General features: G+C 74.4%; 39 protein-coding genes, 41 pseudogenes and 1 riboswitch (1 of these 81 running past the window's edge). Of the genes and pseudogenes, 77 read left to right on the forward strand and 3 right to left on the reverse strand.

The window, feature by feature from the left end:
* Positions 1–730 (reverse strand): GntR family transcriptional regulator (locus UK94_RS28345; protein WP_235490355.1); only part of this gene is annotated, 730 nt, incomplete at its 3' end.
* A gap of 1,211 nt (positions 731–1,941) precedes the next feature.
* On the opposite strand from UK94_RS28345, the pseudogene UK94_RS68450 reads away from it, so the two are divergent.
* The 28 genes and pseudogenes from UK94_RS68450 to nusB all read left to right on the forward strand — a co-directional run.
* Positions 1,942–2,232 (forward strand): annotated as a pseudogene (locus tag UK94_RS68450) (MHYT domain-containing protein); the annotation flags it as partial.
* A 1-nt stretch (position 2,233) separates the two neighbouring features.
* Positions 2,234–2,778 (forward strand): annotated as a pseudogene (locus tag UK94_RS68455) (MHYT domain-containing protein); the annotation flags it as partial.
* A 72-nt stretch (positions 2,779–2,850) separates the two neighbouring features.
* On the forward strand, positions 2,851–3,334 hold a 484-nt coding region (locus tag UK94_RS68460; RefSeq protein ID WP_235490356.1), incomplete at its 3' end, for an AAA family ATPase.
* A 1-nt stretch (position 3,335) separates the two neighbouring features.
* Positions 3,336–4,437, forward strand: a pseudogene (locus UK94_RS28355) (replication-associated recombination protein A); the annotation flags it as partial.
* Between the two features lie 323 nt (positions 4,438–4,760).
* Positions 4,761–4,814: pseudogene (locus UK94_RS75275) on the forward strand (DUF948 domain-containing protein); the annotation flags it as partial.
* A gap of 1 nt (position 4,815) precedes the next feature.
* Positions 4,816–4,928: pseudogene (locus UK94_RS68465) on the forward strand (DUF948 domain-containing protein); the annotation flags it as partial.
* A gap of 1 nt (position 4,929) precedes the next feature.
* A pseudogene (locus tag UK94_RS28360) lies at positions 4,930–5,264 on the forward strand (DUF948 domain-containing protein); the annotation flags it as partial.
* Positions 5,265–5,642 (forward strand): hypothetical protein, encoded by a 378-nt coding sequence (locus tag UK94_RS28365; protein ID WP_055752237.1) that lies wholly within the window; start codon positions 5,265–5,267, stop codon positions 5,640–5,642.
* A 92-nt stretch (positions 5,643–5,734) separates the two neighbouring features.
* A partial coding sequence (locus UK94_RS68470) for an alanine--tRNA ligase-related protein (RefSeq protein WP_235490388.1) occupies positions 5,735–5,866 on the forward strand: 132 nt, incomplete at its 3' end.
* Between the two features lies 1 nt (position 5,867).
* Positions 5,868–6,354, forward strand: a pseudogene (locus tag UK94_RS68475) (alanine--tRNA ligase-related protein); the annotation flags it as partial.
* A gap of 1 nt (position 6,355) precedes the next feature.
* Positions 6,356–7,046 (forward strand): annotated as a pseudogene (locus UK94_RS68480) (alanine--tRNA ligase-related protein); the annotation flags it as partial.
* Position 7,047: 1 nt separating this feature from the next.
* Positions 7,048–7,415 (forward strand): annotated as a pseudogene (locus UK94_RS68485) (alanine--tRNA ligase-related protein); the annotation flags it as partial.
* A 1-nt stretch (position 7,416) separates the two neighbouring features.
* A pseudogene (locus UK94_RS68490) lies at positions 7,417–7,492 on the forward strand (hypothetical protein); the annotation flags it as partial.
* A 1-nt stretch (position 7,493) separates the two neighbouring features.
* Positions 7,494–8,380 (forward strand): annotated as a pseudogene (locus UK94_RS68495) (DHHA1 domain-containing protein); the annotation flags it as partial.
* A gap of 16 nt (positions 8,381–8,396) precedes the next feature.
* Positions 8,397–8,595, forward strand: a 199-nt coding sequence (gene ruvX, locus UK94_RS68500) for a Holliday junction resolvase RuvX (protein ID WP_235490358.1), incomplete at its 3' end; no start/stop codon positions are given.
* A gap of 1 nt (position 8,596) precedes the next feature.
* A pseudogene (gene ruvX / locus UK94_RS28375) lies at positions 8,597–9,014 on the forward strand (Holliday junction resolvase RuvX); the annotation flags it as partial.
* Positions 9,015–9,622: 608 nt separating this feature from the next.
* The coding region (locus UK94_RS68505) for an endolytic transglycosylase MltG (protein WP_268761694.1) at positions 9,623–9,896 on the forward strand (274 nt) is incomplete at its 3' end.
* 1 nt (position 9,897) lies between these two features.
* A pseudogene (gene mltG / locus UK94_RS68510) lies at positions 9,898–10,528 on the forward strand (endolytic transglycosylase MltG); the annotation flags it as partial.
* Between the two features lie 106 nt (positions 10,529–10,634).
* The gene (locus UK94_RS28385) at positions 10,635–11,681 is read left to right on the forward strand and encodes a shikimate dehydrogenase (RefSeq protein ID WP_268761692.1); all 1,047 of its coding nucleotides are present in this window, start codon (positions 10,635–10,637) and stop codon (positions 11,679–11,681) included.
* A gap of 328 nt (positions 11,682–12,009) precedes the next feature.
* Positions 12,010–12,074 (forward strand): annotated as a pseudogene (locus UK94_RS76605) (prepilin peptidase); the annotation flags it as partial.
* Between the two features lies 1 nt (position 12,075).
* Positions 12,076–12,139 (forward strand): annotated as a pseudogene (locus UK94_RS68520) (hypothetical protein); the annotation flags it as partial.
* 17 nt (positions 12,140–12,156) lie between these two features.
* A pseudogene (locus UK94_RS68530) lies at positions 12,157–12,438 on the forward strand (prepilin peptidase); the annotation flags it as partial.
* Positions 12,439–12,579: 141 nt separating this feature from the next.
* The gene (gene aroC / locus UK94_RS28395; protein ID WP_055752240.1) at positions 12,580–13,764 is read left to right on the forward strand and encodes a chorismate synthase; all 1,185 of its coding nucleotides are present in this window, start codon (positions 12,580–12,582) and stop codon (positions 13,762–13,764) included.
* Between the two features lie 110 nt (positions 13,765–13,874).
* Complete coding sequence (locus UK94_RS28400; protein WP_011606337.1) at positions 13,875–14,453, forward strand: shikimate kinase; 579 nt, start codon at positions 13,875–13,877, stop codon at positions 14,451–14,453.
* Positions 14,450–15,240, forward strand: a 791-nt coding sequence (locus UK94_RS28405) for a 3-dehydroquinate synthase family protein (RefSeq protein WP_235490360.1), incomplete at its 3' end; no start/stop codon positions are given. The genes UK94_RS28400 and UK94_RS28405, both read left to right, overlap by 4 nt.
* Position 15,241: 1 nt before the next feature.
* A pseudogene (locus UK94_RS68535) lies at positions 15,242–15,565 on the forward strand (3-dehydroquinate synthase); the annotation flags it as partial.
* 212 nt (positions 15,566–15,777) lie between these two features.
* Positions 15,778–16,341 (forward strand): elongation factor P, encoded by a 564-nt coding sequence (gene efp / locus UK94_RS28410; protein WP_055752241.1) that lies wholly within the window; start codon positions 15,778–15,780, stop codon positions 16,339–16,341.
* A gap of 29 nt (positions 16,342–16,370) precedes the next feature.
* The gene (nusB, locus tag UK94_RS28415) at positions 16,371–16,781 is read left to right on the forward strand and encodes a transcription antitermination factor NusB (protein ID WP_268761693.1); all 411 of its coding nucleotides are present in this window, start codon (positions 16,371–16,373) and stop codon (positions 16,779–16,781) included.
* A gap of 284 nt (positions 16,782–17,065) precedes the next feature.
* Here the strand turns inward: nusB and UK94_RS28420 are convergent, their stop codons facing one another.
* On the reverse strand, positions 17,066–17,563 hold the full coding sequence (locus UK94_RS28420; RefSeq protein ID WP_009742788.1) for a transcriptional regulator: 498 nt from the start codon (positions 17,561–17,563) through the stop codon (positions 17,066–17,068).
* Between the two features lie 428 nt (positions 17,564–17,991).
* Here UK94_RS28420 and pyrR point away from each other — a divergent pair, with 428 nt between their 5' ends.
* The 47 genes and pseudogenes from pyrR (at position 17,992) to pheT (ending at position 54,596) form a co-directional block, all read left to right on the forward strand.
* Positions 17,992–18,621: a bifunctional pyr operon transcriptional regulator/uracil phosphoribosyltransferase PyrR gene (pyrR, locus tag UK94_RS28425; protein ID WP_041939663.1), complete on the forward strand. Its 630-nt coding sequence runs from the start codon at positions 17,992–17,994 to the stop codon at positions 18,619–18,621.
* 73 nt (positions 18,622–18,694) lie between these two features.
* A pseudogene (locus UK94_RS68540) lies at positions 18,695–19,220 on the forward strand (aspartate carbamoyltransferase); the annotation flags it as partial.
* A gap of 1 nt (position 19,221) precedes the next feature.
* A pseudogene (locus UK94_RS68545) lies at positions 19,222–19,447 on the forward strand (aspartate carbamoyltransferase); the annotation flags it as partial.
* A 6-nt stretch (positions 19,448–19,453) separates the two neighbouring features.
* Positions 19,454–19,618: pseudogene (locus UK94_RS68550) on the forward strand (aspartate carbamoyltransferase); the annotation flags it as partial.
* The coding region (locus UK94_RS75280; RefSeq protein ID WP_268761695.1) for a hypothetical protein at positions 19,615–19,711 on the forward strand (97 nt) is incomplete at its 3' end. The pseudogene UK94_RS68550 and the gene UK94_RS75280, both read left to right, overlap by 4 nt.
* A gap of 1 nt (position 19,712) precedes the next feature.
* Positions 19,713–20,289, forward strand: a pseudogene (locus UK94_RS68555) (amidohydrolase family protein); the annotation flags it as partial.
* 1 nt (position 20,290) lies between these two features.
* Positions 20,291–20,970: pseudogene (locus UK94_RS68560) on the forward strand (dihydroorotase); the annotation flags it as partial.
* A gap of 1,306 nt (positions 20,971–22,276) precedes the next feature.
* Positions 22,277–23,269: glutamine-hydrolyzing carbamoyl-phosphate synthase small subunit (gene carA, locus UK94_RS28445; RefSeq protein WP_235490362.1), on the forward strand; the 993-nt coding region annotated here is incomplete at its 3' end.
* 1 nt (position 23,270) lies between these two features.
* Positions 23,271–23,506: pseudogene (locus UK94_RS68565) on the forward strand (carbamoyl-phosphate synthase small subunit); the annotation flags it as partial.
* Positions 23,507–23,571: 65 nt separating this feature from the next.
* The coding region (locus UK94_RS68570) for a hypothetical protein (RefSeq protein ID WP_235490393.1) at positions 23,572–23,722 on the forward strand (151 nt) is incomplete at its 3' end.
* 1 nt (position 23,723) lies between these two features.
* Positions 23,724–24,115: pseudogene (gene carB / locus UK94_RS68575) on the forward strand (carbamoyl phosphate synthase large subunit); the annotation flags it as partial.
* Position 24,116: 1 nt separating this feature from the next.
* Positions 24,117–24,328, forward strand: a pseudogene (locus UK94_RS68580) (hypothetical protein); the annotation flags it as partial.
* 44 nt (positions 24,329–24,372) lie between these two features.
* Positions 24,373–24,891, forward strand: a pseudogene (gene carB, locus UK94_RS68590) (carbamoyl phosphate synthase large subunit); the annotation flags it as partial.
* Between the two features lies 1 nt (position 24,892).
* Positions 24,893–25,103, forward strand: a pseudogene (locus UK94_RS68595) (hypothetical protein); the annotation flags it as partial.
* Between the two features lies 1 nt (position 25,104).
* Positions 25,105–25,513 (forward strand): annotated as a pseudogene (gene carB / locus UK94_RS68600) (carbamoyl phosphate synthase large subunit); the annotation flags it as partial.
* A 1-nt stretch (position 25,514) separates the two neighbouring features.
* Positions 25,515–26,156: pseudogene (locus tag UK94_RS68605) on the forward strand (ATP-grasp domain-containing protein); the annotation flags it as partial.
* Between the two features lies 1 nt (position 26,157).
* A pseudogene (gene carB / locus UK94_RS68610) lies at positions 26,158–27,387 on the forward strand (carbamoyl phosphate synthase large subunit); the annotation flags it as partial.
* Positions 27,384–27,740 (forward strand): annotated as a pseudogene (locus UK94_RS68615) (orotidine 5'-phosphate decarboxylase / HUMPS family protein); the annotation flags it as partial. The pseudogenes carB (UK94_RS68610) and UK94_RS68615, both read left to right, overlap by 4 nt.
* Position 27,741: 1 nt before the next feature.
* Positions 27,742–28,193, forward strand: a pseudogene (locus tag UK94_RS68620) (orotidine 5'-phosphate decarboxylase / HUMPS family protein); the annotation flags it as partial.
* Positions 28,194–28,424: 231 nt separating this feature from the next.
* Positions 28,425–28,742: pseudogene (gene mihF / locus UK94_RS28460) on the forward strand (integration host factor, actinobacterial type).
* A gap of 245 nt (positions 28,743–28,987) precedes the next feature.
* Positions 28,988–29,488 (forward strand): guanylate kinase (gene gmk, locus UK94_RS28465; RefSeq protein WP_235490366.1); only part of this gene is annotated, 501 nt, incomplete at its 3' end.
* A 1-nt stretch (position 29,489) separates the two neighbouring features.
* A pseudogene (locus UK94_RS75285) lies at positions 29,490–29,533 on the forward strand (hypothetical protein); the annotation flags it as partial.
* 152 nt (positions 29,534–29,685) lie between these two features.
* A complete protein-coding gene (gene rpoZ / locus UK94_RS28470; RefSeq protein ID WP_009742799.1) occupies positions 29,686–29,970 on the forward strand; it encodes a DNA-directed RNA polymerase subunit omega in 285 nt (94 codons plus the stop codon).
* 25 nt (positions 29,971–29,995) lie between these two features.
* Positions 29,996–31,117: bifunctional phosphopantothenoylcysteine decarboxylase/phosphopantothenate--cysteine ligase CoaBC (gene coaBC, locus UK94_RS28475; protein WP_235490369.1), on the forward strand; the 1,122-nt coding region annotated here is incomplete at its 3' end.
* Between the two features lies 1 nt (position 31,118).
* Positions 31,119–31,303 (forward strand): annotated as a pseudogene (locus UK94_RS68625) (phosphopantothenoylcysteine decarboxylase); the annotation flags it as partial.
* Positions 31,304–31,344: 41 nt separating this feature from the next.
* Positions 31,345–31,558, forward strand: a 214-nt coding sequence (locus UK94_RS68630) for an S-adenosylmethionine synthetase N-terminal domain-containing protein (protein ID WP_235490372.1), incomplete at its 3' end; no start/stop codon positions are given.
* A 1-nt stretch (position 31,559) separates the two neighbouring features.
* Positions 31,560–32,541: pseudogene (gene metK / locus UK94_RS28480) on the forward strand (methionine adenosyltransferase); the annotation flags it as partial.
* A gap of 123 nt (positions 32,542–32,664) precedes the next feature.
* On the forward strand, positions 32,665–34,706 hold a 2,042-nt coding region (locus UK94_RS28485; RefSeq protein WP_235490375.1), incomplete at its 3' end, for a primosomal protein N'.
* Positions 34,707–34,941: 235 nt separating this feature from the next.
* The gene (gene fmt / locus UK94_RS28490; RefSeq protein WP_011606320.1) at positions 34,942–35,937 is read left to right on the forward strand and encodes a methionyl-tRNA formyltransferase; all 996 of its coding nucleotides are present in this window, start codon (positions 34,942–34,944) and stop codon (positions 35,935–35,937) included.
* Positions 35,934–37,427, forward strand: a complete 1,494-nt coding sequence (locus UK94_RS28495) for a transcription antitermination factor NusB (RefSeq protein ID WP_055752250.1) — start codon at positions 35,934–35,936, stop codon at positions 37,425–37,427. Before fmt ends, UK94_RS28495 begins: the two co-directional genes overlap by 4 nt.
* 214 nt (positions 37,428–37,641) lie before the next feature.
* A pseudogene (locus tag UK94_RS68635) lies at positions 37,642–37,964 on the forward strand (ribulose-phosphate 3-epimerase); the annotation flags it as partial.
* A 1-nt stretch (position 37,965) separates the two neighbouring features.
* Positions 37,966–38,394, forward strand: a pseudogene (locus UK94_RS68640) (ribulose-phosphate 3-epimerase); the annotation flags it as partial.
* The gene (locus UK94_RS28505) at positions 38,391–38,954 is read left to right on the forward strand and encodes a dCMP deaminase (RefSeq protein ID WP_011606317.1); all 564 of its coding nucleotides are present in this window, start codon (positions 38,391–38,393) and stop codon (positions 38,952–38,954) included. The pseudogene UK94_RS68640 and the gene UK94_RS28505, both read left to right, overlap by 4 nt.
* Before the next feature lie 118 nt (positions 38,955–39,072).
* Positions 39,073–39,202: riboswitch (FMN riboswitch) on the forward strand.
* Between the two features lie 127 nt (positions 39,203–39,329).
* Positions 39,330–40,085: a riboflavin synthase gene (locus UK94_RS28510; protein ID WP_011606316.1), complete on the forward strand. Its 756-nt coding sequence runs from the start codon at positions 39,330–39,332 to the stop codon at positions 40,083–40,085.
* A partial coding sequence (ribB, locus tag UK94_RS68645) for a 3,4-dihydroxy-2-butanone-4-phosphate synthase (protein ID WP_235490378.1) occupies positions 40,082–40,988 on the forward strand: 907 nt, incomplete at its 3' end. The genes UK94_RS28510 and ribB, both read left to right, overlap by 4 nt.
* Before the next feature lies 1 nt (position 40,989).
* A pseudogene (gene ribA / locus UK94_RS68650) lies at positions 40,990–41,632 on the forward strand (GTP cyclohydrolase II); the annotation flags it as partial.
* A partial coding sequence (gene ribH / locus UK94_RS28520) for a 6,7-dimethyl-8-ribityllumazine synthase (protein ID WP_235490379.1) occupies positions 41,629–42,061 on the forward strand: 433 nt, incomplete at its 3' end. The pseudogene ribA and the gene ribH, both read left to right, overlap by 4 nt.
* A 1-nt stretch (position 42,062) precedes the next feature.
* A pseudogene (locus tag UK94_RS75290) lies at positions 42,063–42,111 on the forward strand (hypothetical protein); the annotation flags it as partial.
* Positions 42,112–45,667: 3,556 nt separating this feature from the next.
* Positions 45,668–46,732: an SseB family protein gene (locus UK94_RS28530; RefSeq protein ID WP_055752255.1), complete on the forward strand. Its 1,065-nt coding sequence runs from the start codon at positions 45,668–45,670 to the stop codon at positions 46,730–46,732.
* A 570-nt stretch (positions 46,733–47,302) separates the two neighbouring features.
* Positions 47,303–47,586 (forward strand): translation initiation factor IF-3 (infC, locus tag UK94_RS68655; RefSeq protein WP_235490395.1); only part of this gene is annotated, 284 nt, incomplete at its 3' end.
* Position 47,587: 1 nt separating this feature from the next.
* Positions 47,588–47,824: pseudogene (infC, locus tag UK94_RS68660) on the forward strand (translation initiation factor IF-3); the annotation flags it as partial.
* A gap of 96 nt (positions 47,825–47,920) precedes the next feature.
* Entirely contained in the window at positions 47,921–48,115 is a 195-nt protein-coding gene (gene rpmI / locus UK94_RS28540) for a 50S ribosomal protein L35 (RefSeq protein ID WP_011606309.1), read from the forward strand.
* A gap of 109 nt (positions 48,116–48,224) precedes the next feature.
* Positions 48,225–48,605, forward strand: a complete 381-nt coding sequence (gene rplT, locus UK94_RS28545; protein WP_011606308.1) for a 50S ribosomal protein L20 — start codon at positions 48,225–48,227, stop codon at positions 48,603–48,605.
* 20 nt (positions 48,606–48,625) lie between these two features.
* A complete protein-coding gene (locus UK94_RS28550; protein ID WP_050997219.1) occupies positions 48,626–49,492 on the forward strand; it encodes an RNA methyltransferase in 867 nt (288 codons plus the stop codon).
* A gap of 131 nt (positions 49,493–49,623) precedes the next feature.
* Entirely contained in the window at positions 49,624–50,769 is a 1,146-nt protein-coding gene (locus UK94_RS28555; protein ID WP_011606306.1) for a PAS domain-containing sensor histidine kinase, read from the forward strand.
* Positions 50,770–50,950: 181 nt separating this feature from the next.
* Positions 50,951–52,054: a phenylalanine--tRNA ligase subunit alpha gene (pheS, locus tag UK94_RS28560; protein ID WP_055752273.1), complete on the forward strand. Its 1,104-nt coding sequence runs from the start codon at positions 50,951–50,953 to the stop codon at positions 52,052–52,054.
* A 4-nt stretch (positions 52,055–52,058) separates the two neighbouring features.
* Complete coding sequence (gene pheT / locus UK94_RS28565) at positions 52,059–54,596, forward strand: phenylalanine--tRNA ligase subunit beta (RefSeq protein WP_041939658.1); 2,538 nt, start codon at positions 52,059–52,061, stop codon at positions 54,594–54,596.
* Between the two features lies 1 nt (position 54,597).
* Here pheT and UK94_RS28570 read toward each other — a convergent pair whose 3' ends face one another.
* Positions 54,598–55,398 carry a TIGR04222 domain-containing membrane protein gene (locus UK94_RS28570; protein WP_268761696.1) on the reverse strand — a complete coding sequence of 267 codons (801 nt, stop codon included), beginning with the start codon at positions 55,396–55,398 and terminating at the stop codon, positions 54,598–54,600.
* Positions 55,399–55,769: 371 nt separating this feature from the next.
* Between UK94_RS28570 and argC the strand changes: the two genes are divergently transcribed.
* Positions 55,770–56,798, forward strand: coding sequence for an N-acetyl-gamma-glutamyl-phosphate reductase (argC, locus tag UK94_RS28575; RefSeq protein WP_041939657.1), 1,029 nt, complete (start codon positions 55,770–55,772; stop codon positions 56,796–56,798).
* 157 nt (positions 56,799–56,955) lie between these two features.
* Positions 56,956–57,671, forward strand: part of the annotated coding region (locus tag UK94_RS28580) for a bifunctional ornithine acetyltransferase/N-acetylglutamate synthase (protein ID WP_235490382.1) (this coding region is incomplete at its 3' end). The annotated region continues 172 nt past the right edge of the window; 716 of its 888 annotated nt are in view.

The following is a 57,671-nucleotide window of genomic DNA, read 5'->3' on the forward strand; positions in this document are numbered from 1 at the left end:
GGGTGTCGGTGGCGGTGGTGGCGAGTAGGCGGATGGCGGCGGGTTCGAGGTGGGTGTGGGCGGTGTGGATGTCGGCGAGGGTGGTGTGTTGGTGTTCGAGGACGAGGGCGGTGTAGCGGGCGGCGACGTGGCCGTTGGGGGTGTGGACGCGGGCGCCGCCGTGGGCGCCGCGGCGGACGCTGATGAGGGCTTCGGATTCGAGGACGCGGAAGGCTTCGCGCAGGGTGGGGCGGGAGACGCCGAACTGTTCCATGAGGACGGCTTCGGGGGGCAGGGCGTCGCCTTCGTGGAGTTCGCCGCGGACGATCTGGCGGCGTAGGTGGGCGGCGACGAGTTCGGCGGTCTTCGGAACGCGGACATGCTGCCCGATGCGGATGGCGGCGGTGTGCGCGGGCGCGGCGGTGCGCGCGGGTGCGACGATGTCCGGGCGCGGGGCGATGTCCGGGGGCGAAGCGATGTCCGGGGGCGTGGTGGATGCCCGCCGCCCGCGCCGGCTCGCGGCGGCGCCCTTACGCGGCGGGCTGCCCCGGCCCGGCGTCGCGGCCCGGGTGGAGGTCGCGGGCCGTCCCGGGCGTGCGGCTCCCGCCGGCGCCGGGGAGCCGTCCGACGCGGCGAGGCCGCTCGGCGGGGCGGATCGGTCCGACGGTTCGGTCCGGGGCGCAGCCGTGGCCGATGCCCCCACGGGGACAGGTCGGTCGGTCCGGGCGCGGGGCGGTGGGATCACGGTCATGGGTGCACCTTTCCGGGGCGGGGTTTCGGTCACCGGGGGTGGATTCGGGCGGGCGGTGGATCTGGCGGGGCGGGCTGCGGGTGAACTGCGGTATCGGTCGGGCGTCGTCATCCAGGGGGCGTCGGCGTCGGTCCGGTGCCGCCGGCCGGATGCGCGGTGCGTCGCGGACGGGCCGCATTCCCGCCGGTCGTCGCCGCGCGGCGGTAGGTGGGGTGCACCGTCGCCGGGTGCGTGACCGACGCCGTGAACGGCAGACGGGCATCGGCGTCGCTCGTCGCCGCACACCCCACGGAGGTGGTGGGAGCCACCGGAGAAGATAAACCGACTACCTGAACCATACACGCGCACCATTGGGAAGATGTTGTCTCCCAAGAATGAAGTGTGGTCTCTTGGTGGAGAGTTCCGAGTGGTGCGCGGCGATCTGGCGCTATCGGGTTCCTGTCAAGTGGTGGGCGCGGTTCTTTGTGATCCGAGCGTGGCCGAGGGAAAGGGATCGGCGTGACGTAAGACGCCGTTTCCGGTCGCCGAGAGCCCGCCGGTCCGCGGAAATGCGCGTCCCGTTCCTCGCCGCGAGCGGAACGCGGACCCGGAGTCGAGATNCGGGTCTGTGTCATCGATGAAACTCGGTGCCAGATGCGTGTCCGGCCGTTGTCTGCTCGGCGGGGGGTGACCAGGGCTGAGGGGACGACCTGGGCGGGTTAACGGAGCCGGTGGGGTGATGTGGCCTGGAGGTCACTGCGGAGAGGGACCTTAGGCCCGAGTAGGCGAACGGGCAGCGAGTCCGTCCGTGCAGCTCCGCGACCTCGGACGGCTCGATCGCATCGGCCCGACACCGCCCGCGACGTCGTCAGTCGACGGCTTCGAACGTGCCGATGCGTTACGTTGGCCGCGCCCGATAAATCCACATGGTCCGTTTTCGGCGTCAAGCGGAGTGTGTGCGGTGTCGGTTGCTTTCGGGATAATTTTGGCTTTCGATGTGACACGTGCTAGATGTGATGGGCTCCGGTCGCTTCAAGGGGGAACACGTGATCGTCGCGCAGGCCGTTCATCAGCATGCGAGTCAGGACCTTCTGTTCGTGGTGGTATCCGTCGGGCTTGCTGCGGTGGGATCATTCGCCGCGCTGGTGAGCGCGATCCGGATCCCGTTGTCCCAGGGTGCGGCCAGGGTTCGCTGGACTCTCGCCGCCGCGCTCTCCCTCGGCGGCGGCGCNATCTGGTCCATGCATTTCATCGGGATGATCGGCTATCGCGTCGACGGGCTCGACCTGCGTTACGACCTGCCGCTCACCGCGGTGTCGCTGGTTCTCGCCGTCGTGGTCTCGGCGCTGGGGCTCACCCTCGTGGCGCGCCGTCCACGGAGTACCGGATGGCTCGCGCTCAGCGGGGTGATCTCCGGCCTGGGAATCGCCGCGATGCACTACACCGGCATGGCCGCGATGCACGTCGGCGGGACCGTGACCTACCGGCCGGGCATCGTCGTGCTGTCCATCCTCATCGCCGTGNCCGCGGCCCTGGCGGCCCTGTGGATCGCCTTCCGGGTGCGCACCGGCCGGCACGTGGTGGCGGCCTCCCTGGTCATGGCGGCGGCGGTCTGCGGCATGCACTACACCGCCATGGCCGCCACCCAGGTCCAGGCCGGGCCGGGGGACTCCGAGGCGGTGGGCACCGACCCGATCTCCCTCGCCCCGATCGTCTGCGTGATCGCCTTCTCGGTGCTTGCGGTGGTGATCTTTACGGCCCTGGGCGGCGTCACCGAGTCCGGTTCGTTCTCGATGGTCCGCGATGGCGGCAGCCGCCACCGCCGCCCGGGCGGCGCGGGCAGGGCGACGGTGGACGGTGCCGCTGGGGGGCCCGCGGGCCGCATCGTGGACGGAGGCGGAGACGGAGGCGGAGGCGGGGACGGAGGCGGGGGCGGGGGCGGAGCTGCCGGTCAGTCGCCCCTGCCGGCGGCCTTCGTGAACCCCCGCGGCGACCAGTACCGGCCTGCCCCGCCGGTCCCCGTCTGGAGCCGGCCGTCCACGGGGGAGTCGACGACCCGCTCCGGCTGACGGTGCCGATCCGCGGCCGCCGCGCCCGATCCGGCCGCGTGACGGGGTCGGTCACGGTCGTACGGTGAACCGGTGAGCCTGTTCGACACCGCGGACCTGTTCGGCGGGGACGCCACACCACCGCCGGGTGCCGGGCGCAGCGCCGGCGGCGTGGTCGGCCGCGCCGCCGGCGCTGCGGAAGGCTCGGACGTCGGGGGTACCGGCGGCAGGGACGCCGCATCTGGCAGTGCTGGGGCCGGCCCGATCCCGCTCGCGGCGCGGCTGCGGCCGCAAACCCTGGACGAGGTCGTCGGCCAGCGCCACCTGCTCGGCGCGGGCAGCCCGCTGCGCCGGCTCGTCGAGGGCGGCGGGACGACCTCGGTGATCCTCTGGGGGCCACCCGGTACGGGGAAGACCACCCTGGCCCACATCGTCTCCCGGGCCACCGGCCGGCGGTTCCGGGAGCTGTCCGCCGTGACGGCAGGGGTGAAGGACGTCCGCGCCGTGATCGACGAGGCCCGCGCCGCCAGCTCGGCCTCCGGCACGCGCACCGTGCTGTTCATCGACGAGGTCCACCNCTTCACCCGCACCCAGCAGGACGCCCTGCTCCCCTCGGTGGAGCTCGGCTGGGTCACCCTGGTCGCGGCCACCACCGAGAACCCGTTCTTCTCGGTGGTCAGTCCGCTGCTGTCCCGGTCGCTCCTGCTCACCCTCGAACCGCTCACCGACGACGACATCCGTGGCGTGCTCGACCGGGCCCTGCACGATCCCCGCGGGTATGCCGACCGGGTGGCGCTGACCGACGAGGCCCGTGAGCACGTGGTCCGCCTCGCCGGCGGGGACGCCCGCCGCGCGCTGACCGTCCTCGAGGCGGGCGCGGAGGCCCTCCTCGCCGACCTCGCCGCGGTGGAGGCGGCGAAGTCGGTCGATCCGGTCGATCTGGTCGATCTGGTCGAGGGGGTCGGGGCGGCCGACGGCGCCGGCACTGGTCGGCCGGCGGCGCTGCTGGAGGTGGCCGTGCTCGAACAGGCCGTCAACCGGGCCGCCGTGCGCTACGACCGGTCCGGTGACCAGCACTACGACGTGATCAGTGCCTTCATCAAGTCGATGCGCGGCGGCGACGCCGATGCCGCGCTGCACTACCTGGCCCGGATGCTGGAGGCGGGCGAGGACCCGCGGTTCATCGCCCGCCGTATGATCATCCTGGCCAGCGAGGACGTCGGGATGGCCGATCCGGGGGCGCTCGGCGTCGCGGTCGCCGCCGGGCAGGCGCTCGATCTGGTCGGCCTGCCCGAGGCGCGGCTCGCGCTCGCCCAGGCGGTCATCCACCTGGCCCTGGCGCCGAAGTCCAACGCGGTGATCCGGGCGATCGACGCCGCCACCGCCGACGTGCGGGCCGGCCGGGCCGGGCCGGTGCCGGCGCATCTGCGCGACGCCCACTACCGGGGCGCCGCCCGGGCCGGCAGCGGAGCCGGGTACCGCTACCCGCACGACGCCCCCGGTGGCGTCGTCCGCCAGCAGTACCCGCCCGACGGGCTGACGGGCGCGGACTACTACCAGCCCGGCGGCAACGGTTTCGAGCGCCGGGCCACCGAACGCCTACGCGACCTGCGATCCACCGTGCGGGGCACCCCCGCGGAACCTGCGCCGGACGCGGCGCCACCGGGGCCGGTCGGCTGAGNGCCGCCTGTCGCAACCACCGTTGTGCCGCCTGAGAGACACCCTGGCCACGGGCCCGCGCCCCAGGCCGGGCGACGGGGGTTACCCGAGGCCCCCGCGGCTGCCTCGGTAAGGTCACACGTGGGCGTCACCGGGGTGGCGCCCACGGCGTCCACGGTCACCGCGGTTGCGGACCGCGGGTTTCGCGGCCACCGACGGCCGCGTCCCACGCAGGCCGCGAGCCCTCGTGACCGAGGGCCCTGGTGGCGGACCGCGGCGTGGCACGGCGTGCCGGATCGGGTGGGGTGGGACCGGCCCAATCGACGATGGAGGCAGGAGCACATATGTCCGGTGGAGCGGTCGCGGGCCTGATCGCGTCGGGCGCGTTCGCGGTGCTCNCCCTCTTCGGCTGTTTCGTCCTGCTCAAACTCGGCAAGATCTTCGACGAGGCGGCGGCGCGCGTGCGTCAGACCGGTGTCGCCATCGACGAGGGCACCGCCCGGGTTCGGCAGNCCGGTGCGACGGTCGACGAGGTCAACGTGGCACTTGCCCATGTGAACAAGGAGCTGGACCGGGTCGACGCGATCACGGCGAACGTGCAGTCGATCACGACGAACGTCTCCTCGCTGACGTCGCTGTTCGCGGCGACGCTCGGCGGTCCGATGGTGCGGGTGGCCGCGTTCAGCTACGGCGTGCGCCAGGCTGCGGCCAAGCGCACCAGGTCCGAGGTCGAGTCGCGGGTGAAGTCGCAGATGAAGGCGGACAAGGCGGCGCGGCGCACGGTCACCGAGGACGCCGGCCTGACCCCGGTCGCCGGGGCGGCCGACGGACGCCGGGGGGGTCGCTAGATGTCCAGGATCTTCTATCTGGCGTTCGGCGCCGCGGCCGGCGTCGTGGTGGTGCGCCAGGCGGCGAAGGCCGCCGCGGCGCTCACTCCGACGAGCCTGGCCGGATCTCTCGTACAGTCGGTGCAGGAGTTCCTCGCGGACGTGCGTGAGGCGGCGGCGCAGCGGGAGGAGGAGATCCGTGTTGCTCTCGGCCTCGATCGCGACGCGGACGACGATCTCTCCGGCCCCGCCGGGCAGCCCGCCGGCCCCGCCGGGCAGCCCGCCGGTGCCGGTGGCGCCGGGCCGGCCGGCAGCGGGCCGGGCGCGGCCGGCTATCCGGCCGACCTCGACGACGCCGAGCGCACCATGCGGCTGGTCCCGGGTGCCCGCCGGCCCTGACGGCACGGCGGCCGCACGGGCGGCGGCAGCAGCAGCGCCGCCCACCCCTGGATGACGCCCCTCCTCCCACCAGTCTGGACGATGTGAACCCGATGGACACGGCCGAGATCCGCAGCCGCTTTCTCAACCATTTCGCCCGGCGCGGGCACACGATCGTCCCGAGCGCCTCCCTGGTCGCTCAGGACCCCACGCTGCTGCTGGTCAACGCCGGGATGGTGCCGTTCNAGCCCTACTTCCTCGGAGACCTGGCGACGCCGTGGCCGCGGGCCACCAGCGTGCAGAAGGTCGTGCGCACCGTCGACATCGAGAACGTCGGCCGCACCGCCCGGCACGCGTCGTTCTTCCAGATGTGCGGCAACTTCTCGTTCGGCGACTACTTCAAGGCCGAGGCGATCCCGTTCGCGTTCGAGCTGCTCGTCGACGGGTTCGGCTTCAAGCCGGACGACCTGTGGGCCACGGTCTACCTCGACGACGACGAGGCCGAGGGGATCTGGCGGGAGCTGCTGCCCGCCGAGCGCATCCAGCGGCGCGGCAAGGAGGACAACTTCTGGTCGATGGGCGTGCCCGGTCCGTGCGGGCCGTGCAGCGAGATCTACTTCGACCGGGGCGCGGCGTACGGGCGCGAGGGCGGCCCGATCGCCGACGAGGAGCGCTACCTCGAGGTCTGGAACCTCGTGTTCATGCAGTACGAGCGGGGTGAGGGCGCCGGGTANGACTACCCGATCCTGCGTGAGCTGCCCGCCCGCAACATCGACACGGGCATGGGCCTGGAACGGATGGCGACGATCCTGCAGGGCGTCGACAACCTCTACGAGATCGACATCTCCCGCCCGGTGCTCGACCTCGCCGGCCAGCTCACCGGCCGCCGCTACGGCGCCGACCCGGCCGACGACGTGCGGCTGCGCGTCGTCGCCGACCACTCCCGCACCGCGGCGATGCTCATCGCCGACGGTGTCGTCCCCTCCAACGAGGGCCGCGGCTACGTACTGCGCCGTCTGCTGCGCCGGGCGGTGCGCGACGCCCGGCTGCTCGGCGCGCGCGAGCCGGTCATGAGCGAGCTGTTCGGTGCCATCGGCACCGCGATGGGCCCGATCTACCCGGAACTCGTCGACAACGCCGAGACCATCACCGGCGTCGCCGTCGCGGAGGAGGCGTCGTTCGCCGAGACGCTGCGCACCGGCACGACGATCTTCGACGCGGCGGTGCGGCAGGTCCGCTCCACGGGCGCGGCGACCCTGGGTGGCGACGAGGCGTTCAAGCTCCACGACACCTACGGCTTCCCGATCGACCTGACGCTGGAGATGGCCGCCGAGGCGGGGCTGTCCGTCGACGAGGCCGGGTTCCGCCGGCTGATGGAGCGCCAGCGCCAGACCGCGAAGGCCGACCGGGCCGCGCGCCGCATCGNCAACGTCGACCTGTCCGCGTTCCGGCCGATCCTGGCCCGCTCCGGCGCGACGACCTTCACCGGCTACGAGGAGCTCTCGCGCGAGTCCGGCGTCGTCGGTCTCGTCGGCATCGCCGACGGTGCGGGCCTGACGGTGGTCGGCGAGGGTGACGAGGTCGGGGTGGTCCTCGACGCCACCCCCTTCTACGCCGAGAGCGGCGGCCAGGAGCCGGACTTCGGGCTGCTGCGCTTCGACGGCGGCGAGGTCGAGGTCCTCGACGTCCAGCGGCCGGTGCCGGAGCTGGTCCTGCACCGGGTGAAGGTGCGCTCGGGTGAGCTGCGCCTCGGTGACCGGGTGCAGGCCGAGGTCGACGAGAACCGCCGCCGGGNGGTGTCCCGCTCGCACACCGCCACCCACCTCGTGCACGCCGCGTTCCGCCGGGCGCTGGGAGAGGGGGCGACCCAGNCCGGCTCGCTGAACTCCCCGGGCCGGCTGCGCTTCGACTTCCACGCCCTCGGCGCGGTTCCGCCGTCGGTCCTCACCGACGTCGAGGACGAGATCAACGAGGTGGCGCTGCGCGACCTGCCGGTCCGCGCGTTCGTCACGACCCAGGAGGAGGCCCGCCGACTCGGCGCGATGGCGCTGTTCGGGGAGAAGTACGGCGACGCCGTGCGCGTCGTCGACGTGGGCGACTACGCCCGCGAGCTGTGCGGCGGCACCCACGTCGCCAGCTCCGCCCAGCTCGGCGCGGTCAAGCTGCTCTCGGAGTCGTCGATCTCCGCCGGGACCCGCCGGGTGGAGGGGCTGGTCGGCATCGACGCGTTCCGCTACCTGGCCCGCGAGCACCTGCTCGTCTCCCAGCTGTCCACGGCGCTCAAGGCCCGCCCCGACGAGCTGGCCGACCGCGTCACCGACATCGTGGGCCGGCTGCGCGACGCCGAGCGGGAGCTGGACCGGCTGCGGGCCGCCGCGGTGCTCGCCGGCGCCGGGGCGCTGGCCGAGGGCGCCGAGGACGTGGGCGGCGTCGCCGTCGTCACCGCCGAGGTGCCGGCCGGCACCTCGCCAGACGACGTGCGCCTGCTGGCGATGGACGTGCGCGGGCGGCTGGCCGGGCGGCCGGCGGTGGTCGCGGTGGTCAAGGCGGACGGCTCGTCGATCGTCGTGGTCACCGACTCCGGTGCGCGGTCGGCGGGGCTGCGCGCCGGCGAGCTGGTCCGCAACTCCTGGGCGAGCCTGGGCGGCAAGGGCGGCGGCAAGCCCGACATCGCCCAGGGCGGCGGCGGGAACTCCGAGATGATCCCGGCCGTCTTCGCGAAGCTGCGGGGGCTGGTGGCCGAGCTCGCGTCCCGGTGACCGTCCGGCGGAACCGATGAGCGGCCCGGGCAACGGGCCGGGCGGTGGGCCGGGCAACGGGCCGGGGGATGGTTCGGGCAGTGGCCCGGACCTGCGGCGCGGGGTGCGTATCGGTGTCGACGTCGGCTCCGTGCGGGTCGGGGTGGCCGCCAGCGATCCCGGCGGTGTCCTCGCGGTGCCCGTCACGACCCTGGCCCGGGATAAGCGCCATAATGNGGACATCGAGCAGCTTGTCCAGATCGTGCGAGACAGGCAGGCTGTAGAGGTCGTGGTGGGCCTGCCCCGGCAGATGTCGGGGCAGGAGGGGCGGGCGGTCCAGCTTGTCCGGCAGTACGTCGAGGTACTCGCCGAGCGGATCGCCCCCGTCCCCGTGCGGTTCGTGGACGAGCGGCTCACCACGGTTGCGGCTCATCGCAGAATGGCCGAGCGTGGCGTTCGTTCCCGCGCCCGCCGCAGTCTCGTGGATCAGGAGGCAGCCGTGCAGATCCTGCAGCACGACCTGGACAGCCGCCCCCGGGGCGGCGCGCCCGGCGTGGCCGGGTCCACGGGGGCCTCCTCCACGGGGGTCCCTTCCACGGAGGCCGCCTCTGCGGAGGCCGCCTCTGCGGATGCCGCCTCTCAGGATGAGAGGTGACGGGCGGCAACCTCGACGAGATGCTCGACGAGGATCCCTATCGCCGTGGCCGCCGCTCCGCCGGGCACGCCGACCGCCGAGCCGCCGGCAGGCGTCCNGACGGGTATCCCGAGGACGGCTACGCCGACGAGGGGTACGCCGAGGACGGGTATGTCGACGAGGACTATGCCGGCGAGGCTTACGCCGACGGGGACTACGCCGACGGGGACTACGCCGACGAAGGCCAGGTCGGCGCGAGCTACTCCGGTTCGGGCCACACCGGCGCCGGTCACGACGACGAGGGCTATGCCGACGACTACGGCGACGACGGGCACCCGCGCGACGCCGGGGCCGGCTCCCGCCGTGACCGCGGCGGCCGCCGGCGTGATCGGCACTCCGCCGCCGGCGGCTACCCGCCGGACGACGCCGAGGACTGGGGTGGCGGCTGGGACGACGACGGCGCCGACGAGCGCCGCGGCCGGGCGCTGCCGAAGCTGATCGCCGTCCTCCTCGTCGTCGCCGCACTGCTGGGCGTCGCCATCTTCGGCATCGGCAAGGTCATCGGCCGGGTCTCCGGCGGCAGCTCCACCAGCGCCGACTACGACGGCTCGGGCGACGGCATCGCGGTGGTGCAGGTCCCCGACGGCGCCACCGCCCGCCAGATCGCCGTGGAGCTGCACGACGCGGACGTGACCGCGTCGGTCTCGGCGTTCGTCAAGGCGGCCTCCGCCAACCCCAAGTCGCTGGGCATCCAGCCGGGCACCTACCGGCTGCGTAGCCGGATGAGCGCCGAGGCCGCGCTCGCCGCGTTGCTCGATCCGGCGTCCTCCGCGCCGTTCAAGTTCGTCATCAAGGAGGGCATGACCGTCCACCAGGTGCTCGACGGCCTGCACCAGCGGCTCGNCCTGCCGTTGAGCGATCTGGAGGCGATCGCCCGCAATCCCGCCCAACTCGGTCTGCCGTCCTACGCGCCGACCCTGGAGGGCTACCTCTTCCCGTCCACCTACGACCTGGTGCCCGGGTCCACCCCGAGCCAGCTGCTGACCTCCTTCGTCGCCCGCTTCAAGAAGGAGGCGGCGTCGATCGACCTGGAGGCCAGGGCCACCGCGATGGGTGTCAGGCCGGCCGACATCGTGACCATCGCCTCGATCGTCGAGAAGGAGGTCGCGAACGCGAGCGAGGGGCCAAAGGTCGCCCGGGTGATCTACAACCGGCTCCACGACACCACCGGGCGTTTCCGTCGCCTCGACATGGACTCCACCACCCGCTACGCCGAGGACGAGTACGAGGGCCCGCTGACGAAGGACCAGCTCAACAAGGCCAATCCGTACAACACCCGCTCGGTGGCCGGCCTGCCCCCGGGCGCGATCTCCAACCCCGGGATCTGGGCGTTGAAATCGGCCCTGGAACCGGCCGCCGGGTCATGGTTGTATTTCGTGTCCATGCCGCAGAGCAGGGTGACCCGCTTCGCGACGACCGACGCGGAGTGGGCCGAGGCGCGGGCGCAGTACCGCGCCGAGGGTGGCAGGGAGTAGCGCAGCCCCAGCCGGGCGACCGACGGGTGACAACACCGGCGGCGGCGGGCGATCCGGCGCGTTCGGCCGTGCCCGGACGCCTCTGAACCAGGCGGGAGGCCACGTGGTGCGGGAGATCCAGCTGGGCGGCGTAGGCGCGGCGGGCGACCTGGGCAGCGGTAGCAGTGGTGGCAGCGGCAGCGGTGGTGGCGGCGGTGGGGGGAACGCCGGCGTGGGCGCGTGGGCGGCGGCGCAGCGGCCGCAGCGCCTCGCCGCCGCGGCGACGCCCGCGCATCCGGTCCGCGCCGCAGTGCTCGGCGCCCCGGTGGACCATTCGCTCTCCCCGGTGCTGCACGCGGCCGCCTACGCGGAGCTCGGGCTTGCCGTCACCTACACGGCCATCCACTGCGACGCCTCCGAGCTGCCGGCGATGATGGAGCGGGTCCGGTCGGACCCGGACTGGGTCGGCCTGTCCCTGACGATGCCGCTCAAGACCGTCGTCGTGGACCTGCTTGACGAGGTCGACCCGACGGCGGCGGCGATCGGCGCGGTCAACACCGTCGTCGTCGGCGAGGCCGGGCGCCTGCACGGCTACAACACCGACGTCGTCGGCATCGGCGTCGCCCTGCGCCGGGTCATGCGGGGCGCGGTGCCCGGCCAGCCGCTGATCCTCGGCGCCGGGGGCACCGCCCGCGCGGCCGTCGCGGCCGTCGCCGCCGCCGGCTGTCCGCACGTCGCCGTGGTGGCCCGGCGTCCCGAGGCGGTCGCGGAGGTGGCCCGGATCGGCGCCCGCCTCGGCGTCGAGGTGACGGCGCTGCCGTGGGAGCTGCTCGCCGGCGGCCTGCCCGCGGGCCCGGACCTCGTCATCGCCACCACCCCCGCCGGCGCGACCGACCCCCTGGCGACCCGCCGCTGGCCGGCGTCGAGCCAGCTTGTGGAGCTGCTCTACCACCCGTGGCCGACCGCGCTGGCCGCCGCCGCGTACCGGGCCGGTGCCCGCGTCGCCAGCGGCCTGGAGATCCTCGCCGCCCAGGCCGTCGGGCAGGTCGAGCACTTCACCGGCCGCCGCGTTCCTGCCGGGGTGCTGTTGACCGCCGGCCAGGCCGCCCTCGACGAACGCCTCAACGCCAGTGTCGTCGCCGGCATCGACGGCGCCGGCTCTGCGGGCGGGTGAGGTCCGTGCTGGACTCAGGGCCGACGTCAGGGCTGGAGTCAGGACCGGGGGCGGACGTACGGCACGGTTCCGCGGAACACCATGATCATCGGTCCTAGTGGTGGGCGAGATCGGGCTCAGCGTGCTGATGGCGCTGGTGGCGTTCGCGGTGGCGATACCGGTCGGGCACCGGGTCGTGGCGGGGGTGCCCCCGCCGGACGGTGCCGAACCGCGTCGCGCTGCTCCGGGGAAGGCGGCCCTGGGGATCGGCACGGCGGTGGTGGTGGCCGCGGTGACCACCGTCCTGCACAACCATCCTGGCTGGTTACCGGCCTATCTGTATCTCGGCATGCTCGGGGTCTGGCTGTCCGCGATCGACGTGCGGGTGCACCGCCTGCCGGACGCTCTGGTACTNCCGTCCTACCCGTTGCTGGCCGTGCTGCTCGGAGCCGCCGCGCTGGTTGACGACGCACCGGATCNCCTGCTGCGGGCGGTNCTTGCCGGCGCCGCCTGCTGGCTGGCCTTCCTGACGCTGTACCGGCTGCCGCGCGCCGGCCTCGGCCGGGGCGACGTCAAGCTCGCGGGTCTGCTCGGCGGGGCCCTGGGCTGGCTGGGCTGGCCGAGCGTGGTGTTCGGGATGTTCGCCGGGGTGGTCCTCGGCGGGGTGGCGGCGCTCGTGCTGCTCGCCGCCGGCCGGGCCCGCTGGCACGATCGCCTCGCCTACGGGCCGTTCCTGCTGGCCGGAACCCTGCTGGCGGTCCTGGTCGGCGGCGGCTGACCGGCGGCTGACCGGCGGCTGGTCGGCGGGGGCTGATCGGGCCGGCCGCGGCCGGCCCGACAGATGGGTCCCGGCGGGGGCGAAGGTGACGGAGTTCCCGGCGCGACGTGCACCATCGGCAGTCGTGAAACACTAGGGGGCATGGTGCGTTGGTTGACTGCCGGGGAGTCGCACGGTCCCGCCCTGGTGGCCACGGTCGAGGGGCTGCCCGCGGGTATCCGGGTGACCAGTGACGACATCGCCGCGGAGCTTGCCCGTCGGCGTCTCGGGCACGGCCGTGGGGCGCGGATGAGCTTCGAGCGGGACGTCGTCGAGCTGCTCGGCGGCCTGCGCCACGGTGTCTCGCTCGGCGGTCCGATCAGCGTCGTCGTCCGCAACAGCGAGTGGCCGAAGTGGGAGCGGGTCATGTCGCCCGACCCGGTCGATCCGGCCGCACTCGCGGGCCTGGGGCGCAACGCTCCCCTGACCCGGCCGCGGCCCGGCCACGCCGACCTCGCCGGCATGCAGAAGTACGGCTTCGACGACGCCCGTCCGGTGCTGGAGCGCGCCAGCGCCCGCGAGACGGCGGCGCGCGTCGCGCTCGGCACCGCGGCCAAGGCGCTGCTCCGCCAGGCGTACGGCATCGAGATCCTCTCCCACGTCGTCGCGATCGGCGCGGCCGAGGTCCCGCCGGGCCTGCCCGCGCCCACCTCGCTCGCGGCGATCGACGCCAACCCCGTCCGCTGCGCCGACCAGGCCACCAGCGAGCGGATGGTCGCCGAGATCGACGCCGCCCAGGCCGACTCCGACACCCTCGGTGGCATCGTCGAGGTGCTGGCCTACGGCTGCCCGCCGGGGCTCGGCAGCTACGTGCACGGCGACCGCCGCCTCGACGCGCGCCTCGCGGGCGAGCTCATGGGCATTCAGGCGATCAAGGGCGTCGAGTTCGGCGACGGGTTCACCACCGCGCGCCGCCGCGGCTCGGTGGCGCACGACGAGATCGAGCCGGTCGGCGGCGTGGGCCGGCGCGTGCGGCGCGCCACCGACCGGGCCGGCGGTGTCGAGGGCGGCATGACCACCGGTGAGCCCCTGCGGGTCCGGGTGGCGATGAAGCCGATCTCCTCGCTCACCCGCCCCCTGTCCACCGTGGACGTGACCACCGGCGAGGCCGCGGTCGCGATCAACCAGCGGTCGGACGTGTGCGCGGTGCCCGCCGCGGGCGTCGTCACCGAGGCGATGGTCGCGCTCGTGCTTGCCGACGCCGCCCTGGAGAAGTTCGGCGGCGACTCGGTGGAGGAGACCCGGCGCAACTGCGAGGGCTACCTGAAGTCCCTGGTCATCCATTGACGCGCCGGTGGTCCACCGGTGGGGGCCCTCCACCGGTTCGGGTTCGGGGCATCCGCTGATCGGGTCATCCGCCGGTCGCCGGGCAGAACTGCAGACGGGGTAACAGGATCATGGTTGGGGAGGAGGCGCCGGCGGCGCCGGCCGGGCCGCGTGCGGTCCTGGTCGGGGCGCCCGGCGCGGGCAAGACGACAGTGGGGACGCGGCTCGCGCAGCGATGGGGCGTCGGGTTCCGCGACACCGACGCGGACGTCGAGGCCGAGCTCGGCCGCAGCGTCGCCGACATCTTCATCGAGTTCGGCGAGGAGTACTTCCGGGCCGCGGAGGCGCGGGCGGTGGCCGCCGCGCTCGCCGAGCACCGCGGGATCGTCGCCCTGGGCGGCGGGGCGGTCCTCGACGCCGCCACCAGGGCGCTGCTCGCCGGTCACCGGGTCGTCTACCTGGAGGTCGGCGTGTCCGACGCGGTGCGCCGGGTCGGCCTCGCGCGCGACCGGCCGCTGCTCGTCGAGGGGCCGCGCGCGCGGCTCACCGCCCTGCTCAAGGCCCGCCAGCCGCTGTACGCCGAGGTGGCGGCGGTCGTCATCGACACCGCCGGCCGGCAGCCGGACGAGGTCGCCGATCTGGTCGCCGCCGCCCTGGCGGAACTGCCCGCGCCGCCGGTTCCGGGGGCGTCAGTGAGGATTCCACGGTGAGTGTGCAGGCGAAGGTGTCCGACGTCGTGCGGATCCCGGTCCGTCCCGGCGGGGAGCGGGCCTACGACGTCGTGCTCGGTGAGGGGTTGCTCGGCGATCTCGCCGAGACGGTCGCCGGGCGGACCCGCGCCGCGGTGATCCATCCGGCGGCGCTGCGAACCACGGCGGACGCCGTCGTCGCGGACCTGCGGGCGAACGCCGGCGTCGAGGCGCACGCGGTCGAGGTGCCCGACGGCGAGGAGGCCAAGCAGCTGCGCATCGCCGGCTTCTGCTGGGACGTCCTCGGCCGGATCGGCTTCACCCGCGACGACGTGATCATCGGTCTCGGTGGCGGCACCGTGACCGACCTGGCGGGGTTCGTCGCCGCGAGCTGGCTGCGCGGAGTGGACGTCGTCCAGGTGCCGACCACCGTGCTCGGCATGGTCGACGCGGCCGTCGGCGGCAAGACCGGCGTCGACATCGACGCGGGCAAGAACCTGGTCGGGGCGTTCCACCAGCCGCTGACCGTGCTGTGCGACCTCGCCGCGCTGGCCACGCTGCCGGCCGTCGAGGTGCGCGCCGGGCTCGCCGAGGTGGTCAAGACCGGGTTCATCGCCGACGCCGCCATCCTCGACCTGCTCGACGACGACCCCACGGGCGCCGCCCACCTGCCCGAACTGGTCGAACGCTCCATCCGGGTCAAGGCCGAGGTCGTCTCCGGTGATCCCCGGGAGGCCGGCCGCCGGGAGATCCTCAACTACGGCCACACCCTCGGCCACGCGATCGAGAAGGTCGAGCACTTCACCTGNCGGCACGGCGCGGCGATCTCGGTGGGCATGGTGTTCGCGGCGGAACTGTCCCGGCTCGTCGCCGGCCTCGACGACGCCACCGCCGACCGGCATCGCGAGCTGCTGACCCGCATCGGCCTGCCGGTGAGCTACCGCGGCGACCGGTGGCCGGCGCTGCTCGACGCCATGCGGGTGGACAAGAAGTCCCGCGGCCGGCGGCTGCGTTTCATCGGCCTGGCCGCCCAGGGCGAGACCGTCATCCTCGACAGTCCGGACACCGGCCTGCTGATCGCCGCGTTCACGGCGGTCGCCCCCGGCGGCCTGGCGCTGCCCGAAGCACCCTGATCACACCGCTGCCCCGGGGGTGCGGGCGCCGGGCTCGGTAGACTTGTCCGCGGCCTGGCTGATCGCCGCCGCGCAGGGACCGGCAGTGGTCCCGGGCGGGCGGTCGCGGCCGGCAGGGTCGCCGCGCTGCGTGCGACCCGATGACTCTAGGCTTCAGCACGACGACGATCCGCCGTGCCGACGCATGGCAACCGAACGGGAGAACGCGCGCAGTGGCGACCAGCAACGACCTGAAGAACGGCATGACGCTCGACATCGACGGGGTGTTGTGGAACGTCGTCGGCTTCCAGCACGTCAAGCCGGGTAAGGGCGGGGCGTTCGTCCGCACGACCCTGAAGAACGTGCTCACCGGGAAGGTCGTCGACCGCACCTTCAACGCCGGCGTCAAGGTCGAGGTCGCGACCGTGGACCGGCGCGAGATGACCTACCTCTACCGGGACGGCGCCGAGTTCGTCTTCATGGACAGCGAGTCCTACGACCAGATCCCGATCCCGCCCGACGTCGTCGGCACGACCGCCGACTACATGCTGGAGAACACCGTCGCCACCGTCGCGCTGCACGACGGCGCCCCGCTCTACGTGGAGCTGCCCGCCAGCGTCGAGCTGACGATCGCCCAGACCGACCCGGGCGTGCAGGGCGACCGTTCGACCGGCGGCACGAAGCCCGCGATCCTGGAGACGGGCGCGACGATCAACGTGCCGCTGTTCATCACGACCGGCGAGAAGGTCAAGGTCGACACCCGCGACGGCCGCTATCTGGGCCGGGTGACGAGCTGAGCGCCAGGTCCAAGGCCCGCAAGCGCGCNCTGGACATCCTGTTCGAGGCGGACGTGCGCGGTGCCGCCGTCCCGGAGATCCTCACCGCCCGGCGCGCCCAGGCCGACCCGCCCGTCTCGGAGTACGCCGAGGGGCTGGTCAGGGGCGTCGTCGAGCACTGGCGGGAGATCAACGAGCGGATCGGCCGGCACGCCGAGGGCTGGACGCTGGAGCGCATGCCCCCGGTCGACCGCAACATCCTGCGGATCGCCGTGCTGGAGCTGTTGTGGCGGCCCGACGTTCCGCCCCGAGTCGTCATCGACGAGGCGGTGGAACTGGCGAAGAACCTGTCCACCGACCGGTCGCCGTCCTTCGTCAACGGGCTGCTCGGCAGCCTGGTCGACGCCGGGGCGGTGCCGGTGACGGCCGAACCGGACACCGGGTCGGTCCGGGAGTCCTGACCGGCCTGTCGGCCGTGGCCGGTGCCGCGCGATCGGCGTGCCCGGTACGTCGCCCCAGCGACGTACCGGGGTACCCCCGGCTGCCGGTGTGCCACTCGCGTTCGGCCGGCCGGAGACCCCGAATGCCGACCCGCGATCACATCGAGATGAAGCTGCTGTGCCACGAACGAGACTGCTGGTGATGCTGCGTCGCTAGATGGTGCTGGAACCACTGGTGATGCTGGAACGTTGGTGATGCTGGAACCGTTGGTTGGTGCGCTGCCGGTGGAGCACCGGCAGGGTTGTCAGACGTCGGAAGCGGTGGCGTCCGCGCCCTGCTCCGGGGACAGCACGCCCCACGAGACGAGCTGTTCGGTGAGCTTGCTGGGGGAGGTGTCATAGATCACCGCGAGGGAACGCAGGTCCTCGTAGCGAATGGAGAGAACCCGGCCGTTGTAGTCGCCGCGCTGGCTCTGAATGGTCGCCGCGTACCGCGCGAGCGGTCCGCCCTGCTCCTTGGGCACCTGGGAAAGGCGCTCGAGGTCGAGGACGATCCGCGGAGACTGCTCCAGCGGGGCGACGGTGGAACCCTCGGGAAGAAGCTCCCCGACCGGAACGCCGTAGAACTCCGCGAGCTCCGAGAGACGCTGTACGGTGACGGCGCGGTCCCCACGTTCGTAGGAACCGACGACGACGGCTTTCCACCGACCGTGCGACTTCTCTTCGACGCCATGAAGCGAGAGCCCCTGCTGGGTGCGTATCGCGCGCAGCCGAGCACCGAGCGCCTTCGCATAGTCGGACATCGGAGTGCCCACTCCTGTCGTGGTCGATCAGTTGGAACCGGGGCTCGTGCCGCCGGCGGTTACCGATAGTAGTGCCCCCCGGGTTGAGGCTCGACACCCGGGGGGTCGTGTCGCTTCTTTCTTTGTACCACTTTCTGTAGCCCTCCGGTTGCGCCCTACGCCTGCCCGGCGGGAACTTCCGCCGATCGCCGTACCGGCGCAGGCGGAAGTGAACCCGGTGACGTGCAGTCACGGCGTGGCGATGATAGTTGGCGCGGCAACAATCCGCACGAGCCTGCGAACCGGGGGGCGCGGACGGAGTCAGGCGGCCGGACGGGGGTCGGCGGACCGGTGCCGCGAGACCCTCACTCGTCCGGAGTGCCCTGGTAACGTCGCTGAGACCGCTCCTTTAAGGACCGTCCCGTGAGGCGGGGAAGGAGGGATGCCGCGTGGCCTCTGCCGCCGCGAGCGACCCCGCATCGCGCCGTCCCGGCATTGCCCGGACAGTACTGTCCGCCGACGACATCACCCGGATCGTCAGCCGGATGGCGCATCAGATCCTCGAAAAGACCTCCGGTGGTGCCGGTGTCGTGCTGCTCGGGGTGCCCACCCGCGGGGTACCCCTCGCGCATCGACTGGCACAGCGAGTACAGGCTGTGGAGGGAGTGGATCTTCCCGTCGGCTCGCTCGACCCCACGATGTACCGCGACGATCTGCGACTGCGCGGAGTTCGGCCACTGGAGGTGACCGAAATTCCCGACGGCGGGGTCGACGGCCGGGTGGTCATCCTCGTCGACGACGTCCTCTACTCGGGGCGCACGGTGCGCGCCGCGCTCGACGCGCTGGCCGCCTACGGCCGCCCACGCACGGTCCAGCTCGCCGTCCTCGTCGACCGGGGCCACCGCGAGCTGCCGATCCGCGCGGACTACGTCGGGAAGAACATGCCGACCTCGCGCCGCGAGTCGGTGGCCGTCCGGCTGCGGGAGATCGACGGCGCCGACGGCGTGCTCATCGTCTCGCCCGAAGCCAGCCCGGCCGGCGCCGCGGCGGGCACGGCGGACCCGGGAGACCGGCCGTGACCCGGCGCCTGCTCGCCGAGCGCGGGCGCGCGCAGGCGGAGTGGTCGGCGTCGGCGGCGAACGGAGGTCGGGTATGAAGGGCCACCTGCTGTCGACGGAGGACCTCAGCCGGGACGACGCGCTGCTGGTGCTGGACACCGCGGAGCGGATGGCGCGGGTCGCCGAGGCGTCGGTCCGCAAGCTGCCGACCCTGCGGGGCCGCACCGTGGTCAACCTTTTCTTCGAGGATTCCACCCGTACCCGCACGTCCTTCGAAGTAGCCGCCAAGAGACTGTCGGCCGATGTGATCAATTTTTCGGCTCGCGGGTCAAGCGTGTCGAAGGGCGAGAGCCTGAAGGACACCGCGCAGACCCTCGAGGCGATGGGCGCCGACGCGGTGGTCTGCCGGCATTCGGCCAGCGGCGCGCCGCACCGGCTGGCGACCTGGGTGCGCGGCAGCGTCGTGAACGCCGGCGACGGCACCCACGAGCATCCGACCCAGGCGCTGCTCGACGCGTTCACCATGCGCCGGCGGCTCGGTCGGGTCGACGGGCTCGCCGTCACCATCGTCGGTGACGTGCTGCATTCCCGGGTGGCGCGGTCCAACGTCTGGCTGCTGGNCACCCTGGGAGCCAGTGTGACGGTGGTGGCTCCGCCGACGCTGTTGCCCATCGGTGTCTCCTCGTGGCCGGTCGAGGTGTCGTACGACCTCGACGCGGTGCTGCCCAAGACCGATGTGGTGATGATGCTGCGGGTACAGCGGGAGCGGATGTCGGCGGCGTTCTTCCCCACCGAGCGGGAGTACAGCCGCCGCTACGGGCTGGACGTCGACCGGGCCGCGACCCTGNCCGANCACGCCCTGGTCATGCATCCGGGGCCGATGGTGCGCGGGATGGAGATCGCCTCCCGGGTCGCCGACTCCGACCGGTCGACGGTGGTGGAGCAGGTTGCGAACGGGGTGAGCGTGCGGATGGCCGTGTTGTATCTGCTGCTGGGCGGTTCCGGGGAGGTCTCATGACGGCGGATGGCTCGGGAGCGGACGGCTCGGGACGGGCCTGGGTGCTGCGCCGGGTTCGCCCGCTCGGCGGGGATCCCGTCGACGTGCTGCTCGNCGACGGGGTCGTGGCGGCCTGGCGCCCCCCGGGCTCGACCGGCCCGGACTCCGAGGGCCTGCCCGCCGGGACGGCCATCCTGGACGCCGACGGCCTGATCATGCTGCCGGGCCTGGTCGACCTGCACACCCACCTGCGCGAACCGGGCCGAGAGGACGCCGAGACGGTCGAGTCGGGCACCCGGGCCGCGGCGCTCGGCGGCTACACCACCGTGTTCGCCATGGCGAACACCAACCCGGTCGCCGACACCGCGGGCGTCGTCGAACAGGTCTGGCGGCTCGGGCTCGACGCCGGGCACTGCGACGTGCGGCCGGTCGGCGCGGTCACGGTGGGGCTCGCGGGGGAGCGGCTGGCCGAACTCGGCGCGATGGCGACGTCCGCGGCCGAGGTGCGGGTGTTCTCCGACGACGGGCACTGCGTGTCCGACGCCCTGCTCATGCGCCGGGCGCTGGAGTACGTCAGGGCGTTCGACGGAGTGATCGCCCAGCACGCCGAGGAGCCGCGGCTGACCGCCGGCGCCCAGATGAACGAGGGGGTCGTGGCCGCCCGGCTGGGGCTGCCCGGCTGGCCCGCGGTCNCCGAGGAGGCGATCATCGCCCGGGACGCGCTGCTGGCCGGGCACGTCGGTTCCCGGCTGCACGTCTGCCACGTCTCCACCGCGGGTTCGGTGGAGCTCATCCGCTGGGCGAAGGCGAAGGGCTGGCAGGTCACCGCCGAGGTCACCCCGCACCACCTGCTGCTCACCGACGATCTGGTCAGCTCGTACGACCCGGTCTTCAAGGTCAACCCGCCGCTGCGGACCGCCGAGGACGTCGCCGCGCTGCGCGCCGGGCTCGCCGACGGGACGATCGACTGCGTGGCGACCGACCACGCCCCGCACGCACTGGAGGACAAGGAGACCGAATGGGCCGCGGCCCGGCCCGGCATGCTGGGCCTGGAGACCGCGCTGTCGGTGGTGATGGAGACGATGGTCATCCCCGGGCACCTCGACTGGGCCGGCGTCGCCGACCGGATGGCTCTGGCCCCGGCCCGCATCGGCGGCCTGCCGCAACCGGCGGCGCAGCGGTGGAGTTCCATAGCGGTGGGTGCGCCCGCGACCGTGACGCTGCTCGACCCGTCACCGTGGCGGGTCGTCGAGGCGGACACGCTCGCCAGCCGCAGCCGCAACACCCCCTATGCGGGGCGGTCTCTGCCGGGAGCGATCCGCGCCACGTTCCTGCGAGGCCGACCCACCGTGCTCGACGGGAAGGTCGTATGACTGTCTCGCTGGCGGNCGTCTCGCCCCTTGCCGTCTCGCCGTTCGCAGCCTCGCCGTTTCCCACCTCGCCGTTTCCCACCTCGCCGTTCGCCGACGCGCCCGCCGCCACCGGCCCGGTCGTCCTCGCCGCCGGCCGGGGGCCGGACCGCCTGGGCCTGCACCTGCTGCTCGTGGTGGGCCTGCTGCTGCTGTTCGTCGCGGTGGTGGGGGCGATGCTGCGGGCCTGGCGCGCCAAGGCCGACCGGCAGGAGGAGGACCTGCCCGAGCTGCCCGACCCGCCGGCCGAGCCCGGCACGGTCCTCGCCGCCCCGCTGCGCGGGATGTACCTCGGCACCGTCGACGCCGGCCACTGGCTGGAGCGGATCGCCGCCCACGGCCTGGGCGGACGCACCGGCGGGTACGTCAGCGTGTACGAGACCGGCGTGCGGGTCGACCGCGGCAGCGACACGTTCTGGATCCCTCGGGACGCCGTGCGCGGTGCCCGGCTGGAGCGGGCCCACGCCGGCAAGGTCTCCGCGCCGGGCCGCCTGATCGTGATCGCCTGGTCGTACGAGGGGCACGAACTGGAGACCGGCTTCCGCGGGGAGGACCGGGCGCGTCAGCCCAAGGTGGTCCGCGCCGTGCACGACCTCATCGGCCCGCCGCCGGCCCACCTGGCCTCCGGCGACGTCACCTCGCCGCACGCGGTGCCGCGGATGCGACCCCGGCTGCGCCCGCGGGCCGCGGCCACGGGACCGGGCGGTGGCCTGCCGCCCCGCCCGGGCTCGGGCCAGCCCACCGAGGAGATGCCGGCGATCCGCACCGGTCCCCGGCTGCGCCGCGGCGAGCGCGGTGCGGCCCGCGGGGAGCGGCCGGTCGCCGCCGACGGGCCCGACTACCCGCATCGGCGCCGCGACCCTGACTCCCGAGCCTCGGACTCCCGAGCCCCCGACCCCCGGGCCTCGGGCCCCCGGGCCCTGGATTCCCGCCGTCCGGACCCCCGCTACCAGGACGCCGACCTGCCGGATCCCCGCCGCGGCGGTCCGCGCCCGGCCGATCTCGACCGCGGGGACCCGCGCCGGGTGCCCGGCCCCGCCGACACCCGGCCCCCGGACCCCCGCCACTCGGACCCGCGTGGTCCGGACCCGCGCCGCGCAGACCCCCGCCGGCCAGCCTCCCGTCAGCCCGACCCTCGCCCTTCTGACCCCCATCCGGCGGACCCGCGCTACGGCGACCAGGGCCGCCCCGAGCAGTCCGACCCCGGCCGGTCACCGGTCGACCCGTTGACCTCACCACTGGGTGAGGTGCGCAGGCTGAAGGAGGATCGGTGAGCACCCTCACCACGACCCCCGGCTCCGCGGCCGGCGACCAGCCCGCGGCTCCCGCGGCGGCGCCGGCACACCGGCCGGCCGACCGGGCGAACCCGACCCGCGCCGTGCTGATGCTGGAGGACGGTCGCAGCTTCGTCGGCGAGGCGTACGGCGCGCTCGGCGAGACCTTCGGCGAGGCCGTCTTCTGCACCGGAATGACCGGATACCAGGAGACGCTGAGCGACCCGTCGTTCCACGGCCAGATCGTCATCATGACCGCGCCGCACATCGGCAACACCGGCGTCAACGACGCCGACTACGAGTCCGACCGCATCCAGGTCGCCGGCTTCGTCGTGCGCGACCCGGCGCGGCGCCCGTCGAGCTGGCGCTCGCGTGGCAGCCTCGACGACGAGCTGGCCGCCGCCGGGGTGGTCGGCATCAGCGGCATCGACACCCGGGCGCTGACCCGTCACCTGCGCGAACGCGGAGCGATGCGCTGCGGGATCAGCAGCACGCTCGCCGACGACCCAGCTCCCGAGCATTCGGCCGCCGACGCCGACGGGGGCGGGCAGAGCGCTGCGCTGGCGGCGCTGCTCGACCGGGTCCGCAGCTCGCCGCAGATGGTCGGCGCCGATCTGGCGCCGGTCGTCTCCACCTCCGAGCCCTATGTGGTCCCGGCCGCGAACGGCCCGGCGCGGTTCAAGGTCGCCGCGGTGGATCTCGGCATCAAGCGGGCCACCCCCGCCGCCATGGCGGCGCTGGGGTGCGAGGTGCACGTGCTACCCGCCCGGACCACCGGCGAGGAACTGCTCGCCCTCGAACCCGACGGGGTCTTCCTGTCCAACGGCCCCGGCGACCCGTCGACCGCCGACTACGCCGTCGAGGCCCTGCGCACCGTGCTGCGCGCCGACGTGCCGGTGTTCGGGATCTGCTTCGGTCACCAGCTGCTCGCCCGCGCCCTGGGCTTCGAGACGTACAAGCTGACCTACGGCCACCGCGGGGTGAACCAGNCCGTCGGCGACGTGGCCACCGGCCGCATCGCGGTCACCAGCCAGAACCACGGCTTCGCCGTGAACGCCCCGCTGACCGGCGTGACGGACACGCCGTTCGGCCGGGTCGTGGCCAGCCATATCGGCCTCAACGACGAGGTCGTCGAGGGATTGGAGTGCCTGGACGTGCCGGCCTTCAGCGTGCAGTTTCATCCGGAGGCCGCGCCGGGACCCCACGACGCGGCCGGTTTGTTCGAGNGGTTCCGCGACCTGATGGCCGCCGCCCGTGAGGCGCGCGCCACGGTCGCCGGAGGGGAGTCCTGATGCCCCGGCGCGAGGATCTGCGCAGCGTCCTGGTGATCGGCTCCGGGCCGATCGTCATCGGCCAGGCCTGCGAGTTCGACTACTCCGGCACCCAGGCGTGCCGGGTGCTGCGGGCGGAGGGCCTGCGGGTCATCCTGGTCAACAGCAACCNGGCCACGATCATGACGGACCCGGAGCTGGCCGACGCGACCTACGTCGAGCCGATCACCCCGGACATCGTCACCAAGATCATCGAACGGGAGCGGCCCGACGCCGTCCTCGCGACCATGGGCGGCCAGACGGCGCTGAACACCGCCGTCGCCCTGCACGACGCGGGCGTCCTGGACCGCTACGGCGTCCGGCTGATCGGCGCGAACATCGATGCGATCCGCGCCGGTGAGGACCGCCAGGCGTTCAAGGACATCGTCGCCGCCGTCGGCGGTGAGACGGCGCGCAGCGCGATCTGCCACACCGTCGAGGAGTGCCTGGCCGCGGGCGAGGAGTTCGCCTACCCCGTGGTCGTGCGGCCGAGCTTCACCCTCGGCGGCGCCGGCAGCGGCTTCGNCCACGACCCGGCCGAACTCACCCGGATGGCCGCCGACGGCCTGTCGGCGAGCCCGTCGACCGAGGTCCTGGTCGAGGAGTCCATCCTCGGCTGGAAGGAGTTCGAGCTGGAGCTCATGCGCGACCGCGCCGACAACGTGGTCGTCGTCTGCTCCATCGAGAACGTCGACCCGATGGGCGTGCACACCGGCGACTCGATCACCGTCGCCCCGGNGATGACCCTGACCGACCGCGAGTACCAGACGATGCGCGACATNTCGATCGCGGTCATGCGCGCCGTCGGGGTCGACGCGGGCGGCTGCAACATCCAGTTTGCCGTCGACCCGGCGACGGGTCGGCAGGTCGTCATCGAGATGAACCCGCGGGTGTCGCGCTCGTCGGCGCTGGCGTCGAAGGCCACCGGCTTCCCGATCGCCAAGATCTCCGCGAAGCTCGCCCTCGGCTACACCCTCGACGAGATCCCCAACGACATCACCCGCACCACGCCGGCCGCCTTCGAGCCGACGCTGGACTACGTCGTGGTGAAGGTGCCGCGGTTCGCGTTCGAGAAGTTCCCCGGCGCCGACCCGACGCTGACGACGACGATGAAGTCGGTCGGCGAGGCGATGGGCGTGGGCCGAAGCTTCGCCGAGGCGCTGCAGAAGGCGCTGCGGTCGATGGAGTCGGCGGGCTCGGTGTTCTCGTTCATCCCGCCGGCCGACGACGCGGCCACCCTGCTGGAGTCGACCCGGGTCCCGCACGACGGGCGGCTGCGGGCCGTCCAGCAGGCACTGCTCNCCGGCGCCGACCCGGCGGACGTCACCCGGGTGACCGGCATCGACCCCTGGTTCGTCGACCAGATCGTCTTCCTGAACGAGATCGCCGCCGGTGTGACCCGCACGCCGGCGGGCATCCGCCGGGCCAAGCGGGCCGGCTTCGCCGACGCCCAGCTCGCCGAGCTGCTCGGCACGTCCGAGGACGTGGTCCGGGCCTTCCGCCACCGGTCCGGNATCCGGCCGGTGTTCAAGACCGTGGACACCTGCGCGGCCGAGTTCGCCTCCGAGACCCCTTACCACTACTCGGCCTACGACAGCGAGACCGAGGTGGCGCCGAGTGGGCGCCCGCGGGTGATCGTGCTCGGCAGCGGCCCCAACCGCATCGGCCAGGGCATCGAGTTCGACTACGCCTGTTGTCACGCCGTGATGGCGTTGTCCGACGCCGGGTTCGAGACCGTCATGGTCAACTGCAACCCGGAGACGGTGTCCACCGACTACGACACCGCCGACCGGCTCTACGTCGAGCCGCTGACGGTCGAGGACGTCCTTGAGGTCGTCCACGCCGAGCAGCAGGCCGGCCCGCTGGCCGGGGTGATCGTCCAGCTCGGCGGCCAGACCCCGCTGGGCATCGCCGCGGCGCTGGNGGAGGCGGGCGTGCCGATCGTCGGGACCGCGCCCGCGGCGATCCACCTGGCCGAGGACCGCGGCCTGTTCGGCCGGGTGCTGGCCGACGCCGGCCTGCCCTCGCCGCCGCACGGGGTGGCAACCTCCTTCCCGGAGGCCCGAGCCGTCGCCGAGCGGATCGGCTACCCGGTGCTCGTCCGTCCCTCCTATGTGCTCGGCGGGCGCGGGATGGAGATCGTCTACGACGACTCCATGCTGCGCGACTACATCGAGCGGGCCACGGCGATCTCCCCCGAGCACCCCGTCCTCGTCGACCGGTTCCTCGACGACGCCGTCGAGATCGACGTCGACGCCCTGTTCGACGGCGAGACGCTCTACCTCGCCGGCGTGATGGAGCACATCGAGGAGGCCGGCGTGCACTCCGGCGACTCGGCCTGCGCCCTGCCGCCGATCACGCTCGGCCACGCCGACCTGGAGCGCATCCGCACGTCCACCGAGGCGATCGCCCGCGGCGTCGGCGTGCGAGGGCTGCTCAACGTCCAGTACGCCCTGCAGTCCGACGTCCTCTACGTGCTGGAGGCCAACCCGCGGGCCTCGCGCACCGTCCCGTTCGTCTCCAAGGCGACCGCGGTGCCGCTGGCCAAGGCCGCCGCCCGGGTGATNCTCGGCGCCACCGTCGACGAGCTGCGCGCCGAGGGCCTGCTGCCGCGCACCGGCGACGGCGCCACTCTGCCGCTGGACTCGCACATCGCGGTCAAGGAGGCGGTGCTGCCCTTCGGCCGCTTCCGCGACGCCGTCGGGCGCGGGGTGGACACCATCCTCGGCCCCGAGATGAAGTCCACCGGCGAGGTGATGGGCATCGACGACGGCTTCGGCACCGCCTACGCCAAGTCGCAGGCCGCCGCCTACAACGGGCTGCCCACCTACGGGCGGGTGTTCGTCTCGGTCGCCAACCGGGACAAGCGGGCGATGATCTTCCCGATCAAGCGGCTCGCGGACCTCGGCTTCGTCGTCTACGCCACCGAGGGGACCGCCCAGGTACTGCGGCGCAACGGGGTCAAGGCGGTCGTGCTCGGCAAGCACCGGGCGCCGACCGAGGGCCTGCTCGACTGCGTCGAGATGATCACCTCGGGCCAGATCGATCTGGTCATCAACACCCCGTGGGGCGTCGGCCCGCGGCTCGACGGCTACGAGATCCGCACGGCCTGCGTCAGCGCCGGAGTGCCGTGCATCACCACCATCCAGGGCGCCGCCGCCTGCGTGCAGGGCGTCGAGGCCCTGGTCCGCGGAGAGCTGGGCGTCCGGCCCCTGCAGGAATACCACGCGGCCCTGCGCGAGGCGTGGGGCGGCGCGGCTGCTTCGGACACCTCGGACACCTCGGACGCGCTGGGCGCCGATCCCGCCCCGTTCACGGTCGCCCCCTCCCCGGAGTCCACGGACGTCCCCTCCACTGACGTCCTGTTTACTGACGCCCCGTCCACGGACGCCCCGTCCACGGACGCCCCGTCCACGGACGTCCCGTCCACGGAGCTCACGGAAGCCGCGTCCGCGGAGTTCACGGGCGCGGATCCGGGCGTGCCGTTCGACGAGCAGCCGTTCGAGGACGTCGAGGATGACCAGAGCGAGGACGAGGACTTCGAGGACGAGGACTTCGAGGATCAGCCGACCGAGCGTCTGGACGGCCTGCTGCCCGGGCCGTTCGAGGATCAGCCGACCGAGCACATCGAGGAGCTGCCGGCCGGGCCGGTGACGGGCGGCGCCGGCCCGGACCCGTCCACCGGCCCGGACCCGTCCACCGGACCACCTGCGTCGACCCGGTCGGATGCGTCGGCCGGGCCGGGCGCGGTGGCCGGCCTCGACGCCGGCCTCGACCCCGCGCGGACCGTTCGGTGAGCGCCGGGCGCCGCTTCACCCCGCGCGCCGGTCGCGCACCGCTGGCCGTGGCGCTCGACGCTCCGGACGGCGCGACCGCGCTGCGGTGGGCCGCGGCGGTCGCGCCGCACACCGCCGTGCTCAAGATCGGGCTGGAGCTGTTCTACCGGGAGGGGCCGGCGATCGTGACGGCCCTGCGCGCGGCCGGCCTGCTCGCCGGGCCTGCCGACGGCGCCGGGCCCGCCGAGCTCGGCACGGCGCCCGGGGAGGCGGCCGGCGGGCCGCCCGAGCTGTTCCTTGATCTCAAGCTGCACGACATTCCGGCGACGGTCGCCGGTGGAATGCGGTCGGTTGCCACGTTGCAGCCTCGATTCNTCACCGTGCATGCGGCTGGGGGAGCGGCGATGATACGTGCGGCCATCGCCGCGGCCCCCACGGTCGAGGTAGCCGTTGTGACCGTCCTCACCTCGCTGGATGCGGCCGCGCTGGCCGCCGTCGGGCTCGCCGGACCGCCGCAGGACGCCGTCCGCCGCCTCGCCGTGCTCGCCGTCGAGGCGGGGGCGCGCACCCTTGTGTGCAGCCCGCGGGAGGTCCGAATGGTCCGTTCGGAGCTCGGTAGCAACGTGACTCTCATCACGCCCGGAGTGCGTCCGGAGGGGTCCGAGGCGGCCGACCAGGCGCGGATCGCGACCCCGCGGGAGGCGCTGGAGGCGGGTGCGGACCTGGTCGTGGTGGGCCGTCCCATCACCCGAGCCACCGATCTGGGCGGAGCGGCGAAGATGGTCGCAGACAGTATTTCCGCAGGTCAGGGGCCTGCGGCTCGCTGACGGCCGTGGTCAGGGCGGGGTGTGTTCGTCCTGGTGCGGTACGAAGCGGTACGGTGGGGCCGTCGTAGACCGAAAGGGTGCGGCACGAGCGGGCCACCCCTTTCGTCCCGTCAAAGCCTTCTCTTGTGCGGACAATATGTCCGCATCAGAGTGTTGTGGCCAAGGCTGGACCGAGGAGCCACTTCCTCGCTAGTTTGCGCGGCGCGATCACCGAATTGAGGAGGCGTACCCGTGCCCCTGCCGCCCCTAACGCCCGAGCAGAGGGCCGCCGCCCTCGAGAAAGCCGCGCTGGCTCGTAAGTAGCGCGCGGAACTCAAGGAGCGGTTGAAGAAGGCGGAGACCACTCTGGCCGCCGTCTTGGAACAGGCCGAGGCCGATGAGGTCGTCGGCAAGATGAAGGTTTCGGCTGTTCTGGAGTCGCTTCCCGGAGTTGGGCGCGTGCGCGCCCAGAAGATCCGAGAACGGCTCGGGATCAGTCCGACCCGCCGGCTGAGAGGGCTCGGCGCGAAGCAGCGCGCCGCGCTCCTCGAGGAGTTCGGAACGGCCTGATCCGGTGGAGTGGGAAATCCACTCCGGCAACCGGAACAGGGCCTTGGCGGGACGCGGCGTCGTCGGGTGAGTGGTCTCACTCACGTTCTTCCGGCGAAGCCGCGGTACCTTCCGAGCGGATCGGGGGCCGAATTCTTTACCGGCCCCCGATCCGAAAGTCCATGGGAAACAAGTCCCATCCTGGGCCATCCGCGGCCGGATGACCGCTGTGCGGCAGCCGTCCCGGAGGCCCTAGGGTTGGGGCCGTGGGTCTCACAGTGCTGTCCGGGCCGTCCGGCGTCGGGAAGGGAACGGTCGTCGCGGCCGTCCGCGAGCGTCATCCCGAGGTCTGGGTCTCGGTCAGTGCGACCACCCGGGCTCCCCGGCCCGGGGAGACCGACGGCGTCGAGTATCACTTCGTCGACGCCGAGGAGTTCGCCCGGATGGTCAAGGCCGGCGAGTTCGTCGAGCACGCGATGTTCGCCGGGCACGCCTACGGCACCCCGCGGGGTCCCCTGCGGGAACGGCTCGCCGCCGGCGTCCCGTGCCTGCTGGAGATCGAGCTGCTCGGGGCCCGCCAGGTGCGTTCGGCGATGCCCGACGCCCGGTTCGTCTTCCTCGCGCCACCGACGTTCGAGGAGCTGGTCCGGCGGCTGACCGGCCGGGGGACCGAGTCACCCGAGGTCATCGCCCGCCGGTTGGACCGGGCTCGCATCGAGCTGGCGGCCGAGACGGAGTTCGACCACGTGGTCGTCAACGACGATGTGNGGGCCGCGGCCGCGCGGTTGGTAGCATTGATGATCGGCTCCTAGGTGCGGGTCTCCTCGTACCGCGCCGCGAAGCCGCACCTCACGCGCCTGAACCCGGGCGCAGGCGGCTTGGCGGCCTGCGCATGCAACCCTGTGCGCGGGAGCACGGTCCGGACGGCGGCCGCCGCCCCGGACGCTCACCCCGGAAGGACATCGTGGCCGGAACCGTAGCCCACCCCGAAGGCATCACCAACCCGCCGATCGACGAGCTGCTCGAGGCCACCGACTCGAAGTACAGCCTGGTCATCTACGCGGCCAAGCGGGCTCGCCAGATCAACGCCTACTACTCGCAGCTCGGCGAGGGCCTGCTGGAGTACGTCGGGCCGCTGGTCGAGACGACCAACGCCCAGGAGAAGCCGCTGTCGATCGCGCTCCGCGAGATCAACGCCGGCCTGCTCACCCACGAGACGGTCTCCGACAGCCTCCCGCCGGTCGCCTGACCCGGCCGTGACCGACGAGCCGGCCGTGACCGACGAGCCCACCGGCGCCGCGGGCGCCCCGGCCCGGCGGCCCCGGGTCGTGCTCGGCGTGGCCGGGGGCATCGCCGCCTACAAGGCGGTCGAGGTGCTGCGCCGGTTCACCGAGTCCGGGCACGAGGTCCGGGTGGTGCCCACGCCGTCCGCGCTGCGGTTCGTCGGGGAGACGACCTGGGCGGCGCTGTCCGGCAACCCGGTCGCGACCGACGTCTGGAGCGACGCCGACGAGGTCGCCCACGTCCGCATCGGGCGGGAGGCCGATCTCGTCCTCGTCGTCCCGGCGACCGCGGACCTGATGGCCCGCGCGGCCGCCGGGCGGGCGGACGACCTGCTCACCGGAACCCTGCTGACGGCCACCTGCCCGGTGGTCTTCGCCCCGGCGATGCACACCGAGATGTGGCAGCATCCGGCCACCCGGGCGAACGTGGCCACGCTGCGGGCCCGGGGCGCGGTGGTGCTGGACCCGGCCGTCGGCCGGTTGACCGGCGCCGATTCGGGGCCGGGCCGGCTGCCCGAGCCGGCGGAGATCGCCGCGCTCGGCATGGCGGTGCTCGCCCGCGGGGCCGACGGCGTCCGCCCGGACCTCGCCGGCCGGCACGTGCTGGTCACCGCCGGGGGTACCCGGGAGTATCTCGATCCGGTCCGTTTCCTCGGCAACGCCTCCAGCGGGCGGCAGGGCTACGCGGTGGCGCGGGCGGCGCTCGCCCGCGGGGCCGCGGTGACGGTGGTCGCGGCCAACGTCGCCCTGCCCGAGGTGGCCGGGGCGCGCACAGTCGCGGTCACCTCGGCGGCCGAGTTGCGGGAGCGGGTGCACGAGGTGGCGCCGTCCGCGGATGTCGTCGTGATGGCGGCCGCGGTCGCCGATTTCCGGCCGCAGGCGACGCAGGCGTACAAGATTAAGAAAGAATCCGCGGCGCCCGACTCCATTGCTCTGGTGCGAAACCCTGACGTGTTGTCCGAGTTGGTGGCGAACCGTCGTCCGGGGCAGCTCCTGGTCGGTTTCGCCGCCGAGACGGGCGGTCCCGACGGAGGGGTTCTCGACCACGCGCGGGCGAAACTCGCCCGCAAGCCCGTCGACCTCCTCGTCGTCAACCAGGTCGGCGCCGGCCTCNGGTTCGAGGTGGCGGACAACGCCGCGGTGGTCCTGGCGGCCGACGGGCGGGAGACAACCATCGAACGGTCGAGCAAGGATCTGGTCGCGCACCGGATCCTCGACCTCGTGGTGGAGTTCCCGATCGGTCACGGGGACGGAACGTCCAGCGAGGCAGTGCGGGTACCCGTGCGGACGCCTCGGTAAGCTTCGTCGGAATCAACCGGATCTCCCAGGGGGTTAGACCAGTGGCGACGCGCCTGTTCACGTCCGAGTCCGTCACCGAGGGACATCCGGACAAGATCGCTGACCAGATCAGCGACTCGATCCTCGATGCCATGATCAAGGACGATCCGAAGAGCCGGGTCGCGGTGGAGACGCTCATCACGACGGGCCAGGTGCACGTCGCGGGTGAGGTCACCACCAAGACCTACGTCGACATCGCCGCGGTCGTCCGCGAGCNCATCCTGGAGATCGGCTACGACTCGTCCAAGAAGGGGTTCGACGGGGCCTCCTGCGGGGTCAGCGTCTCCATCGGCGCGCAGTCCGCGGACATCGCCCAGGGCGTCGACACCGCCCACGAGACCCGCGTCGAGGGGTCCAGCGAGGACGAGCTCGACCGTCAGGGCGCCGGCGACCAGGGCCTGATGTTCGGCTTCGCCTGCGACCAGACCCCCGAGCTCATGCCGCTGCCGATCGCGCTGGCGCACCGCCTCGCCCGGCGGCTGTCCGCGGTCCGCAAGGACGGCCAGGTCGGCTACCTGCGTCCGGACGGCAAGACCCAGGTCACCATCGAGTACGCCGACGGCAAGCCCGTCCGCCTCGACACGGTCGTCGTCTCCACCCAGCACGCCGCCGACATCGACCTCGACACGCTGCTCGCGCCCGACATCGCCGAGTACGTCGTCGAGCCGGAGCTGGCCCTGCTCGAGATCTCCACCGAGGGCCGCCGCCTGCTGGTCAACCCGACCGGCCGTTTCGAGATCGGCGGCCCGATGGGCGACGCCGGCCTGACCGGCCGCAAGATCATCGTCGACACCTACGGCGGCTACGCCCGCCACGGCGGCGGCGCCTTCTCCGGCAAGGACCCGTCCAAGGTCGACCGGTCGGCCGCCTACGCCATGCGCTGGGTCGCCAAGAACGTCGTCGCCGCCGGCCTCGCCAGCGCCTGCGAGGTGCAGGTCGCCTACGCCATCGGCAAGGCGCACCCGGTCGGCCTGTTCGTCGAGACCTTCGGCACCGGAACGGTCCCCGAGGAGCAGATCCAGGACGCCGTGACCCAGGTGTTCGACCTGCGCCCGGCCGCCATCATCCGCGACCTGGACCTGCTGCGCCCGGTCTACGCCCAGACCGCCGCCTACGGGCACTTCGGTCGCCCCGAGCTCGACTTCACCTGGGAGTCCACCTCGCGCGCCGAGGCGCTCCAGCGCGCCGTCAAGGGCTGACACTCCGCCCGCCCGTTCCTGGCACGACCCGGGAGGCCGGGCCGGTCCGCGCCGCGTGGACCGGCCCGGCCTCCGCTTTCCCGGCGGTCGGTCCTGTCGGAGGTGCCTGGTACTAATGCCCTCATGACCGAGCAGCCCGCCACGACCCCCGGCGTTTCCCCGCCGGCCGCGGAGCTGCCGGTGGCCCGGGTCGCGGTCGACACCCCGCTGACCCACCTCGACCGTCCCTTCGACTACCTCGTTCCGGCCGATCTCGCCGCGGCGGCCGTGCCCGGCTCCCGGGTCCGCGTCCGCTTCGCCGGCCGGCAGGTGGACGGTTTCGTCCTGGAACGGCGGGCCGCCTCGGAGCATCCGGGCCGGCTGGCCCCGCTGGAGCGGTCGGTCTCGCCGGAGCCCGTCCTGTCCGAGTCGATCGCCCGGCTCGCCCGCGCCGTGGCGGACCGCTACGCCGGCACGCTGGCCGACGTCCTTCGCCTCGCCGTGCCACCCCGCCACGGCCGCACCGAGAGTGCGGCTGTGCCCTCGGCGCCGGCGGGTGACGTTGCCCCCGGCGAGCGGCCGGAGGAATGGGCACGCTATCCCGCCGGGCCCTCGATGCTCGCCGCGCTGGCCGCGGGCCGATCGCCGCGCGCCGTGTGGTGGGCGCCGCCCGGCCCCGCCTGGCCGTCGATGATCGCCGCCGCGGTCGGCGCCACGGTGCGATCGGGCCGTGGGGCGGTCGTCGTCGTGCCCGACCATCGCGACGTCGACCGGGTCGAGGCCGCGCTGGTCGAGGTCGTGGGGCGGGAGACCACCGTCGTCCTGCGGGCCGACCTCGGCCCGTCCCGCCGCTACCGCGCCTTCCTCGCGGCCAGTCGCGGCCAGGCGCGGGTCGTCGTGGGCACCCGTTCCGCGGTCTTCGCCCCCGTCGCCGACCTCGGTCTGCTGGTCGTCTGGGACGACGGGGACGATCTGCACGCCGAGCCGCTGGCCCCCTACCCGCACACCCGCGACGTCGCCGTGCTGCGCGCGCGCCAGGACGGCTGCGCCCTGCTGATCGGCGGCTTCTGTCCGACGACGGAGGCCGAGGCGCTCGTGCGCGGCGGCTGGGCCCATCCGCTGGTGCTGCCCCTGCCCGAGGTCCGGGCGCTCGCCCCCCGGGTCGAGGCGACCGGCTCGGACCACGAGTACGCCCGCGATCCGGCCGCCCGCGCCGCTCGGCTGCCGTCGCTCGCGGTCCGCACGGCCCGCCAGGCCCTGGCGGCCGGCGCCCCGGTGCTGGTCCAGGTGCCCCGGCGCGGCTACCACCCCTCGCTGGCGTGTGCGGACTGCCGGCGTCCCGCCCGTTGCCGGCACTGCCAGGGTCCGCTGGGCCGCTCCTCCGGCGCCGGCCTGCTGACCTGCCGGTGGTGCGGACGACCGGTGCCCGCCGCCCCGGACGGCCCGGTCGGGGCGTCGGTCTGGCGATGCCCGTCGTGTTCGAGCGTGCGGCTGCGGGCCTCGGTGACGGGGGATCGGCGCACCGCCGAGGAGCTGGGCCGGGCCTTCCCCGACGTGCCCGTGCGGACCTCGGGGCGCGACGGCGTGCTCGCCGCCGTTCCCGCCGAGCCGGCGCTCGTCATCTCCACCCCCGGCGCCGAGCCGGTCGCGGCCGGCGGCTACGGCGCCGTGCTCCTGCTCGACGGCTGGGCCCTGCTCGGCCGTCCCGACCTGCGGGCCGCCGAGACGGCCCTGCGGCGCTGGGCGGCGGCGGCGGCGCTGGCCCGCCCGGCGCCACAGGGCGGGCGGGTCATCGTGTCGGCCGACGCCGGGCTGCCGGTCGTGCAGGCCCTGATCCGCTGGGATCCCGCGACCTTCGCCGCCCGGGAGGCCGACGAGCGCGCCGAACTCGGCTTCCCGCCGGCGACCCGGATGGCCACCGTGGAGGGCGGTGCCGCGGCCGTCGCCGAGCTGCTCGCGGTGACCCGCCTGCCCGAAGGGGCCGATCTGCTGGGCCCCGTGCCGGTGCCGCCCCCCGCCCGGGCGGCACCGACCCCGGCCGGCGGCCGGGGCGGCGCTGGCCCGGACGAGGCAGGCGAGATCGAGCGGTTGCTCATCCGGGTGCCCCGCGAGCGCGGCGCGGCGCTCGCCGCCGCCCTGCACGAGGCCCGCGGCGTCCTCGGGGCCCGCCGCAGCACGGCTGGCCTNCGCGTCCAGCTCGACCCGCTCGTGATCGGCTGACCGCGGCCCGATCGCGGCTGGGGCCGACCGTCCGTCACAGTGGTGGTCGTCCGCGGTACGGTCGGGCGGCGGCAGGCCCGAGGATGCCGCCCGTTCCCGTCCTGGGTGCCGGCGGACCTCCCCGGCCTGGCCGGACAGCTCCCCTGCCCCTGTAGACGGCTGCGGCGTCCGCACGGCGTCGCGGCGGATCGGTGCTCGCGTATGCGTCTTGTTTTCGCCGGCACACCGGCGGTCGCCCTGCCCAGCCTGCGGGCGTTGATCGACAGCCCACGCCACGAGGTGGTCGCGGTCGTCACCCGTCCCGACCGGCCCGCCGGTCGAGGTCGGAAGATCAAGCCACCGCCCGTACACCTGCTCGCCGACGAGGCCGGCATCCCGGTGCTCAGTCCGGAGCGGCCGCGTGACCCGGACTTCCTCGCGGCGCTCACCGATCTGGCGCCGGACTGCTGCCCGGTCGTCGCCTACGGCGCCCTGCTGCCCCGGGAGGCGCTCGCGATCCCCCGTCACGGCTGGGTGAACCTGCACTTCTCGCTGCTGCCGGCCTACCGCGGCGCGGCCCCGGTGCAGCGAACGGTGCTCGCCGGTGACGATCTCACCGGCGCCAGCGTGTTCCAGATCGAACCGGCGATGGACTCCGGGCCGGTGTTCGGCGTCGTCACCGAGCGGGTCCGCCCCACCGACACCTCCGGTGACCTGCTCGACCGGCTCGCGGACTCCGGGGCGCACCTGCTCGCCGCGGTCATGGACGGCATCGATGACGGGACCCTGCAGGCGGTGCCCCAGCCCGCCGAGGGGGTGTCGTTCGCGCCGAAGCTGACCGCCCAGGACGCGTTGATCGACTGGACCCTGCCGGCGGTCGCCGTGGACCGGCTGACCCGGGCCGCGGCGCCCGCCCCCGGAGCCTGGACGGTGTTCCGGGACCGGCGGATCAAGATCGGCCCGGTGCGTCTCGGGGCGCAGAACGTGCCGGACGAGCTGGCGCCGGGCCGGCTGGTGGCGCTTGCCGACGGCGCCGTCGCCGTGGGCACCGGGACGGCGCCGGTGCTGCTCGACGAGGTGCGGCCGGAGGGCCGCGGACCGATGAAGGCCGCCGACTGGGCCCGAGGGGCCCGGCTGACCGACGACGACCTCCTGCACGCCCCGGCGGAGCGGGTCTCGGCGGCGGGGAGTCCGGCCGGTGCCGGGGGAGCCCCGTGAGCCCGGCCGGATCACCGGGCACCCGGGGGGCCCGCCCGCCCGCCGCCGTCGACCGCCCTCGTCTGCTGGCCTGGGAGGTGCTGCGCGCGGTCGACGAGCGTGGTTCGTACGCGAACCTGCTCCTGCCGTCGCTGCTCGCCGGCAGCGGCCTGCCGGCCCGCGATCGCGGCTTCGTCACCGAGCTCGCCTACGGTGCGCTGCGCGCCCAGGGCACCCTCGACGGTCTGCTCGACACGGCGACGAGTCGGCCCGTGCACGACATCGACCCGCCGCTGCGCGACGCGCTACGGCTCGGCGCCTATCAACTGCTGCGCACCCGGGTGCCCGCCCGCGCCGCGGTGGCCAGCACCGTGGACCTGGTCCGGGCGACCAGCGGCGAGCGTCCGGTCCGGTTCGCGAACGCGGTGCTGCGTCGGGTGGCCACCCGGATCGCGGAGACGGGCGGGGACCTCGCCACCCTGCTCGGCGCTCCCCGCTTCGAGACCGACCCGATCGGCCACCTGGCGGTGGTGACGACTCACCCGCGCTGGATCGTCGAGGTGGTGGCGGAGGCGCTCGGGGACGACCTCGACGAGACCCGCGCCGCGCTCGTCGCCGACGACACCCGGCCCGCGGTGCACCTGGTCGCCCGGCCGGGCCGCAGCGACCAGAACCGCCTGCTCGCCGAGGCCGCCGAGGAGGGGCTCGACGCGGCCGCCGGGCCCTACTCGCCGTACGCGGTGCGCCTCGACGGCGGCGATCCCGCGCGGCTGCCTGCGGTGGCGTCCGGGGCCGCCGCGGTGCAGGACGAGGGCAGCCAGCTGGTCGCGCTCGCCCTGGCCCGCACGCCCACGGTCGGCCGGGACCGTGGGCTGACCGTCGACCTGTGCGCCGGTCCGGGCGGTAAGGCTGCGCTGCTCGCCGGGCTGCTCACCGACCGCTCGGGCGGCGGGCCCGGCTTCTCGTCGCAGCCCGCGGCGCCCGCAGGCCTCGCGGCGCCGGGTTCCGGCGCGACGCTGCTCGCGCTGGAACCGCGGGCGACCCGGGCCGGGTTGGTGGCCCGGTCGCTGGCGGGGGAGCCGCGGGCCTGGGTGGTGCGCGCGGACGGGCGGGCGGCCCCGCTGCCGGCGGGCAGCGCCGACCGGGTGCTCGTCGACGTCCCCTGCACCGGGCTCGGGGCGCTGCGGCGCCGTCCGGAGGCCCGCTGGCGGCGCATCCCCGGCGACCTGGCCGCCCTCGTGCCGTTGCAGAGCGCCCTGCTCGTCGCCGCGCTGGACCTGGTCCGGCCCGGCGGGGTGGTCGCCTACGCGACCTGCTCCCCGCATCCGGCGGAGACCGTGGAGGTGGTCCGCCAGGTGACCGGGCAACGGGTGGATGTCTCCGTGCTCGACGCCCGGCTCGGGCTGCCGGAGGTCGACGGGCTCGGATCCGGCCCGTTCGTCCAGCTCTGGCCGCACCGGCACGGCACGGACGCGATGTTCGTGGCGCTGCTGCGCCGCAACCCGGACTGAGCCCGCCCGGTGGGCAGGCGCCTGCCCACCGACCGCCGGCTGCCCGACCTGGGCCCGGCGCGCGGCCGAGGGTCCGAACGCGAGGGTTGTCGAACGCGAGAGTTGTCGAACGCGAGGGTTGCCGAACGCGGAGGTTGTCGAACGCGGAAGATGTCCGCCGCGAAGGTGTCGAACGGGTCGGGGCGTGCGGCGATTCGGTCGATAGTCTCGCGGGGTGGCAACCGCACAGATCTATCCCAGCATGCTCGCCGCGGACTTCGGTCGACTGGCCGACGCCGCCCTCGCGGTCGAGGGCCGGGCCGACTGGCTGCACGTCGACGTCATGGACTACCACTTCGTCCCGAACCTGGCGTTCTCCCCGGACGCGGTGACGGCGTTGCGGTCGACGACGCAGACCCCGCTCGACTGCCATCTCATGATCGAGGACCCGGACCGCTGGGCCGCCGACTACGCCGAGCGCGGCGCGGCGAACGTGACCATCCACGCCGAGGCCGTGTCCGACCTGCGGCGGACCACCGCGGCGATCCGGGCCGCCGGNGCCCGCACCGGCCTCGCCGTGAAGCCGAACACCCCGGTCGAGCGCTACCTCGACGACCTGCACCGCTTCGATCTGCTGCTGCTGATGACCATCGAGCCCGGCTTCGGAGGTCAGAAGTTCATGACCGAGGTGCTGCCGAAGATCGAGGCGGCGCGCCGCCTGATCGACGACCGCGGCCTGGACCTGTGGCTGCAGATCGACGGCGGGGTCAACGAGAACACCGTCGAGCAGGCCGCGGCGGCCGGGGTCGACGTCTTCGTCGCCGGCACGGCGGTCTTCGGCGCCGACGATCCCGGCGAGGCCGTCGAGAAGCTGCGCGCCCAGGCGCTGCGGGTCGCCCCCCGGCTGACCCCGCCGGCCTCCCCGGCGGCCTCCCGGTCGGTCGGCGACCCGGCGGTCGGCGACCCGGCGGTCGGCGACCCGGCGTGACGTCGGCCGGCTCGCCGTCTCCCGGTGGTCCGCCGCCGGGCCCCGACAGGGACCGGTACTGGCTGGCCCGCGCGGTCGAGCTCGGGCGCCGCTGCCCGCCGTCGTCCACGGCGTACTCGGTCGGCGCGCTGATCGTGGCGGCCGACGGAACCCCGCTGGCCGAGGGCTACTCCCGAGCGGAGGAACCGCACGACCACGCCGAGGAGGTCGCGCTGCGCCGCCTCGCCGCCCGCCTCGACGCGTCGGCCGCCGGCGGTGATCCCGGTGGCGGTGTCGATTCCGGTGGCGGCGGCGATCCCGGTGTCGGTGTCGATCCGGCGGGGGCGACGGTGTACAGCTCGCTGGAGCCGTGCAGCGCGCGGGCGTCGCGGCCGTGGACCTGCACGGAGCTCATCCTCGCCGCCGGCATCGGCCGGGTGGTTTTCGCCTGGCGCGAGCCGTCGCTGTTCGTCGACTGCGACGGCGCCGAACGGCTGGCCGCGGCCGGCGTCGAGGTGGTCGAGATCCCGGCGCTCGCCGCGGACGTCCGCGCGGTCAACAGCCACCTCCCGCTCGGCTGAGCACCGCGCAGGCGCGCCCGACCTGGTGTTTGCCCGGGCGGGCATGACCTCGGTCACGTCGCCGGGTGCGGCGTGTGGCCGCTTCGTATGTCAGACTTGGGGCAGTACAACCAGCAGCACGCGCGCTCCGGGGTCGGTGAAACTCCGAGCCGGCGGTGATAGTCCGCGACCCGTCCGCAGGTACTGGGACGGCTGATCCGGTGGAACTCCGGGACCGACGGTCAAAGTCCGGATGGGAGGACGCGCGCGGGCCGAGTGTCCGTGGGTGGCCGTTGCCGTCCGCGGGCGCGCNTCGGCGTGCGCACGCCGGCAGGTCCCGCGTGGGAACCCCCCGAATCCGGGGAGCGGTGCCCGGGACCGAAGGGCGCGAGTCGGATGTTCACCGGCATCGTTGAAGAGCTCGGCGTGGTGGCTGCGGTGGATGCGCGGCCGGAGTCGGCGGCGCTCACCATTGCCTGTCAGACCGTACTGGCGGACGCGACCCACGGCGCCTCCATCGCCGTCAACGGCGTGTGTCTCACGGTGACCTCCTTCCAGCGGGCCGGCGGCGATCCGGCCGGCGCTGGTCTGACTGCCGCCGACCCTGGTGGCGCCGACCCTGGTGGCGGCGCGCCGGCCGCGGGGGCCGGTCGCGCGGGTCCCGCCGGCACAATCTCGGCGTCCGCGACGTTCACGGCTGACGTGATGCGCGAAACCCTCGTGCGGTCCTCCCTCGGCCAGCTCGCCGTGGGCGATCCGGTGAACCTCGAACGGCCCGTGCGGCTGGCCGACCGTCTCGGCGGTCATCTGGTCCAGGGGCACGTCGACGGCGTCGGCGTCGTCGTCGACCGGCAGGCCGACGAGCACTGGGAGATCGTCCGCATCGCCCTGCCCGCCGGCCTCGACCGCTACCTCGTGGAGAAGGGCTCGGTGACGGTCGACGGCGTCAGCCTGACCGTCGTCGAGGTCACCCCGGCCGGGGGCGACTCTCCGGCGACGTTCACCGTCAGCCTGATCCCCACCACCCTCGACCTGACCACGCTCGGCCGCCGTGCACCGGGTGCCCGGGTCAACATCGAGGTCGACGTGCTGGCGAAGTACGTCGAGAAGCTGCATGCCGGCACCATCGACCCGAACGGACTGCCCCGATGACCACATCCGCGGCCGGCGCCTCCTCGACGGCCATCCCCGCCCCGCCCGCCCCCGCCTCGCCTCGCTCTGCCTCGTCCCTCCCCGCCTCGCCCGCCTCAGCTCCGCCCGCCTCCGCCCTGCCCGCGGACGCTCTGCCCGCGGCCGTCGGCGGGACGTCCGGTGCCGGCCCGGCGACCGTCGACGGCGACGTCGACGTGACGTTCGCCTCCATCGAGGACGCCATCGCCGAGATCGCCGCCGGCCGGCCGCTCGTCGTCGTCGACGACGCCGACCGGGAGAACGAGGGCGACCTGATCTTCGCCGCCGAGGCGGCCACCCCCGAGCTCGTCGCGTTCATGACGCGCTACACCTCCGGGGTGATCTGCGTGCCGATGGACGCCGTCGACACCGACCGGCTCGAGCTCGACCAGATGGTCCCGCACAACACCGAGCGGATGGGCACGGCGTTCACCATCACCGTCGACGCCCGCGAGGGCGTCTCCACCGGCATCTCCGCCGCCGACCGGGCCCGCACGATCCGGTTGCTCGCCGACCCCGACACCGTCCCGGGCGACCTGAGCCGGCCGGGGCACATCTTCCCGCTGCGGGCCAAGGACGGCGGCGTGCTGCGCCGGCCGGGCCACACCGAGGCGGCCGTCGACCTGGCCCGGCTCGCCGGACTGCGCCCGGCGGGCACCATCTGCGAGATCGTCAACGACGACGGGACGATGGCGCGCCTTCCCGAGCTCGCCGCGTTCGCCCGCGACCACGGCCTGCTGCTGATTTCCATCGCCGACCTCATCGCCTACCGTCGGCGGACGGAGAAGCAGGTGGTGCGGGTCGCCGAGGCGACGATCCCGACCAGCTACGGCACCTTCCGCGCCGTCGGCTTCCGCAACGTCCTCGACGGGGTGGAGCACATCGNGCTGATCCGCGGCGAGCTGGGCGACGGCGAGGACGTCCTCGTCCGGGTGCACAGCGAGTGCCTCACCGGCGACGTGTTCGGCTCGCGGCGCTGCGACTGCGGCACCCAGCTCGACGCCGCCCTGCGGATGATCGCGGCCGAGGGTCGCGGGGTGGTCCTCTACGTGCGCGGCCACGAGGGCCGCGGCATCGGCCTGATGCACAAGCTGCGGGCCTACCAGCTCCAGGACGCCGGCCACGACACCGTGGACGCCAACCTCGCGCTCGGCCTGCCCGCCGACGCCCGCGACTACGGCACCGGCGCGCAGATCCTCGTCGACCTCGGGGTGCGCGGCCTGCGGCTGCTGTCGAACAACCCGACCAAGCGGGCCGGCCTGGAGGGCTACGGGCTGCGCATCGTCGAGCTCATCGGCATGCCGGTCACCCAGACCCCGGAGAACCTGCGGTACCTGACGACCAAGCGGGACCGGATGGGCCACGTCCTGCCCGGGCTGGCCCGCGCCGTCGGGGAGGACACCCCGGCCGGCGGCCGCTGGGCGCCGAGCCCCGCGCGGGTGCCCGCGACCTCCGGCTGCGCCGCCGTCCCGGGCGGCGCCGGCAGCTCCTCGGCGGGCGTCGACCTCACCGACGGAGAGGGTCTGTGAGCGGCTTCGGCGCGCCGCAGGAGGTGCTCCCGCCGGTGGCCGGGCTGCGGCTGGCGATCGTCGCCACCCGCTGGCATGCCGAGATCACCGACGCGCTGCTGGCCGGGGCGCTGCGCGCGGTCAAGGACACCGGGCTCGCGACGGCGCCGACCGTCGTGCGGGTCTCCGGCGCGGTCGAGCTGCCCGTCGTCGCCGCGGCGCTGGCCCAGCGGCACGACGCGGTCGTCGCCCTCGGCGTGGTCATCCGCGGCGGCACGCCGCACTTCGACTACGTCTGCCAGTTCGTCACCGCGGGGCTGGCCCGGGTCACCCTCGACGCCCGGGTCCCCGTCGGCTTCGGCGTGCTCACCTGCGACACCGTCGACCAGGCCCGCGACCGGGCCGGGCTGCCCGACTCCGCCGAGGACAAGGGCCGGGAGGCGACGCTGGNCGCCCTCGACACCGCCGCGGTGCTGCGCGACCTGGCCCTGGCGAGCTGACCCGTCGGCCGACCCGCATCGGCTGACACCTCATCGGCCGACCCGCATCGGCCGAGCTCTCGATCCGCGCCCCAGGCGTCACACGGCCACCGTCCCCCCGGGGGGCGGTGGCCGTCCGCATCCTCATGTCGCACGGACGGTACGAGCCTGATCCGTCCCGGTGACATGGCCTCGGTATGGTGTTGCCATCGCATGGCGATTCGGAGTGGATCGAGTGTGCCGGTGGTGTGTTCGCTGCTCGTGGGTCTGTTTCCGGCGATCTGGATCATCTCGGAGCTCTTGTCGGGGCAGTGGGTGACGCGAGACCGTGATGTCACGCCGTAGCAGTGGCCTCGCGCTCCGGTGTCGTCCAGCGGAGTCGGACCGGAGATGGGGGCGGGGTGGCAGGGATGGCGAGTCATGGTGGGAGCCGGGACGGTGACGACACCGTGGCGCCGGCCGATCCGTCCGGGGCCGACCGGGACGGCCTCGACGCCACGGCCCGATCCGCCGATGCGGACGCCTCCGGCGGGGGCGGCGACGCGCGTCCGATCTCCCTGCTCGGACTGCGCCTGACCGAGCCGCAGTCGCCGCGCAACGCCCTGGTCACACGGCGCCCCACGCGGACGCGCCCCGGCGTGCCGCGGGTCGACTCCGGCAGTGGATTTTCCGGGGGACCGACCGGGGGGCCCTCCGGTGGGGTTCCCGGTGATCGCGTGCCCGGTCCCCTGCCCTCCCCTTCCGCCTCGACGCCCGCCCGGCCCGGGCAGACCCGACCTCCGCAGACCCGACCCCCGCAGACCCGGCCGCCCGCCGAACGGTCGGCGCCGCCCGCCCGCCCGCCCGAGGACCGCCCCTCCGACGATCGGACCTCGCCTCCTCCGCTGCCCCCGTGGTCGCCGTATCCCGCGCCGTCCGACGGCGGGGAGGCCGCCGCGTCCACCACGGACAGCCCGGCGCTCCCGCCGCCTCCGGTTACCGGCGCCGGCGATCAGATCCCGTCGGCCGGCGGTTGGGCGCCCGCAGTCGGCGGCGGGTGGCCGACCGCGACCGACGGGCCGCCCGCGTCGCCCCCGGGCCGGCCTGGCCGGGGTCACCTCGGCACCCCGGCCCCGGCCGGATGGACGCCCGACCTCGCGGTCCCGGCCCACCCCTTGCCGCCCCCGCCGCCCGTACCGCCCCCGCCGGGCCCGCCGGCCGCGAGTCCGGTCCCCGGTGGCCTGGTCCCCCCGTCGGCCGCGGACGCTGCGCAGCCCGTCGAGGCGGCTGGCGAGCGCATCCCGTTCCTCCCGGTACCTCCGCCACCCAGCGCCACGGCGGTGCCGCCGAATGTCTCCCCGCGGATTCCCGCTGCTCTGACTCCCCCCGCTGCACCGCCGTCTCCCACGGTGTCCCCGTCTCCCACCATGTCCCCGTCTCCCACCGTGTCCCCGTCTCCCGCGGTTGCCTCGTCCCCGACGGTTCCGCCACCCCCCACGGTTCCGCCGCCCGGTGAGAGCTGGGGNAGCATGACGGTCCTCGTGCCCGCGNCCGGCCCCCTCCTCCCGCCCGGTGCCGCACCCGCCGCCTCGGGACCGGACCGCGCCGAAGACGCCGACGCCGGCGCGGGCACCGAACAGCCCGGTCAGCGGTGGGTCGGTGCGCCCCACTCCACGCCGATCGACCCGGCCTCGGCCGGGCCCATGCCCATGCCCATGCCCCACGAGCGGTCCAGGCCTGCGCTGCCCTTGCCGTATCCGGACGTCACACCGGCATCGCCGGCCGGCCTGCCGGCATCCGCCGCTGCGTACCGGCCGGCCGATCCGCTGTTCGGCCCCTCCGGGGCCGAGTACGGCCCGGCCGCCGTCCCGGGGACCCCCTTTCACCCGGCTGCGGCCCCGGCCGGACCGGAACTACCGCCGCTGCCCTCGTCCGCCAACCCCGCCGCGCCGTGGCAGGTGCCGGGGGGGAGCCCCGCGGCGTCGGGCGTGGCGTACCCGCCCCGGCCCGCAGCCGAGGAGACCGCGCCCGCGCACCGGGAGGAGGCGAGCCGTTTCGACGTCACCCGCCCGGGCGCGGCCCTGATGCCGGCCCAGCCGCCCCAGATCCCGGACCCGCCCGGGACCGGCCTGTTCCCCCGCCCCGGTGACGGCGCCCTGACCGGCGACGGCGCCGCGACTCGCGACGTCCCTCGACGTGATGACGTAGCCGGGTTCGGCGACGGCGTCATGACCGACCGAGCGGCCACGGACCGCGGGCAGGAGGGGGCTGGTCGGCTGGACGAGGCCGGTGGACAGAACGAGGCCGGTGGACAGAACGAGGCTGGTGGACAGAACGAGGCTCGTGGGCGGGGCCGGGCGGTCGATGCGGCCGCCGGCGACTCGTGGCGGGCGGGCGAGCAGTCTGCCGTAGGCCGGTGGGCGGAGCCGATCTCCGCTGCGCCCGCGCTTCCCCCGCCGCCGCCGAACATGCCGGTCCGGCGGGTTCCCGTGGCGCCGGTTCGATCGGCGGGGGCGGTCCTCGCGCCTCGGGCGGACGGAGCCGTCCCGCAGGCCGCGGCCGCTGCGGCGGCGAGCGCGGCGCCGGTGGGCTCCGACGGGCCGGTCCACCAGCGTGCGCGGGCCGGCGGCCGGCGGGTGCTGATCGGCGGCTTCGGCGGCGGGGGCGGGCGGACGACCGTGGCTGCCGGGCTGGGCCTGGCGATGGCCGCGCACCACGGCCACCGGGTCGTCGCCGTCGACGCCTCCCCGGACCAGTGCGGACTGCTCCCGCACCGCGTCGGCCTCATGCCCCCGGGGGTCGGCCTGCGGGAGCTGGCCGGCGCCCGTCCGCCGGTCTCCTCCCTCGACGACGTGCGCCGCTTCCTGGCCTCCGACGGGTCGGGTGGGCTGGAGGTGCTGGCCGGGATGCGCGACCTCGCCGGCCCCGGCCTGCTGCCCGAGGAGCTGGCCTGGGCGTTGGACCTGCTCGGCCACTGGTACCCGGTCGTCGTCGCGGACGCGCCGCCGGGCTGGAACCAGCCGGTCCCCGCCACCCTGCTCGCGCGCGCCGACCTGCTCGTGCTGACCGTCCGCGCCGGGGAGGCGGAGATCGCGGGTGCGGACGACGCCCTGACCGCGCTCACGGCGGCCGGCCGCGGCGACCTCGCCGCCACCGTCATCGTCGCTGTCGTGGAGACCTACCCGTCCCGGCTCAGTCGCGGCGCCCGGATGCGCCTGGACCATCTCGAGGACCGGGCGTACATGACGGTGCCGGTGCCGTTCGACGCGGCGCTGGCCGACAGCCGTCCGATCAACTGGTATCGCCTGCGCCGGCGAACCAGGTTCGCCTTCCAGCGCCTCGCCGGCGCGGTCGCCACCGCCCCGCTGCCCGGTTCCCAGCCGGCGGCGGCCCTCGCCCGTCCCGCGCTCGCCGCCGCCGACCCGCAGGCCCGCGTCGCCGCCTGGCCCTCGGGGGCCTGAGGCACCCGTCGCGCGGCCCGGTGGCACGAACGGTCGCCAGCCGGCCCGCCGGCGGCGGGGGGGGGGTGCGGCTGCATGCCCGTCCGGCACCGGCGGTGGTGGGGCCGTCCGACGCTGCGGCGTTTAGGCTGCGGGGAATGGCACGCCATCTGCTGACTCCGGCCGGGCAGGGAGACGACGGGGCGGCCGACGAGGCCCTCGTCCGGGTGCTCGCCGCCGGCGGCCCGACCGGTCGCGTCGATCCTGCCGCCCTGACCGCCGCCCTGCGCCGCGCCCGGGTCTTCGTCGCGATCGAGGCCATGCTCACCTCGGCCGACGCCACCACCGGCGCCGACAAGACCAGTGAGATGGCGCTGGCCACCCTGCGCACCCCGTCCGGCGCGACCGCGCTGCCGATCTTCTCCAGCGTGGCGACGCTCGCCGCCTGGCGCGGGGCCGCCCGCCCCGTGCCGGTGGCCGCGCCGGACGCCTGGGCGGAGGCGGTCCGGCTCGGCCTCGACTCGGTGGTGATCGACGTCGCGGGCCCGTACTCCACCAGCCTGGAGGTCGGCCACGGCGGCGCCGACGTTCCGGTCGGCCCGGACGCCGTCGGCGATGCCTGGCGAGCCGACCGCGCGGCCGCCGTCGACGAGCGCGCGGCAGCGGTCGATCGCTCGCGTGTCGCCGACGGTGGTGTGGATGCGCCGGTGGGCGTGGGACGGCCCGATCCGTCCGCCGACACCACCCTGACGGCGCTGCGGCGGCCAGCGAACCCCGACGGGCCGCTGGCCCGCGCGCGGGTGCGGGTGGCCCTGCGGGCGATCACGGAACGGGTCGAGGCCTGGCCGGCCGAACTGGTCGAGCCCGGCGCGGCGGCCCCGCGGCCCGTGCTCGCCGTCGCCGTCCATGGCCCGGCGGGGGACACGTCTGCGGCGGGAGAGTCGATCGCCCGCCACCTGTCCCAGCTCCTGGGTGCCGTCCCCGACCCCGGTGGTGCGGCCCCGACGGACGCGGCGAACGCGGTCGACCGGTGCGGGGGGCCTGGGCCCGAGCCTCTGGGTGCCGGTGCCGGTGCCGGTGCCGGTGCCGGGTCCGGTGCAGGAGCCGGTGCCGGTGCGGTGGCGGTGCTGGTGGTCGGGGCGTCCGAGGCACGGGCGGTGCGTCGGCTCCTGGGCCGTGGCCTGCGCGCGGAGCGGGGCTGGGCTTCGCGGCTGCGCCGCTGAGCCACGGCGGGCCCGCGGCCGACTTCGAGCCTGGGCCGCCCCGACGTCCCTCGGGCCTGCCGACGCCGATCCAGGCGGGTCCGGGCCGGGGCGGGGCCGATTGCGGTGCGTTCTGCGCGGACTGACACGGGGATCGCCTCGCCAACCGGCCCGCGGATCGGTCACCGGGCCCGTTCGGGGCGGCCGGTCGCGGCTGTGATCGTCCTGCCCCGGCGGTGTGGTGCTACTCTTGGCCTCAGACCGATTGCCGGTTGGTTCCACCCATCCGATGGGTCGTCGTTCGTGGCGGCCCTGGCGGGGCACGGAGCCTGTCCGGCAGGACCAAGCGGGGGTTCGCCCTCCACCCGATGTTGCCGACTGGCGCCGCCTCCACGGGGCGCCGGAGTGTCGATCGGCCCGAGTTCCGGGCCGTGGCCACGGCAGCCGGGTCGCCGGTCGGCCGAGCCGTTCCCGCGGTTGTCGGCCGGGAGCCTGGTGCCGCCAGGCTCGGTGCTCCGCTGCGGTGAGGTCACGCCCGCGCGTCGAGCAACGGAGGAACACATCAGCACAGAGTCCCGNATCAATGACCGGATCCGCGTTCCCGAGGTCCGCCTCGTCGGCGCGGAAGGCGAGCAGATCGGCATCGTTGCGATCGGCGAGGCCATGCGCATGGCGCAGGAGGCCGATCTCGACCTCGTGGAGGTCGCGCCGACCGCTCGCCCTCCGGTCTGCAAGCTGATGGACTTTGGAAAGTTCAAGTACGAGTCCGACCAGAAGCGTCGGGAAGCTCGGAAGAACCAGGTCCAGACCGTCATCAAGGAAATGAAGCTGCGGCCGAAGATCGATCCGCACGACTACGAGACCAAGAAGGGTCANGTCGTGCGGTTCCTGCGAGCCGGTGACAAGGTGAAGATCACCATCATGTTCCGTGGTCGGGAGCAGTCCCGGCCGGAGCTCGGCATCCGCCTGCTTCAGCGGCTGTCGGCCGACGTGGCCGAACTCGGCTATGTGGAGGCCCAGCCCAAGCAGGACGGCCGGAACATGACGATGGTCATGGCCCCGCACAAGGGTTCCAAGCCGCAGCGGCTGCCTGAACCGGCTGGCCACGTCTGACCCNACGTCGGTGGGTCCGCGCGGTGGTGTGCCCACCGTCCGGACCTCGCCGCGCCGACCGCTCGACCNCCCCCCGTAAACCGTCAGGATGTCGACATGCCCAAACAGAAGTCCCACAGCGGCGCGAGCAAGCGGTTCCGGATCACCGGCTCCGGCAAGGTGGTGCGCCAGAAGGCCAACCGCCGCCACCTGCTGGAGCACAAGTCCAGCCGCCGTACCCGCCGGCTGGCCGGCGTGGAGCCGCTGACGAAGGCGGACGCAGGCCGAATCAAGCGCCTTCTCGCCCGCTGATCGCGCCCCGCTGACGAATCCGGCCCCGGTGACACCGGCGCGCCCTGCGCGGTGATCGATCCCGGTCCGGCCGGCCGGATGCACCCGAACGAAGGAGACAGGTGCCCTCATGGCACGCGTGAAGCGGGCGGTCAACGCCCAGAAGAAGCGCCGTACGGTCCTCGAACAGGCCAGCGGCTACCGGGGCCAGCGCTCGCGGCTCTACCGCAAGGCCAAGGAGCAGATGCTCCACTCGATGACCTACTCCTACCGGGACCGTCGCGCGCGCAAGGGCGACTTCCGGCAGTTGTGGATCACTCGAATCAACGCCGCGGCGCGGGCGAACGGCCTGACGTACAACCGCTTCGTGCAGGGTCTGAAGCTGTCCGGCGTGGAGGTGGACCGCAAGATCCTCGCCGATCTGGCGGTCAACGACGCCGCCGCCTTCACCGCGCTGGTCGAGGTGGCCCGGGCGGCCCTGGCGGCGGCGCCGGAGCCGACCGCCGCCTGAGCCCGTCGCGACGCCGACCCGTGTCCGCCGCCCGCGTGCTCCCGCCGCCCGATCATGGGCCGGTCGCCGGGCTGCGGTCGGCCCGGGTCGGTGCCGCCCGGCGTCTGCGGCGCCCGGCGGAGCGTCGCGAGCAGGGCCGCTTCCTCGTCGAGGGGGCGCAGGCCGTCGGCGCGGCCGTCGCCGCGGGCGGCCTGCTCGAGGTGTTCGTGGGCGTGTCGGCGGCCGGCCGCCACGAGGATCTGCTGCGGGCCGCCGCGGTGCCCGTCCGGCTCGTGACGGACGAGGCCGCGGCGGCACTGTCCGAGACGGTCACCCCTCAGGGGCTCGTCGCCGTCGCCGCTCTGCCGGGGCACCGGCTCGCCGACCTCGCCGCCCCCCGACTCGTGGCGGTGTGCGTGGGCGCGAACGATCCGGGCAACGCCGGCACCGTGATCCGCAGTGCGGATGCGGCCGGGGCGGACGCGGTGGTGTTCACCGGCGGCGGCGTCGACCCGTTCGGCGGGAAGTGCGTGCGGTCGTCGGCCGGCAGCCACTTCCACCTCCCGGTGATCGTCGAGCCGACGTTCACCGAGGTGGTGACGGGGTTGCGCGCACGGGGGTGCCGAATCGTCGCGACCTCGGGTTCCGCGCGGCGTGATCTCGACACCGCGGTGGACGCCGGCGAGCTCGACGGGCCCACTGCCTGGTTGTTCGGCAACGAGGCGCATGGTCTTGACCCCGCCGGTCTGGCCGCCGCGGACGCGGCGTTGCGGGTACCGGTGTACGGTCAGGCCGAGTCCCTGAATCTTGCGGTTGCGTCCGCCCTGTGCCTATACGCATCGGCGCGGGCGCAGAGAACGGGTAGGTCCGGTACTGACGGCACCGGAGGAGGTGGTCGGCGGTGGTGAACACCGTCGCATCGACATCCGAACAGGCGCCGACCGCGCAGCAGCCACCGGCTCCCGCCGGTGCAACCGTTCCCCCGGCGGGCGGCTCGGCCGGCTTGCCCACCACCGCCGCCCCGGCATCAGGCGAGGCCATGACTGCTGACGACGAGCCCGCGCAGGATCACGGCGCACCGGCGGACCCCGCCGCGGCCGACGGCGGCGACGGTGCCGGCTCGGCCGCGCTGGACGGGCCGCTGCCCGCGGCCGCGTTCGACCTGCTGCCCGACGCGGTCGTCGTCACCGACGCCGCCGGCACGGTCGAGGTCTTCAACCGGGCCGCGGTCCGCCTGATCGGCGTGTCCGCGCCGGCCGCGGTCGGCCGGCACCTCACCGAGGTGCTCCCGCTGCTGGATGAGCGCGGCAACGACTGGTGGGAGTGCTCCGCGGTCAGCCGGGAGCTGCCGCGGGTCATCGGCCAGCCCGAGCGACGGCTGACCTACGCCGGTCCCGTGCATGACCGCGACTTCCACGTCACCGTCCGCTTCACCCGGGTCGCGGGCCGGCTGGCCCGGGTTTCGCTGTCGCTGCGCGACACGCTGAGCCGGGAGCGGCTGGAGCGCAACCGGGCGGATCTGGTCGCCACCGTCGCCCACGAGCTGCGCTCGCCGCTGACCAGCGTGAAGGGCTTCACGGCGACGCTGCTGGCCAAGTGGGACCGGTTCACCGACGAGCAGAAGAAGCTCATGCTGAACACGGTCAACACCGACGCCGACCGGGTCACCCGCCTGCTCGCCGAGGTGCTCGACGTCTCCCGGATCGACTCGGGCCGCATCCAGGTCCGCAAGCAGATCGTCGACCTGCCCGGCCGGGTGCGCTCCGTGGTCGACGGCAAGATCGCCGCCGGGGCGGCGGGTGCCGAGCGGTTCGACGTCCGCGAGGAGGGCGAGCTGCCCGAGATGTGGGTCGACCCGGACAAGATGGAGCAGGTGCTCCACAACCTCGTCGACAACGCGCTGCGCCACGGCGCGGGTACTGTGACGGTGCTGCTGCGCGGCAGCGACACCGGCACGGAGGTGAGCGTGGCCGACGAGGGCGAAGGCGTGTCCGAATCGAACGCCGCGCGCGTGTTCACGAAGTTCTGGCGCGGCGCGAGCCGCGGCAACGGCACCGGTCTCGGGCTCTACATCGCCAAGGCACTGATCGAGGCGCATGGGGGCACCATCTCGGTCGGCCGGGCCGCGGGCGGCGGCGCCGAGTTCCGATTTTTCGTGCCCGCCGGCGGTCCGGTGTTCGGCTGAGGCCGAGCGTCACGATCGGCCGGCGGGCGCCCCGGGCTGCCGGCGGCGGCACCGAGCGCGATCGCGCCGCCGCCGCGGCTGCCTCCCGGCCTCCAGCGCCCGCCTCGGCCCGTCCCGGCCGGCGGCGACCACCACGGCCGGGCGACCTCACGCCCGGCGAAACGATACGAGGATGAGCACCGTGCCCGCCCCTGGAGAGACTGTCGACCCGTCCCGGGTCCACGCCCTCGACCCCGACCAGCTCGCCGCGGCCGTCGCCGCGGCCCGGGAGTCGATCCGCGCCGCCGCCGACCTCGACGCGCTGGCCGCCGCCCGCACCGCCCACGTTCACGGCGCCGCCGCCCCGCTGGTGCTGGCCCGCCGGGAGCTCGGCGCGCTGCCGCGCGAGGAGCGCGCCGACGCCGGCCGCCGGCACAACGCCGCCCGCGCCGAGGTCCAGGCCGCCTACGACACGCGCCTGACCGAGCTGACCGCCGAACGCGACGCCCGCGTGCTGCGTGAGGAGCGCGTCGACGTCACCCTGCCCGTGGCGCGTCGCCGCCGCGGCGCCCGCCACCCGCTGTCCTCGCTGTCCGACCGGCTCGTCGACGTGTTCGTCGCGATGGGCTACGAGGTCGCCGAGGGACCGGAGATCGAACACGACTGGTTCAACTTCGAGGCCCTGAACATGGCCCCCGACCATCCGGCCCGCAGCGAGCACGACACCCTCTACGTCGAGCCCACCGCCTCCGGCCGGGTGCTGCGCACCCACACGTCGCCGGTACAGGTCCGGGCCCTGCTCGAGCGGCCGCTGCCGGTGTACGTCGTGTGCCCGGGGCGGACGTACCGCAACGACACGATCGACGCCACCCACTCGCCGGTGTTCGGCCAGCTCGAAGGGCTCGCCGTCGACGAGGGCATCACCATGGCCGACCTGCGCGGCACCCTGGAGGTCTTCGCCCAGGCGCTGTTCGGCTCCGGGTTGTCGACGCGGCTGCGGCCGTCGTTCTTCCCGTTCACCGAGCCGTCCGCCGAGCTGGACGTGCAGTGCTTCGCCTGCCGCGGCGAGGCGACCCGCCAGCCCTGCCGGGTCTGCTCGGACGAGGGCTGGATCGAGATCGGCGGCTGCGGCATGGTCGATCCGAACGTGCTGCGGGCCACCGGGGTCGACCCGACCCGCTACAGCGGCTTCGCCTTCGGGATGGGCCTGGAACGGGCCGCGATGATCAGGCATGGCGTCCGGGAGATCCGCGACTTCGTCGACGGTGACGTCCGGTTCGGCCTCCCGTTCGGAATCGAGGTCTGAGCAGATGCTGATCGTGATGTCCTGGCTGCGGGAGTACGTCGAGGGGCTGCCACCCACCCGGGCGGTCGCCGACGCGCTGATCCGCGCCGGTTTCGAGGTCGAGGGGCTGCGCGGCGTCGGCAGCGACGTCTCCGGCGTCGTCGTCGGGGAGATCGTCGACTTCGAGATCGTGGAGACGAAGAAGAAGGCCGTCCGCTGGTGCCAGGTCCGTGTGGCGGCCGGCGAGGCCTCGTCCGCCCCCGGTGTGCGGGGGATCATCTGCGGGGCGCACAACTTCGCCGTCGGCGACCGGGTGGCCGTCGCGCTGCCCGGCGCGATGCTGCCCGGCGGGTTCGCCATCACGGCCCGCAAGACCTACGGCCACGTCAGCGACGGGATGATCTGCTCGGCCCGCGAGCTGGGCATCGGTGACGAGCACGACGGCATCCTCGTGCTCCCGCCGTCGGCCCCGCTCGGCGCCGACGTCACCGAACTGCTCGACCTCGTCGACGAGATCCTCGACATCGCCGTCACCCCCGACCGGGGGTACGCGCTGTCGGTGCGGGGCATCGCCCGGGAGGCGGCGACCGCCTTCGCGCTGCCCTTCACCGACCCGGGCGCCCCCCGTTCCGGGCAGGCCGCGGCCGGGGAGGGAGCGGCCGGGGAGGCGTATCCGGTCGTCGTCGAGGACACCGCGGGCTGCGACCGTTACGTCGCCCGGGTGGTCACCGGCGTCGATCCCGCGGCCGTCACGCCGTTGACCTGGTCGCGGCGGCTGGCGTTGGCCGGGATGCGGCCGATCTCCGTGCCCGTCGACGTCACCAACGCCGTCCTGCTCGGGCTCGGCCAGCCGCTGCACGCCTTCGACCGGGCGAAGCTCACCGGCGCCATCATCGTGCGCCGGGCCGAGGCGGGGGAGACGCTGCGCACCCTCGACGGGGTCGAGCGCACCCTCGACCCCGAGGACCTGGTCATCGCGGACGACACCGGCCCGATCGCGCTGGCCGGGGTGATGGGCGGCGCGAGCACGGAGATCTCCACGCAGACGACCGACATCGTGCTGGAGGCCGCGCACTTCGACCCGATCAGCGTCGCCCGCACGGCGCGGCGCCACCGGCTGTCGTCGGAGGCCTCGCGGCGCTTCGAGCGCGGTGTCGACCCGGCGCTCGCCCCGGTCGCCGCGGCGACGGCCGTCGACCTGCTCGTCGAACTCGCCGGCGCCCGCCCCGCCGCGGGGGTGACCGACCTCGACCACCGACCGGCCGTGGCGCCGGTGCCGCTGCCCCTGCGCGAGCCCGAGCGGCTCGCCGGCCGGCCGTACTCCGCCGAGGTCGTCCGCCGCCGCCTCGCCGACGTCGGCTGCACGGTCGTCGGCCCCGCCGCTGGCAGTGCCGCCGACAGCGCCGCCGGCGAGGGGGTCCTCGTCGTGTCGCCGCCGTCGTGGCGGCCCGACCTGACCCGACCCGCGGATCTCGTCGAGGAGATCGTGCGGCTGGAGGGGTACGACACGATCCCGGTGACCCTGCCGCTGCTGCCCGCCGGCCGCGGCCTGACCGCCGCGCAGCGGATGCACCGGGCGGTGGGCCGGGCGCTGGCATACGCCGGTCTGGCCGAGGTGCTGACCCTGCCGTTCGTGGCCGCGGACGCCGCCGACGCGCTCAGCCTGCCCGCGGAGGACAAGCGGCGCCTGGCCGTCCGGGTCGCCAACCCGATCGCCGAGGACGCCGCCTACCTGCGCACGACCCTGCTGTCCGGGCTGATCGCCGCCGCGGTGCGCAACATCGGCCGCGGCCAGCAGGACCTGGCCCTGTTCGAGATCGGCCGGGTCTTCCGGGAGCTGCCCGGCGCGCCGGTGCGGGTGCCGACGCCGCCGGTGGACCGCCGCCCGTCCGCCGAGGAGGTCGCCGCGTTGGACTCGGTCCTGCCCAGGCAGGCCCGTCACGTCGCGGCGCTGCTCACCGGTCGCCGGGAGCCGGCCGGCTGGTCGACGCCGGGCCGCGAGGCGGACTGGGCGGACGCCGTCGACGCCGCGCAGGTCGTCGCCGAGGCGGTCGGACTCACGCTGACCGTCAACGCCGGTGACGCCATGCCGTGGCATCCCGGCCGCTGCGCGGAGCTGACCGTGGGCGGCCGGCTCGTCGGTTTCGCCGGGGAACTGCACCCGCGGGTGCTCGGCGACGCCGGCCTGCCGCCGCGGACCGTCGCGCTGGAGCTCAGCCTCGAGGTCCTCGTCGAGGCCGCGACGGCGGCGCCGCCGATCGTCGCGCCGGTGATCTCCACCTACCCGCCGGCGGACCGGGACGTGGCGCTCGTCGTCCCGACCCAGGTACCCGTCGCCGAGGTGACCCAGGCGCTGCGCGAGGGCGCCGGCGACCTGCTGGAGTCGCTGACCCTCTTCGACGTGTTCGAGGGTGCCCAGGTCGGCGCCGGCCAGCGCTCCCTCGCCTTCGGCCTGCGGCTGCGGGCAGCGGACCGCACGCTGACCGCCGCCGAGGCCAACGCGGTGCGCGACGCCGCCGTCGACCTCGCCGCCCAGCGCACCGGCGCCGCCCTGCGCGCCTAGGTCAGTCAGTCCCGTCAGCCGCGCCCGCGCTGGCCGGTACCCGGCGTGGAAGCCCGGGCGTCGCCGCCAGCGCGGGCCAGTGCTCGGCCACCGCCGACCGGCGCTTGTCGATCAACTCGGGACGGTCCGGGCCATCACCCCCGCCTCCACAGCCCCCGCCGCCACAGCCCTCGCCGCCGCAGCCGCCACTCGAGGTGGTGTCCAGGCTTCTTCTCGATCGGTCGACGCTGCGGGGCCGCAGCGGGACGGCGGGCGCGAGCAGCCCGAGCTCGGTGGCCAGTTTCCGGTCGGCGCGGCCGAGCGCCTCCGGTCCGAACAGTGCGACCGCGAGCGCATGCTGCCCCGGCAGACCGCCGCCGGCCAGTCCGGGCAGGCGCTGCCGGGCCTCGGTCGCCACCGCCCACCCGGCCAGGGTGGTCCGCGGCGTCGTGCGGCAGACGCCGAGAACGAGGGCGCCGACCTCGCCGAGCGCCAGCACGAAGACGGCGTTGCCGTCGGGCGAGCCGACGTCCGCCACCAGCAGGATGATCCCGCCGACGAACAGGGCCCACGCGGCGGTCCGGCACCAGCGCAGCACCCGCTTCTGCCGGACGGTGGGCAGGAGCCCCTCCTCGCACAGCCGCTGGCGGGTCGCGGCCAGCGTGGGGGTGCCGGCGAGCCACCGACCGAGCTCGGCGATGCGGCGCTCGCCGTGCGCGTCGATCTCCTGGTGGATGGCGCAGCGCAGATCCTGATCTGCGCCGACCGCGGGGCGACGGGAGATCACGGTCCCCGGGGGGCGCCCGGCCCCACGGCTCCCGATTCGCCGAGCGCGACCACCGCGACCACCGCGACCAGCGCCNCCAGATCCGGGCCGCCGTCGAGCAGGGCCAGCTCCTCCGCCTGCGACGATCACCAGCGCGACATGNCCGATCGCGATCACCATCCGCCGCTCCTCACTGCCGTGCGTCGTCCGATGGACAGTGCGTGATATGTGCGGCCCAGGATGGGAGGGCGCGGTACCTTCAGCGTCAACGTGAGGTCAACTGCCAGGTCAGGCGGTCGACGCCCGGCGCGGAGGGGGNGCGGACCGACGTCTGTGCCCGCGGCCGACGCGGCCGCGCTGCCCGCCGCGCCGCCCGCGTTCGCCGAATGCCGTTGCATGCTCATAAGCTCGTGTGTATAACCTTGCACATGGGAGTGACCGCAGCAGTGGCAGGGGCGAGCGGGTACGGCGGCGGGGAGCTTCTCCGCCTGCTGCTCGCCCACCCGGAGATCGAGATCGGCGCGCTGGCGGCGAACACGTCGGTCGGCCTGCCCGTGACGGACGTGCACCCGAACCTGCCCGACCTGGAAGGCCGCGTCTTCACCGACGCCGAGACCCTCGCCGCGGCCGAGGCGGACGTCGTCTTCCTCGCCCTGCCGCACGGGCAGTCGGCGGCGGTGGCGGCGACCCTGCCGAGCACCGTCCGCGTCGTCGACCTCGGTGCCGACCACCGCCTTGCCGACTCCGAGGCGTGGCGACGCGCCTACGGCGGCGAGCACGCCGGCACCTGGACCTACGGCATGCCCGAGCTGCCCGGGGCGCGGGCTCGGATCGCCGCGAGCCGCCGAGTCGCGGCGCCGGGCTGCTACCCGACCGCCTCCTCGCTCGCCCTCGCGCCGCTGTTGGCCGCGGGCCTCGTCGAGCCGCAGGACCTCAGCGTCGTCGCCGCCAGCGGCACCTCCGGCGCGGGCCGGTCGGCCAAGGTCAACCTGCTCGGCAGCGAGGTGATGGGCGACCTCACCGCCTACAAGGTCGGCACCCACCAGCACCGTCCGGAGATCGTGCAGGCCCTGTCCGGCGTGGCCGGGACCGCGGTGAGCCTGTCCTTCACCCCCGTGCTCGCCCCACTGCCCCGCGGCATCCTCGCGACCTGCTCCGGGCGGGCCACCCCCGGCACCGACGCGGACGCCGTGTACGAGGCGCTGCGCTCGGCCTACGCGGGCGAGCCGTTCGTCCGGGTGCTGCCGCCCGGGCGGTGGCCGCACGCCGCGGCGACCCTCGGCGGCAACGCCGTGCACATCCAGGGAACCTTCGACGCCGAGTCCGGGCGGGCGATCGTCGTGTCCGCCATCGACAACCTCGGAAAGGGCGCCGCGGGCCAGGCGCTGCAGTGCGCCAACCTCATGCTCGGCCTGCCCGAGACCGCCGGCCTGACCGCCCAGGGCATCGCCCCGTGACCGCCGCTTCCCTGCTTGTCCAGAGGGACGAAACGGACACCAAAGCCTCGGGATACGCAGTAAAGGCGACCGGCCGTCGCCGATCGACCAGCGACGTGGACCGCAGAAGCGCCGTGGACCGCAGAAGCGACATGGACAGCAGACAGGAGAGGTCACGGTGAGCGTCACCGCCCCGAAGGGCTTCCGGGCCGCCGGAGTCGCGGCCGGACTGAAGCCGTCCGGGCGTCCGGACATCGCCCTCGTCGTCAACGACGGGCCGTCCGACGCCGCCGCCGGCGTGTTCACCCGCAACCGGATCCAGGCCGCGCCCGTGCTGTGGACCCGCCAGACCCTCGCCGACGGCCGGCTGCGTGCCGTCGTCCTCAACTCCGGCGGCGCCAACGCCTGCACCGGGCCGGGCGGCTTCGCCGACACCCACGCCACGGCCGAGCACGTCGCGGCCGGGCTCGGCCTCGGCGCCGGGGACGTCGCGGTCTGCTCCACCGGGCTGATCGGCGTCCGGCTGCCGATGGACATCCTGCTCGCCGGGGTCACCAGGGCCGTCGCGGACCTCGCCGACACCGGCGGCGACGACGCGGCCGAGGCGATCCGCACCACCGACACCGTCGCGAAGACCGCGGTGCGGACCTCGACCGCCACGCCGGGGGTGACCGTCGGCGCGATGGGCAAGGGCGCGGCGATGCTGGCCCCGTCGCTGGCGACCATGCTCGTCGTCGTGACCACCGACGCCGTCGCCGACGCCGCGACCCTCGACCGGGTGGTGCGCCAGGCGTCGCGGGTCACCTTCGAGCGGGTCGACTCCGACGGCTGCCTGTCCACCAACGACACCGTGCTGCTGCTCGCCTCGGGCTCCGCCGGGGTGACGCTGCCCGA

Source organism: Frankia sp. AvcI1, assembly GCF_001420875.1.
GTDB classification, from domain to species: Bacteria; Actinomycetota; Actinomycetes; order Frankiales; family Frankiaceae; genus Frankia; species Frankia alni.

Coding starts and splice junctions, on each gene's coding strand:
- UK94_RS28365 (WP_055752237.1), top strand. CDS start 5,265: ATGTCCAGGATCTTCTATCTGGCGTTCGGCGCCGCGGCCGGCGTCGTG.
- aroC (WP_055752240.1), top strand. CDS start 12,580: ATGGTGCGTTGGTTGACTGCCGGGGAGTCGCACGGTCCCGCCCTGGTG.
- UK94_RS28400 (WP_011606337.1), top strand. CDS start 13,875: ATGGTTGGGGAGGAGGCGCCGGCGGCGCCGGCCGGGCCGCGTGCGGTC.
- UK94_RS28420 (WP_009742788.1), bottom strand. CDS start 17,563: ATGTCCGACTATGCGAAGGCGCTCGGTGCTCGGCTGCGCGCGATACGC.
- fmt (WP_011606320.1), top strand. CDS start 34,942: ATGCGTCTTGTTTTCGCCGGCACACCGGCGGTCGCCCTGCCCAGCCTG.
- UK94_RS28510 (WP_011606316.1), top strand. CDS start 39,330: ATGTTCACCGGCATCGTTGAAGAGCTCGGCGTGGTGGCTGCGGTGGAT.
- UK94_RS28530 (WP_055752255.1), top strand. CDS start 45,668: ATGGCACGCCATCTGCTGACTCCGGCCGGGCAGGGAGACGACGGGGCG.
- rpmI (WP_011606309.1), top strand. CDS start 47,921: ATGCCCAAACAGAAGTCCCACAGCGGCGCGAGCAAGCGGTTCCGGATC.
- rplT (WP_011606308.1), top strand. CDS start 48,225: ATGGCACGCGTGAAGCGGGCGGTCAACGCCCAGAAGAAGCGCCGTACG.
- UK94_RS28555 (WP_011606306.1), top strand. CDS start 49,624: ATGACTGCTGACGACGAGCCCGCGCAGGATCACGGCGCACCGGCGGAC.
- pheT (WP_041939658.1), top strand. CDS start 52,059: ATGCTGATCGTGATGTCCTGGCTGCGGGAGTACGTCGAGGGGCTGCCA.
- argC (WP_041939657.1), top strand. CDS start 55,770: ATGGGAGTGACCGCAGCAGTGGCAGGGGCGAGCGGGTACGGCGGCGGG.